Raw genomic sequence first — 56,344 nt, 5'->3', positions numbered from 1 at the left:
GACGACACCTACAGCGACCTGGTCGAGTCCGACGTGCCGCTGCGCGCGGCCAAGTCATGGGACCGCACGGGCAACGTGATCTATTGCGCGTCGCTGCACAAGGTGCTGGCGCCGGGGCTGCGGCTGGGCTGGATCACCGCAGGACGCTGGCATGCGCAGGTCGAAATGCTCAAGTACGCGCAGACGCGCAACAACGAGGCGCTGGCGCAGATTGCCGCGGGCGAGTTCATCGCCAGCGGCGGCTACGACCGCCACCTGCGCCGCCTGCGAGAACGCCTGCATGTGCAACGCGACCAGACGGCGGACGCCATCGCGAAGTACTTTCCGGCAGGCACGCGGCTGAACCTGCCGCGCGGCGGCCTGCAGTTGTGGGTGGAGTTGCCGGAGCAACGTTCGTCGGTCACCGTGTTCGATGCGGCATTGCGCGAACACATGCTGGTGGCGCCGGGCGCGCAGTTCTCGAACTCGGGGCGCTTCGACAACTACCTGCGCATCAACTGCGGCTGGCCGTACTCGAAGGCCGTCGATGCGGGGCTGCAGCGGCTGGGGGAGATCGTGTCGAAGGTGCGGCCTTCGCCGCCACTGGCCCGATAGCGCAAGCGCCCGTCTGTCCGCTCGCCTGCTTACGCGATGAAGAAGACCACGGCGTCGCGGCGTGCGGCAGCATCGGCAAAGAAGCGTTGCACACCTTGCAGGAAGGCCAGCAGCCCTTGCGCGTTCTCTTGCCAGAACGTCGCCCAGTAGAGCTGGGCAAAGCCGTCCGGATCGCTGGCGAAGTCTTGCGCCAGTGCCTGCACATCGAGCCGGGCGAGGCGCTCGGCGCTGCGCTCCACATGGCTGGCCGTGAGGTAGACGCAGCCCATGCCGTCGGTGCCTTCGAGAAACTCACCGTCCACGGCGGCGGGCAGCAGGGTGCGCACCACGTCCCAGGCTTGCTCCACGGTCTGGCGGGCATGCGGGCCCTCCTGTTCGGCGGGGGTGCGAAGGAAGCCCGAGACAGTGGCCGGATCGATGACCAGCCCGCGCAGCCTGTAGCGGTCGATGGCGAAGAAGGTAGCGGCAATGCTCATGCGTTGCGCTCCACGCGCGCGGCGTAGGTCATGGCGTCCAGCGTGGCGCTCACCCCGTCGACATTGCGTTGCGCGTTGGCGATGTTCTTCAGATGGTCCGGCGCACAGATCTGGTTGAGCAGCAGCGTGCGCCTGAAATGCACCAGCGCCTGGCGCAGGTCGCCCAGCTCCTGCGCGATCAGGCCGAGGTCGTTGTGCGCGTTGGCGGCCACGGTCGAGATGCCCCTGCAACTGCGTTCCTGGATGGCGAGGGAACGCTCGTACAGCGGCCTGGCCTTGGCGAAGTCCCGCCGCGCCGCCAGCAGGTCCGCGAAGTTGTTCAGCATGTTGGAGTACAGCTCGGCATCGCCTTCTCCGTGGGCCGTGGCGAGCTTGTCCAGGTGCGTCATCGCCCGGGCGTAGCAAAGCTCGGCCTTCAGCGGCTGCCCTGTCGTGGCGTGAAGAAACGCGAGGTTGTTGAGCGCGCGCACCACCGCATCGGTCGAGCCGCCTTTTGCCTCGGTGATCGCGAGGGCGATGGTTCTCTTGTACAGGGCCTCGGCCTCGTCAGGCCGGCCGGTCGCGGCGTAGACCAGCGCCAGCGTGTTGGTCGGCCGCAGCCGCCAGCTGTCGGGCAGGCGCAGTTGGCCGATCATGTTCATGCACTCGTCCAGCGCCGCGATGGCCTTGTCGTTGCGCTGCAGTTGCCGGCGAACTTCGGCCAGGTTCACGAGGTGGGACACCACCGCTTCGCCGGGGCCGCCGCACAGCCGGCGGGCCAGCTCGACCGCTTCGGTGCACAGCGCTTCGGCACGCGGCAGGTCGCCCTGGCGGAAGGCTTCCATGTAGCGATGTTCCTGGTTCTTCAGCCGGGTCGCGGGCGTATCGCTGGCGGCCGGTCGGGAGGCTTCGGTCGGCGGGATGGCCGTGGCGCGCTCCGAGTCGTCCTCCCCCTCCGATGCATCGAACTGCTGCTGTACCCAGTAGATATCAACCAGCAGCCACAGCAGCAGGATGCCCCGACAGAGCTTCGCCCCCGACAGGCTGCTCGTGCCCACGAGCAACAGCAGCAACTGTGCGGCCCCGCTGCGGTAACGCCCCAGGTAGAAGCGATGCGCCCCCAGAAAGCCGCCCACCAGCAACAGCAGGTAGGCCAACGATTTGCGACGGGGCGACGCGCTCATGGTTGGCCTGCGCGTGTTCTTGAAGCCTGCCGCTCACAAGGTGTGAAGAAACCGTAGCGAGCGCCTCGAGCTTGCATCGAGGACCGCAGCCGTACTTTGTACGGTGAGGACCGCAGGTGCGAGATCGGGGCGCGCAGCAGGTTTATTCATACCTTGTCAGTCGAGCAGCGCCAGGGCCGCGTAGTCGCCCACCTTCTCGCCGAGCCCCGCGGGCACCAGTTGCACGCCGCGCGTGAGCGGTGGCAGCTTGCCGTCGATCTGCGCCTGCAGGCGCGGCAGGAGGAAGTCGCGGTGGTGCCAGAACACGCTGCCGCCCAGGCTGATGCGCTGCAGGTCGAGCGTGATGACGAGGTTGTAGAGCATGCGGCCCGTCACGCGGCACAACGCATCCACGATTTCCAACGCATGCGGCTCGCCGGCCGAAGCGGCCGAGAACAAGTCTGGCGGGGGTTGCCCGAAGCGGCGAGCGATCGAGTTGCCGGCCACCAGCGCCTCGACATCGCCGAGGTTGCCGCAGCCGCACAGCGCGCCGCTGGCATCGTCGACCACGAAGCTGTGACCCGCATGGCCGGCGTTGCCGTTCTTGCCGCGCAATGCACGGCCATCGACACACAGGCCGACACCGACGCCGGTGCTCCAGGTGACGTACGCGCAATGGTCCAGCCCCTGGAGCGCGCCCCAGTGGCGCTCGGCCTCCAGGCCCGCCACGGCGTCGTTCTCCACGCGCACGCGGCCGAAGCGCCGGGCCAATGGCGCCTCAATGATGGCCGTCATCCAGGTGTTGGGCAGGCCGCGCGCCGGGCCGGCAATGCCGCCGCAGATGTTGGGCGTGGCCAGCTCGACCATGCCGTCGCGCAGCTCGAAAGGTCCGGCCGACGACACGCCCACGCGGTCGATGCTGGCGGCATCGATGCCCTGCTCTGCGCAGACCTCTTCGATCATCCGCATGATCTGCACGGCCACCGCGTCGTTGTCGCCGGTCTTGGCGGTCGGCTCGCTGCGGCGGCCGATCAGCGGCGCCTCGCTCGCAGCGGAAAGGCTCACGGCCACCTTGGTGCCACCGATGTCTACGCAGGCTCTCATTGCGGGGTTCTTCTTTCAGGTCAGGGCTCTGTCGCTACAGCAGGCGAGCAACCAGCGCCGCGATCATGCTGAGCAGCACGGTGCTCGCAATCGGCAACTGCCAGTCGCGGCCGAAGGCGCGAAACTCGAAATCGCCGGGCAGGCGTCCGAAGCCGAAGCGGCGCAGCCAGGCGGTCAGGCCGCTCATGAGCACCAAAGCAAGGACAACGACGATCAGCCAGCGGAACATGGCAACAGTCTAGGCGGCAAGGATCGCCATGGCTTGTCGGTGAAGTTCGGGCGTTGCGGCCGCAATCACCCGTCCGTCGGACTTCAGGCCCAGCGGCTGGCCCTGCCAGTCGGTGATGACGCCGCCCGCGGCTTCGATCAGGCCGGCCGGGCCGAGGTAGTCGTAGGGCTGCAGGCCAGTCTCGACCACCAGGTCGATGGTGCCGCCCGCAAGCTGGGCATAGCCGTAGCAGTCGCCGCCGAAACGGCGCATCGCACACTGGCGGCTGAGTCGGTCGAAGGCGGCCCAGTCGGCCGGCGCGAAGATGTCGGGCGAGGTGGTGACGATCCGGGCCTTGGCCACCTCGGTGCAGCCGCTCACGCGCACGGGCTGGCCGTCGCGCGTGGCGCCCTGGCCGGCCTGCCCGATCCAGCGTTCCTTGAGCACCGGCATGTCGACCATGCCGAGCACCACGCGGCCGCCCTGCAGCACGCCGATCAGCGTGCCCCACAGCGGCGAGCCGGTGATGAAGCTGCGCGTGCCGTCGATCGGGTCGAGCACCCAGACCCGTTCGGCATCGAGCCGCTCGGGGCCATGCTCTTCGCCGTAGATGCCGTCGGCCGGCACGCGGGCGCCGAGGATCTCGCGCATCGCCGTCTCGGCCGCGCGGTCGGCCAGCGTGACTGGGCTTTCGTCGGCCTTGGTGATGATGTCGAGCGGCGTGCGGAAGTAATGCATCGACTGCGCGGCGGCGGCATCGGCCAGCGCTTGGGCAATCGGCGAGAGGTCGGGAGTGGTGGAGCTCATGAGCGGGAAAACACGTGCCAAAACCTGCGATTAGACCCGAGCCAGCGCGGGTTCGACGCGAAAGGGCTACAGCCCCGGCACCGACGCAGGTTGAGGCGGAATGCGAAGAAAGCCGGCGGTCAGGCGACCGCCGCTCCTTTTGCTAGCGCTGCTGGCCCCAGCGCCGCACGGTGAGCCGTTCCAGCGTCTTGAAGCCCAGGCTTTCCACCAGCAGGCCGATCAGCACCACCATGACGAGCCCCGCGAACACGCGGTCGGTATAAAGCTCATTGCGGTTCTGGAAGATGTACCAGCCCAAACCACCCTTGCCCGACGAGGCGCCGAACACCAGTTCGGCCGCGATCAGCGTGCGCCAGGCAAAGGCCCAGCCGATCTTCAGCCCCGAAAGAATCGACGGCAGCGCCGCCGGCACCAGGATCTGCAGCACGTAGCGCAGGCCCTTGAGGCCGTAGTTGCGCCCCGCCATGCGCAGCGTCTCGGGCACGCCCTGAAAGCCCGCATAGGTGTTGAGCGCCAGCGGCCACAGCACCGAATGGATCAGCACGAACACCAGGCTGCCGCGCCCCAGGCCGAACCACAGCAACGCGAGCGGCAACAGCGCGATGGCGGGCAGCGGGTTGAACATCGATGTCAGCGTGTCCAGCAGGTCGCGGCCGATCTGCGTCGACACCGCGAGCGTGGTCAGGGCAAAGGCCAGCAACACGCCGGCGATGTAGCCCTGCAAGAGCACGGCCAGCGAGATGCGCACCTTCTCGACCAGCTCACCGCTGGCCAGCCCTTCGACCAGCGCGCGCGCCGTGGCGGTGAAGGTGGGCAACAGCAGGTCGTTGTCCTGCCAGCGGGCGGCCAGCTCCCAGAGCACGGCGATGACGATCAGGATCAGGCCCTTGCGAACGCCGGCATGCGCCCAGATGCGGGCGGGTAGCGGCAGCGTGCGTTCGAGCGGGACTTCGGTGAAGGGCTGGAGCGTCAGCTCGTACTCGGGGCGGATGGGTGGCGTCAGAGTGCTCATCGGTTTTGACTCCTTCCCCCTTTGGGGGAAGGTTGGGATGGGGGCAAGCGGCGGTGGATGAGCTGACGGCAACGGATACGCCGCGAGCCCCCACCCCAACCCTCCCCCCGGAAGGGGAGGGAGAAAAGCCGGGTTCATGGTGCAGTGACCGCTTCGGGCTCTTCCTCGAACAGCATGTCGTGGATGCGCTGCGCCGTGCTTTGGAATTCGGCACCGCCCAGGCTCGCCAGCGAGAACCCATGGCTGTTGATCTCGGCCCGCATGCGCCCCGGATGCGGCGACAGCAGCGCGATGCGGTTGCCCACCACCAGCGCCTCTTCGATCGAGTGCGTGACGAACAGCAGCGTGAAGCGCACCTCGTCCCACAGCGCAAGCAGCTCCTGCTGCATCTTGCGGCGCGTGAGCGCATCGAGCGCGGCGAAGGGCTCATCCATCAGCAGCACACGCGGCTGCATCGCCAGCGCGCGCGCAATTGCCACGCGCTGCTTCATGCCGCCCGAAAGCTGGTGCGGATGCACGTCGGCGAATTTGGAAAGGCCCACCTTGTCGAGGTAGTGCAGCGCGCGTTCGGCCGCTTCCTTGCGCCCGAGCGTGCGCGAAGCCAGCAGCGGGAACATGACGTTCTGCTTGACCGTCTTCCACGGCGGCAACTGGTCGAACTCCTGGAACACGACGATGCGGTCGGGGCCGGGCCGCAGCACGCGCTGGCCATCAAGGCGAATCTCGCCTTCGACCGGTGGGATGAAGCCACCGACCGCTTTCAGCAGCGTGGACTTGCCGCAACCCGAGGGGCCGAGCAGCACGAAGCGGTCGGCCGCATGCACGTCGAAGCTCACGCGGTGTGTGGCGCGGACGACGCGTTCGGGGGTGCGGTATTCGAGGCTGACGTTGTCGACTTGCAGCAGCGGGGCGGGGTCTTGGTTCTGGTCTTCCTCCCTCCCCTTCCGGGGGAGGGCCGGGGTGGGGGCAGGCGGCGCTTGCTTCGCCACCGCTCTGCCCGCCCCCATCCCCACCTTCCCCCAGAGGGGGAAGGAGTCAACCCCCGAAGAGACCTTCGCCGAGCTCACTGATCAATTCCCCGAACTGTTCTGCGCATCGTCAAAGAAATAATCCTTCACCGAAGCCGGCTTGTTCTTGATCGCGCCCACCCGGTGCATGAACTCCGCCAGCGGATAGGTGTTCTGCGGCGTGGTCTTGAACTGCACTTCGGGGTTCTTGATGATCTTCAGCAGCAGCTCGCGGTCGAGCTTCGCGTTGCTCACTTTCAGATAAATGTCGGCCGCCTTCTCCGGGTTGGCCGTGACGAACTTCGCGGCCTCATCGAGCGCATCGACAAACGCCTTGTAGGTCTTCGGGTTCTCGTTGCGGAATTTCTCGGTGGCGTAGAGCACCGTGGCCGACGATGGGCCGCCCAGCACCTGGTAGGAATTGAGCACGATGTGCGCGTTCGGGTTGCCCGCCAGTTCCTGTTCCTGGAACGGCGGGTTGCCGAAGTGCCCCGTGATCTCGGTGCCGCCCTTGATGATGGCCGCGGCCGCGTCGGGGTGCGGCAGCGCCACGCTGATCTTGTCCAGGCGGTTGAACTCCTTGTCGCCCCACAGCTTGGCCGAGGCGAACTGCAGTACGCGCGACTGCACCGACACGCCCACGGCGGGCAGCGCGATGCGGTCCTTGTCGGTGAAGTCCGCAATGGTCTTCACGTTCGGGTTGTTGCTCACCAGGTAGTACGGGAAGTTGCCCAGCGATGCCACGCCCTTCACGTTCTGCTTGCCCTTGGTGCGGTCCCACAGCGTGAGCAGCGGGCCCACGCCGGCGCCTGCAATTTCGATGTTGCCGGAGAGCAGCGCGTCGTTGACGGCCGAGCCGCCCGACAGCTTGATCCACTCGACCTTGGCATCGACACCCGCCGCCTTCGCGTGCTTTTCGATCAACTTCTGGTCTTGCGCCACGTTGAGCAGCAGATAGACGATGCCGAACTGCTCGGCAATGCGGATCTGGCCTTCGGCATGCGCGGCAAGGCTGCCGGCGAGAAGGCCGAGGCCGGTGACGAGCGCGGCGGCCCTGCGGGTGAAGCGGTTCATTGAAATCAATCCGGAGAGAAGAATCAGAAAGGCGTGTCGCCGACGATGGTGGTGCGGTTCAGGCGTCGGCGCAGATGGTCCGGCGTGCCGGCCGCCAGATGCATCAGCGAGCGGTTGTCCCAGAACACCAGGTCGTGCGGTGCCCACGTGTGGCGATACACGAATTCGGGCTTGACGCTGTGTGCGAACAGCTCGGTCAGCAGCGCGTCGCTTTCGCCCTGCGGCAGGCCGACGATGCGCGTCGTGAAATGCTCGCTGACGAACAGCGCCTTGCGGCCCGTTTCAGGATGCGTGCGAACCACCGGCTGCACGGCAGGCGCGACCTGATCGATCTGCGCCTGCGAGAGCTTGGGCCGCCACGGGTTCTTCGCGCGCAACTCTTCGTACTTGGCAAGGTAGCTGTGCTCGGCCTTGAGCGGCAGAACACGTTGCTGCAGCGCGGGGCTCAGTGCTTCCCATGCGAGGTGCTGGTCGGCAAAGAGCGTGTCGCCGCCTTCGCTGGGCAGCTCCTGCGCATGCAGCAGGGAGCCGAGGCTGGGGTTGGGCTTGTACGAAATGTCCGAATGCCAGTACACGCCCGCATCGCCCAGGCCGATGGGTTCGCCGTTCTCCTTGATGTTGGAGACGATCAGTATTTCCGGATGATTCCTGAGCTGGAACTGGTGCAGCACATGGATTTCGAGCGGGCCGAAGCGGCGGCTGAACTCGATGTGCTCGGCGGGGGTGATCTGCTGGTCGCGGAACACGACCACATGGTGGTCGAGGTGCGCGCGGTGGATGCGCGCAAAGTCCACGTCGTTGATCGGCTTCGAGATGTCGAGACCGACGATTTCAGCGCCGACCGGCGCGGCGAAGGGACGCACTTCGAAGTGCTGTGCTGCGGCCTGTGGGGCGTGGGCGTTGGGAGAAACGGCAGTCATGCCGCGAATGTAGGGCGCGGCCCGCCGTTTCTCAACGAACTCTTCGTTGCTAGCTTATGCCCCTTTGCAGGGCCACGATTACAGCTTGTGGCTGCGGTCGCCCTCTGCGAACCCCATGGCGTCCCAGGGCTCGCCCACCGCGAAGCCCACCACCTTGAACAGCTCGCCCATCTCGTGTTCATGGATCAGGCGGGCCGCCATGGCGCGCTCTGCGACCGAGCCCTGCTCCATCTTCGCCAGCAGCCCGCAGTTCAGCAGAAACCGCGCCTGGCTCGTGTAGCCCAGCACTTCGAGCCCCGCGTTCTGCCCCGCCAGCGCGATGCCGGTGAAGTCCACATGCGCGGTGATGTCCTTGTAGCCCACGTCGGCCAGCGGGTCGCCGTCGGCCTGGTGCGCGCGGTGGCACATCACCGTGCCCATGTGGCGCTGCGGGTGGTAGTACTCGCTCTCGGGAAAACCGTAGTCGATGAGAAAGGCCGCGCCCTTGTCGAGGCGGTCCGCCAGTGTCGCGATGAAGGCCAGGGCCTGGGGATGGATTTCGGTCAGGTAGTCGTGTTCGCCGATCACCTCGACCGGCGGGCGCAGGTCGGTCACGCGATCGGCCCAGGTCCAGCCCTCGCCCTGCGCGTTGCGCACCACGCCGCGCTCGAACCACTGGCCCGCGACGCGCGCCAGCAGTTGCACGGGCATCGCGTCGAGCACTTCGTTGCCGACCACCACGCCCTGCATCGACGCCGGCAATTCATTCAACCATTCGACGCGGTCCGCATAGCGCACCAGCGCCTGCTGCTGGCGCTCGCGCAGCGTGCCCGACAGGTCGACGATGCGGTAGCGCACGTCGCTTCGGCCCATCTCGTCGAGCGCATGCAGCAATTGAACCGCAAGCGCGCCGGAGCCTGCGCCGAATTCCCAGACTGTGTCGGTGCCGGTTTTCTCCAGCGCCTGCGCCACCTGGGCCGCCAGCGTCTGGCCGAACATCGGCGTCAGCTCCGGCGCGGTCACGAAGTCGCTGCCCGAAGACGGCATGTGGCCGAACTTGGCGGACGTGTTGGCGTAATAGCCCAGGCCGGGCGCATACAGGGCGAGCGCCATGAAGCGATCGAACCCGATCCAGCCGCCGGCGCGTTCGACGGCGCGGGCGATGAGGTGATCGAGGGCGGTGGGTAAACTGTTCGGCGTCTTTGTCGTCACCCCGCCATTCTCCCTCCGTCCCTTCCCCCTCCCCGCATGAGCGCCGCTTTTTCCGCCCCGACCCGCCGCACCGTTCTTGTCACGGGCGCCGGCCGCCGCTTGGGCCGCGAGATCGCGTTGGCACTCGCCGCAGGTGGCTGGCAGGTGGCCGTGCATTACCGCAGCTCGCTGGCGGATGCCGAGAAAACGGTGGCCGACTGCGCCGCGCTGTCGGGCGATTCGGCCCTCTTCGTGGCCGACCTCGAAGACGAACAGGCCACGCGCGCGCTGCTGCCCCGCGTGGTCGCTCGATTCCGCACCGTCGATGCCGTGGTGCACAGCGCCGCGCTGTTCGAGCACGACGAGGCCGCGAGCTTCAGCTACGCGCTCATGGAGCGCCATGCGCGCAGCAACACCGGCGCGGCCATCCTGCTGGCGCAGGCGTTGCACGATCACCTGGCGGCGCGCAACGCGCAGGGCGCCGTGGTCCATCTGCTCGACCAGAAGCTGTGGAACCCCAACCCCGACTTCCTGAGCTACACGCTGTCCAAGGCCGCGCTGGAAGCCGCCACGCCGATGCTGGCGCTGGCACTGGCGCCGCACGTGCGGGTGGTGGGCGTGGCGCCCGGCCTCACGCTGGCGAGCCACATGCTGGACGACGACAAGTTCGCGCAGCTGCACAAGCTGTCGCCGCTGGGCCGCTCGTCCACGCCGGCCGATGTGGTTGCCACAGTGAAGTTCGCGCTGGAGAACAGCTCGATCACCGGCACCACGCTGCTGGTGGACGGCGGCCAGCACCTGATGAAATTCGAGCGCGATTTCTCGCTCATGTGAGCACCACCACCATGTCTTCTTCTCATACCCACGGCCGCCAGACCCTTACCCTGCTGGGCCTGCGCTTCAATGCCAACCTCGGCATCCTCGACCACGAGAAGGTCGCGCCGCAGCCGATCCAGGTCGATGCCGAACTCAGCCTGGGCCAGCAGCCGCTGCTGCCGCAGGACGACGACATCTTCCACGTGCTCGACTACGGCAAGGTGCGCCTGATCATCATCGACGAGTGCACCGCCGAGCATGTGAATCTGCTCGAAAGCCTGATCGGCAAGGTGGTGCACCGCCTGCTGCAACTGCCCGGCGTGCTGGGCGTACGAGTGAAGATCGCCAAGCTCGAAATCTTCGACGACTGCGAAGTGGCGATCCGCATGGAAGCCGGCGAGTGGTGAATGGCTGAAGGCTTGAGCACCTGAGCAGCTCAGGCCGCTGAACAGCAGGCCGCCGCGGGCTTGGCCGCCGCCGGCCACATGCGCACGGCCAGCGCGCCGAGCGCCGACAGCGTGGCCAGCAAGGCCACCCCCGACCATCCCCACTGCGCCAGCACCAGGGCGCCCAGCGCCGAGCCCGCGGCCATGCCGATGAAGACGCCGGTGAAGAACACCGCGTTGAGCCGGCTGCGCGCACCCGGGTCGATGCCGTAGACAACGGTCTGGTGCGCGATCAGCGCAGCCTGCAGGCCGAAGTCGAAACCGATCGCGCTGGCCACGATGAGCCCGAGCCGGGTGGCCGGCGCCATCAGCGGCGCAAGCAGCATCGCGGCGAACGACACCACCACCAGCACGGCGCCCAGGCGGATCACCAGCTCCGGCCCGCGGCGGTCCGCGATGCGTCCGGCGATGGGCGCGGCCAGCGCACCCGCGGCGCCGGCCAGCCCGAAGGCACCGGCCGCCGCGCTGCCCAGGTGGAACGGCGCGCCGTGCAGCATCACGGCCAGCGTCGACCAGAACGCGCTGAAGCCGACCGACAACAGGCCTTGTGCAAAGGTGGCGCGGCGCAGCGCGCCGTGCTTGCGCCACAGCTGGGCCAGCGAGCCCAGCAGCGCGCCATAGCCCAGCTGCGTGGTCGGACGCAGGTGCGGCAGGCCGCGCGCCGCGGCCACGCCGATGAACGCGATGCTGGCCGCCGCCACCACGAACATCGCGCGCCAGCCGAAATGCTCGGCCACGAATCCGCTGAGCACCCGCGACAGCAGGATGCCCAGCAGCAGCCCCGTCATGACCGTGCCGACGATCTTGCCGCGGTGCGCCTCAGGGGCCAGCGTGGCAGCCGCCGGCACCACATCCTGCGCCAGCGTGGCGGTCAGGCCGATGACGAGGCTGGCCACCAGCAGCGGGCCGACCGAAGGCGAGAACGCTGCGGCCAGCAGCGCCAGCACCAGCACCGAGGCCTTGGCCAGGATGATGCGGCGCCTGTCGAAGCGGTCGCCCAGCGGCGCCAGCAGCAATATGCCCAGCGCATAGCCCAACTGCGTGAGCGTAGGCACGAAGCCCACGCTGCGCGCCGAAGCACCGATGTCCGGGCCCAGCTCGCCGAGCATGGGCTGGCTGTAATAAAGCGCCGCCACGGCGAACCCGGCGCTGGCAGCGAGCAGGAGGATCAGCGAGTTCGGCAGCCCATCATGCGTTTTTTGAATGGAAGACATGGTGTTAACCCTTGTGCCATAAAAGCAAGGGCTGGAGTGTGCAGGGCGAAGGCGCGCCAAGGTAGTCCCGAGGCTTGAACAATTGATATACGCTTGACGCATGACAACGCCACTTTCGGCTCCGCCCTCGGTCGACCGCATCGAGCTGATGCAGACCTTCGTGCACATCGTCGAGGCCGGCAGCCTCTCGGCCGCGGCCGCGCAGATGGGCACCACCCAGCCCACCGTGAGCCGGCGCCTGCAGGCGCTCGAGCGCTCCCTGGGCGTGCGCCTGCTGCAGCGCTCCACCCACGCCATGAAGCTCACCGAGGACGGCGAGCGCTGCTTTGATCGCGCCAAGGAACTGATCCTGAGCTGGAGCGCCTTCGAGGCCGAGCTGCGCGGTGACGGCGACCACCCCGAGGGCCGGCTGCGCGTGGTGGCGCCGCACGTCTTCGGGCAGCAGTTGCTGGTGGGGCCGCTGGCCGCGTACCTGCACCGCTTTCCGCAAATGACCGTCGAATGGCTGCTGCACGACGGCCCGCAGGACCGCACGCCCGACTTCATCGCCGAGGGCGTCGATTGCGCGATCCGGGTCGGCGAGGTGACCGACCCGGGCGTGGTCGCGATCCGGCTGTCCGAGGTGCCGCGCATCGCGGTCGGCGCGCCGTCTCTTTTCAAGGAGGCGGCGCAACCCATGCACGCCCGCGACCTCGAAGCCCTGCCCTGGATGGCAGCGCGCAACTTCTACCGCACCGAGATCGCGCTGACCCACGAGACCACCGGCGAGGTGTACCGCGTGCAGATCCGCCCGCGCATGATCACCGACAGCCTCAATGCGCTGCGCAGCGCGGCCGTGCTGGGCGTGGGTGTCGGCGTGCTGTCGACCTGGATGCTGGCCGAGGAGCTCGCGGCCGGCCGGCTGCTGCACCTGGCGCCGCAATGGCATGCGGCCGCCGCGCCGGTGTACATGCTGTACCCGTACGCGCGCTTCTACCCGGCCAAGTTGCGGCTCTTCGTGGACGCCATGCGCACCGCCTTTCCCGCCGCGTAGCGCGTGCCATGGGGATCGGGGACAATCGACGCCTTCCCCCGACTCCCCGAAGTAGCCTGACCATGAACGCCGTCTGGATCGACGAGGCGCCCGCCGCCGCCGACGCCACTGCCAATTCCCTGAAGATCGAACGCGAGACGCACAAGCTCGAAAAGCGCCTGTGCCGCGAGGTCGGCCGTGCCATCGTCGACTACAACATGATCGAAGAGGGCGACAAGGTCATGGTCTGCGTCTCGGGCGGAAAAGACAGCTACGCGCTGCTCGACATCCTGCTCAAGCTCAAGGCCCGCGCGCCGATTCACTTCGACATCGTCGCCGTCAACCTCGACCAGAAGCAGCCTGGCTTTCCCGAAGAAGTGCTGCCCAAGTACCTGAGCGACCTGGGCGTGGACTTCCACATCGAGAACCAGGACACCTACAGCATCGTCAAGCGCGTGATTCCCGAGGGCAAGACCACCTGCGGGCTGTGCAGCCGGCTGCGCCGCGGCATCCTGTACCGCGTGGCGGACGAGCTGGGCGCCACCAAGGTCGCGCTGGGCCACCACCGCGACGACATGCTGCAGACCTTCTTCCTCAACATGTTCTTCGCCGGCAAGTTGAAGAGCATGCCGCCCAAGCTGGTGAGCGACGACGGCAAGCATGTCGTGATCCGTCCGCTGGCCTACGTGGCCGAAAAAGACACGGTGCGCTGGGCGCAGCACCGCCAATTCCCGATCATTCCCTGCACGCTGTGCGGCAGCCAGGAAAACCTGCAACGCAAGCAGGTCGGCGAGATGCTGCGCGAGTGGGACAAGAAGCACCCCGGCCGCGTGGAGAACATGTTCACCGCGCTGCAGAACGTCGTGCCTTCTCACCTGCTCGACGGAACGCGGCACGACTTCAAGGGTCTGAAGGCGACGGGCGTGGCAGACGACGAGGGTGACAAGGCCTTCGACACGCCCTCTTTCGACCTGCTCTCCCAGGCACCCTCGGCCCTGCGCATCGTCCAGGGCTGATTCGGGCAACCCAGGGGAATTTAGGGCACTTGGCCCGGAGACCCTTATGAAACTTGCGCTTTCCGCTCTTCTTTTAGTAGCAACCCTGTCGGGCTGCGCCACCTCCTGGGTGGTCGACAGCAACGTGAAAAGCTTCTCTTCGCTCGGCACCGTGGCCCCCGGCGCCACCTACCGCTTCGAGCGGCTACCCTCGCAGCAGGCGGACACCGCCCGACAGGAATCACTCGAAGCCATGGCCGCCGCCGCGCTCGACAAGGTCGGCCTGCGCCGCGACGACACCAAGCCGCAATACAGCGCACAGATCGGTGCCCGCGTGACGGCCGGCCTCTCGCCCTGGGCCGACCCGTGGCTGTACGACGGCCCCTGGGGTTATGGCGGTTACGGCTACGGCCGGCGCTTCTACGGCGGCGGCTGGTACGGCGGCCCGGTGTTCATGCCGCCCGCGGCCAACCCCTGGTATGAGCGCGAGGTGAGCATCGTGCTGCGCGAGGTCGGCAGCAACCGCGTGGTCTACGAAACGCGGGCCCGCAACGACGGCCCCTACAACGCGAGCGCGGCCATCCTGCCGGTGATGTTCCAGGCGGCCTTGCAGGGCTTTCCCAATCCGCCGCAGGGCGAGCGCCAGGTGAACATCGACCTGAACCCGCCGACCGCGAAGAAATAGAAGGAAGCAGCGCGCTTCTAGAATTCCGCGGATGGAAGAAATCACCCGTTTGATCGCCGTGCGCCACGGCGAAACCGCCTGGAATGTCGGCACCCGCATCCAGGGGCACATCGACATCGGCCTCAATGCCACCGGCCTCTGGCAGGCAGAGCGCACCGGCCAGGCGCTGGCGGACGAACCCATCGGCGTCATCTACGCCAGCGATCTTTCGCGCGCCTGGCAGACCGCCGAGGCCATCGCCAAGCCCCACGGCCTGCCGGTGCAGCCCGAGCCCCGCCTGCGCGAGCGCGCTTTCGGTGACCTGGAGGGCATGAGCTTCGCGGAGATCGAGGCGATGAAGCCCGAAGAAGCCAAGCGCTGGCGCGAGCGCGACCCCGAGTTCGAACCTGTAGGCGGCGAGAGCCTGCTGACGTTCCGCGACCGCATCACGGGCGTGGCTTCGGAGCTGGCGGCGCGCCATCCGGGCGAACTGGTCACGCTGGTGGCGCATGGCGGCGTGATGGACGTGCTGTACCGGGCGGCCACCCGCCAGGCCTTGCAGGCTCCGCGCACCTGGCAACTCGGCAATGCGGCCATCAACCGCATGCTGTGGACGCCCGAAGGCTTCAGCCTCGTGGGCTGGAGCGACACCGCGCACCTGGCCCATCCGGATGCGGGCAACGCGCTCGACGAGACGACGACCTGACAGGTCTGCGAACGGCGACCTTGCCATGCACAAGGTCGTTGTTCACCCGGTGAAGCTGACGCCACACTACCGTCCTGCAGTTCAACGGCCGCGGCCTTCTGAATGAAAAGAATAAATTCCGAATCCTCGGCCTATGCCAGTTGGGACGCCTCCCTGGCCCTCTCGACCCCATGGATCGAAGCCACTCATCTGGGCAACGTCGTCAGCTTGGCAGCCGGGGACGTGCTGGCCCGGGAAGGGGAGCGGCACAGTTATTTCTATCTTCTTCGATCCGGATTTGTTCACTCGACACTCCAGCGAAGCAATGGCGCGGAATTTCTGCTCGAGATATTCGGGCCGGGTGCAATTTTTGGTGAAGGCCCTGCATTCGCCAACAGGCCTCGCCCGACCACGACGCGAGTGGTTGCGCCCGCGATCCTCAGCCGCTATCTCCCGGCGGATATCACCCAGAAATTCTCCACCATGCCCGAGCTCGCGGCTTCGCTCATTCAACTCCTCGGCTTCAAGAATCAAATGGTTGTTGAAAAGCTTGCAGGCGTTGCATCAGCGGCGCCCAAAGAGCGGGTTGTCGATCTGCTTTTGCGTATTGCGCGATTGCAATCGAACAGCGAATTTCCATTGACACAGGAATCAAAGAACTTTCAAGTCGATCTCACGCACGAGAAAATTGCCGCAATGACTGCATTGAGCCGAGTCACCGTGACAAGAACGCTGAACCTGCTGTCGAGAGAGGGCGTCATTGAGACACGGGCCAAGCAGGTGATCATCCATGATGCTTCTGCGCTACGTCGTTTGCATTACAAAAATAGTTGACTTCCTGTATCTCTGGATACCACGAAAACCCTAACTTAGCGCCATTATCGTCCTCTCAATCCTAGAGGAAATGATGGCAGAGTCAAACAAATGGGTGGTTGAGGATATCAACCGCACGACGCCGAACCTCGCGGCGATAAAGAAATTTTCAACCGGAGACCACGCAGGCCTGCGGTTCGAGAATTTCTTACAAGAATATCAAATTGACCTGATATTGCATGCCATTTCAGAAATCGGCATCGAATATTACGAGGGCGACGACAAGGCCGGCGGCGTTGTTCGCAAAGGAAAGCTCGGCCCTAATTTCTTTCGATTCAAATCGGATCACAGTGAATATTTCCGCCGGACACGTATTTTTGAAGAAATATTCGACCAGCGCATTCTCTCTCTTGTCAATTTCTTCCCTCGTGTTCAGGAGGTGGCATCGAAGATGTTTTCCCTGAGCCATGATGTCGCCGAGCACCAGGGCAGGCGCATGATGAATTTCACGGTGCGCGTTTTGCCGGAAGCACCGATTCATCGGGACTGGATGCCGGGTGAAAACACCGGACTTTCATTTGCCCCGCAAATCAAAGATCAGTTTGCATGGAACATCTATCTCAAGATTCCCAAGTCCGGGGGGCAGACACGCATCTATAAAGAACAAGACCTCGCGCTTGCCGGCAAAGAAAGTGAGCATTTCGAAGTTGCCCCCCGTGTCGGAGATTTGATCATCTTCCGCACCACGCAGGCGCATGAGGTATTGCCAAGCGATGGAGAGCGATTGACCTTGTCCGGGTTTTTCGGAACCACCTCTGAGAAACTCCTGTTCTGGGTGTAAGGGTTTTGATGGAAAAATCCCTGTCCACACCCATGGGAATTTCGCATGGCTGGATTGCGGCGCTGCCCTTCATTCCCAAGGTGCTGGTATTTGGTCTTATTGTCGGCGTTGCCAGCAAAAATGCCGATTGGTCTCTGGGTGAATTGGTTTTTGCCGCCTTGAGCATCAATGCAGCCACCGCCCAATTGGCTGCATTGGAATTCAACAATTCCGCTCATATTGGCGCTCTGATTGCATTGACGATCGGACTCAATGCAAAGCACCTTATTTTTACAGCGTCGCTTTGGCCTTATCTGAAGAATTCCAGCAAATGGCGCGTGTGGCTGGCTGCGGCCATGGTGACCGACAGCAGTTGGACGGCGTGTCACATTGCAGCCCAGCGTGGCCCGATCAACGCCAACTTTGTTCTGGGAAATTCCTCCGCGCTGACCTTGGCGTGGACGGCCGGCTGCATCGCCGGATTCCAGTTCGGCGCCATTTTTACGCAGCAGATGCTGTACCGCTTTGGAATGGATGCACTGGTCCCGCTCTCGATGGCGCTGCTGCTGCCCATCGGCCTTCGAAAGAGCCCTCACCGTCTGGCGCCTGTTGGAATCGGCGCCGTGGTCGGTTTGATTTGCTGGTGGCGAACTGATCAGCAAGCCGCGGCGGTGCTGGTGGCGGGCCTGGCCGGCATGGCGTCCACGCTTTGGATCAACAGGAGACGCCGGACATGAATGCCATCGTCGTCATGGCTTTGGTCACGATCGCCATTCGCCTGTCGGGCCTGGGCGCCGCCCAATGGCTTTCGCGTTGGCCGGCGGCCGAGATTGCCTTGTCGAACGCCGGCCCCAGCCTGATGGCTGCCTATCTGTTGATTCAGATCTGCATCGCGCCAACCTTGCTCTTGCCCGTGGTCGTCACCATGGCGGTGGTGTGGCGCTTCGGAGGACTGCAGATTGCCTTTGTCGCCGGTTGGCTGGCGCTCATGGCCGCACGCCATCTTTAAAGTCAAAGGGGCGCCGCCCGCACCGCGGCCGTCTTCGCCTCGCCCGGCAAATCGACCATCGGCCCCGTGCCGCTGTAGCGGTCTAGCGCCAGATAGATCGCGGGCGTGATGTACAGCGTGATCACCTGCGAGAAGATCAGCCCGCCCACCACCGCCACGCCCAGCGGCTGACGCAACTCGGCGCCGGCGCCAAGGCCCAACGCGAGCGGCAGCGCGCCCATCAACGCGGCCAGCGTGGTCATCAGGATCGGCCGGAAACGCAACCGGCAGGCCTCGCGGATCGCATCAACCGGCTTCATGCCCTCGGTGCGTTGTGCATCGAGCGCGAAGTCGATCAGCATGATCGCGTTCTTCTTCACGATGCCGATCAGCAGCAGGATGCCGATGGTCGCGATCAGCGTCAGGTCGAAGCCGAAGAGCTTCAGCGAGAGCAGCGCCCCCACCGCCGCCGACGGCAGGCCCGCAAGAATGGTCAGCGGGTGGATGTAGCTTTCATACAGCACTCCCAGCAGCACGTAAATGACCAGCACCGCCAGCACCAGCAGCACGGCCTGGCTCGACTGCGAACTCTGGAACACCGCCGCATCGCCACCGTAGGTGGTGATGATCGAGGGCGGCATCTTCAGTTCGTCCTTGTAGCTGTCGATCTTCGCGGTCGCGTTGCCCAGCGGTACATCAGGGGCGAGGTTGAACGACACCGTCACCGCCTGCAACTGGCCCTGGTGGTTGACCGAGGTCGGCCCCACGGTGCGCTTGATGGTCGAGAAGGCCGACAGCGGCACCAGCCGGCCGGTGGTGCTTCGCACCGACAGGCGCGAGACATCGTCCTCGAACTGGCGGTCGCTGTCGGCGGCCGAGAGGATCACCTGGTAGGTGTTGCTCGCGGCGTAGATGCTGCCGATCTGCCGGTCGCCATAGGCGTTGTAGAGCGCGGTGCGCAGGTCGCCCACCGCCACGCCGAGCACGCCGGCCTTGTCGCGGTCGATGTCGAGCGTGGCCTGCAGGCCGCGGTTCTGCGAGTCGCTGGTCACGTCGCGGAACGCCGGGTCGGCGCGCATGCGCTCCATGAGCTTCGTGGACCACGGCACCATCTCGCCGGCGTTCACGCTCTGCAGCGTGTACTGGAAGCGCGCCTTGCTCTGGCGCCCGCCCAGCCGCAGGTTCTGCACCGGCTGCATGTAGACGGCAATGCCCGGGATCTCGCGGAAACGCTGGCGCAGCGATTCGAGCACCTTCGCCATCTGCGGACGCTCGCTGCGCGGCTTGAGCACGGCGAACAAACGGCCGGAATTTTGCGTAGCGGTCGGGCCGCCCACGCCGACGAAGGAGCTGACGTAGTCCACGCTCGGGTCGGCCTGCAGCGCATCGGACACGCGCGCCTGCAGCACCTTCATCGCGGCGAACGAAATGTCTTCGGCGGCTTCGGTCGTGATCTGGATCTGGCCGATGTCTTCCTCGGGGAAGAAGCCCTTGGGAATGGTGACGAACAGCCAGCCGGTGACAACGAAGGTCAGGCCCGCCATCGCCAGCATCAGCTTGCGGTGCTCCAGCGTCCAGTCGAGCGAACGCATGTAACCGCCGTGCACCGCGCGGTAGCCGCGCTCGAAGGCGCGGCCGATGGCGGTGCCGGGTTCGGGGTGCTCTTCCTCGTGGTCCATCGCGCCCTCTTTGCGGGGCACATGCTTGAGCAACCGGCTCGCGAGCATCGGCACCAGCGTGAGCGACACCACGGCCGACACCAGCACCGCCAGCGCCACCACCACCGCGAACTCGTGGAACAGCAGGCCGATCACGCCCGGCATGAAGAAGATCGGGATGAACACGGCCACCAGCGAGATGGAAATCGACACGATGGTGAAGCCCACCTCTCGCGCACCGCGCAGCGCCGCCGCGAAGGGCTCCATGCCCTTCTCGACGTAACGCATGATGTTTTCGAGCACCACGATCGCGTCGTCCACCACCAGCCCCACGGCCAGCGTGATGCCCAGCAGCGAGACGTTGTCCAGGCTGTAGCCGAAGGCGTAGAGCAATGCCACCGCGCCGATCAGCGAAATGGGAATGGTCGCGGCCGGAATCAGCGTGGCCACCAACCGGTGCAGGAACAAAAAGATCACCAGCACCACCAGCGCGATGGTGCCCAGCAGCGTGAGCTGCACGTCGTGCACCGCCTCGCGGATCGAGAGCGAGCGGTCGTTCACCATCTGGATCTCGACCGACTGCGGCAGCTCGGCCTTGAAGCGCGGGATGAGCGCGCGCACCGCGTCCACCACCTGCACGGTGTTGGCATTGGGCTGGCGCTGCACGGCCAGCGAGATCGAGTCCTGGCCATTGAAGCTGCTCGACGTCTTGACCGACTCGAAGCTGTCCTCGATGGTGGCGACTTCGTCGAGCCGCACCGGGGCGCCGTTGCGCTGGCCGACGATCAGCTTGGCGAAGTCGGCCGCCTTCACGAGCTGGCGGTTGGCCTGGATGGTGAGTGTCTGGCGCGGACCGTCGAGCGTGCCGACCGGCGTGTTGGCATTGGCCGAGTTCACCGCCTTGGCCAGTTCGTCGAGCGTGATGTTGCGCGCGTTGAGCAGGTCGGCGTTGGCCTTGATGCGCACGGCAAAGGCCTTGCGGCCGTACACACCCACCTGCGCCACGCCGTCGATGGTCGAGAGCGTGGGCGAGATCAGGTTCTCGGCATAGTCGTTGAGTTCGGCCGGGTTCATCGACGGCGAGATCAGCGCGATGAAGAGCACCGGCGCATCGGCCGGGTTCACCTTGCGGTACGAGGGCAGTTGGGTCAGTTCCTGCGGCAACTGGCGCTGGGCGCGCAGCAGCGCGGCCTGCACGTCGACCGCGGCGGCATCGATGTCGCGGCTGCTCACGAATTCGAGCGTGAGCGAGGTCACGCCCTGCGTGTTGACCGAGCTGATGGTCTGCAGGCCCGGGATGGTCGAGAACTGCTTTTCGAGCGGCAGCGCGACCGAACTCGCCATGGTGTCCGGGCTGGCGCCGGGCAGTTGCGCGTTGACGTTGATGACCGGCGTGTTGTAGCTGGGCAGCGCCGCCACCGGGATGCTGAAGTACGCAAAGATGCCGATGACCACCACCGCGGCGGACAGCAGCACCGTCATCGCGGGACGACGGATGCAGAGCTCCGAGATGTTCATGCGCGTTCCCGCACGGGCTTGGCGTCCGACGAAGCGGCGCTGCCGGGCGTCACGCCCGTGGTGCCGTTGGGCACAGCCGGCGCCTTGGCATCGACGCGGACCTTGCCGCCGGGCCGCACGTTCTGGCTGCCCTCGATCACCACCTGCTCACCCGGCTCGACGCCGCTCACCGCGACCTTGGTGCCGAAGGTGTGCAGCGTCTTGACCTTGCGGCGCGTGGCGGTCCTGGACTCGTCGACCACGTAGAGCGACGTGCCGTCGGCCAGCATCATCAGCGCCGCGGCCGGCACCACCGTGGCGCCGTCGAGCGTGCGCACCGTGATGCGCGTGCCGACGAACTGGCCGGGCCAGAGGCTCTGGTCGGCGTTGCTGAACACAGCCTTGGCGCGCACGGTGCCGATCTGCGGATCGACCGTGTTGTCGACGAAGTCGAGCGTGCCGTTCAGCGGCTCCTTGCGTCCGGTGACCACGGCCTCGACCTTCGAGCGGGTGCGCGCGGCGGCCAGCAGGTCTTGCAGGTTGCCCTCGGGCACCGGGAAGCTCACGGCGATCGGGTCGAGCTGCGTGACCGTGACCAGCGACAGCGTCGGCTGCACCAGCGTGCCGGGGTAGATGTTGACGGCGCCGATGCGCCCGGCAATCGGCGCGCGCAGCGTGGCGTAGCCCAGCGCCACCTGTGCCGACTGCACGGCGGCGCGGTCGGCCGCGACGGCGGCGCGTTGCGCTTCGAGCTGCGACAGCGTGGCGTCGGCCGCGCTCTTGGCAATGAAGTTCTGCGCCACCAGGTCCTGGCTGCGCTTGTACTGGCGCTCCAGGTCGGCCATGGTGGCCTCGTCCTTTTGCTGCTGGGCCCGGGCGCGCGCCAGGTTGGCCTGGTCGTTGCGGTCGTCCAGCGTGAACAGCAACTGGCCCGCCTTGACGAACTGCCCTTCCTTCACATGCACCGCGCTCACCGTGTTCGTGACCTGCGGGCGCAGGTCGACGCTGTTGAGGGACACCACGCTGCCATTGACCTGCACCGTCACCGGCACGTCCTGCTTTTCGGCCGTAGCCAGCGTCACGAGCGCAGGCGCGCCGCCACCGGCGGTGGTCGGGGCCTTGTCGTTTTTCGCGGCAAGCTTGTTGCCGGATAGGCTCCACCACCCGCCCGCGACGGCTACGATCAACACACCCGCAAGGGCAACGGCAACATTTGTTTTCATGGGGTTCTTGTGCACTTTGGGCTGACAGCAGCTATTGGAGCAGTGGCCGCCCCGCCGTGTCGATGGGCACCGTAAATAAATGTAAAGCAGTGAACGAACTGCGTTGCCTGCAACCCACTGTGTCCGGCGCGACCGACAGCCACCCCGTCGTTAAAATCGCCCGCTCCACAGCCTCTGGATATACCCCATGAACCGCTGCAAGAAACCCACGAACACTCTCACTTTCATAGCGCTTTGCGCAGCAGTCGCAGGCGCTGCGGGCTTTTTCTCGCTCCAGGCCAACGCTCAGGACGAGGTGCCCCGCCCCCAGACCCAGAACGAATCGCTGGTCGGCGGCCGCAATTTCCCCATCGGCACGCTGCGCGGCAAGTTCATCGTGACCAATGCGCCCGACGTCGAACTCGACGGCCGGGCCGACCGCCTGGGGGCCGGCGCGCGCATCCGCAGCGCACAGAACATGCTGGTCATGCCCGGCGCGATCATCGGCCAGCGCTTCCTGGTGAACTACACGCGCGATGCCGCCGGGCTGCTGCGCGAGGTCTGGATCCTCACGCCCGACGAAGCCTCGGCCAGCCGCGAGTCGCTGAACAAGCCGTTCCTGAATGTCTGGCCATTCACCTCGAACGACACCGTCAACACGCAATAAAGAAAAGGCGGCGCGGACCTTCTGCGCCCGCCTGTCGCGCCCTTCTTCTGCAGGAGGGCCATGAAAGAGATTCCCATGAAAAAAGTATTCATCAAGACCTTCGGCTGCCAGATGAACGAGTACGACTCGGACAAGATGGCCGACGTACTGCACGCCGCACAGGGCTACGAGCCCACGCAGAACGTGGACGAGGCCGACCTCATCCTGTTCAACACCTGTTCGGTGCGCGAGAAGGCGCAGGAAAAAGTGTTCTCCGACCTCGGCCGCGTGAAGCACCTGAAGGCCAAGGGCGTGAAGATCGGCGTGGGCGGTTGCGTCGCGAGCCAGGAAGGCGCGGCCATCATTGCGCGCGCACCTTACGTCGACATCGTGTTCGGCCCGCAGACCCTGCACCGCCTGCCCGAAATGCTGAATGACCGCGAGCGCCTGAACCGCCCGCAGGTCGACATCAGCTTCCCCGAAATCGAGAAGTTCGATCACCTGCCGCCCGCGCGCGTCGACGGCGCGACCGCCTTCGTGTCGATCATGGAAGGCTGCTCCAAGTACTGCAGCTATTGCGTGGTGCCCTACACGCGCGGCGAGGAAGTGAACCGCCCGCTCGACGACGTGCTGGTCGAAATTGCCGGCCTGGCCGACCAGGGCGTGCGCGAGATCACGCTGCTGGGCCAGAACGTGAATGCCTACCGCGGCAAGATGGGCGACACCGCCGAGATCGCCGACTTCGCGCTGCTGATCGAGTACGTGGCCGAGATCCCCGGCATCGAGCGCATCCGCTACACCACCAGCCATCCGAACGAGTTCACGCCCCGACTGATCGAGGCCTACGCCAAGGTGCCGCAGCTCGTGAGCCATCTGCACCTGCCCGTGCAGCACGGCAGCGACCGCATCCTGATGGCCATGAAGCGCGGCTACACCGCCATGGAATACAAGAGCACGGTGCGCAAGCTGCGCGCCATCCGCCCTGAACTCGCTCTCTCCAGCGACTTCATCGTCGGCTTCCCCGGCGAGACCGACGAAGACTTCGCCAAGATGATGAAGCTCATCGACGACTGCCAGTTCGACAACAGCTTCAGCTTCATCTTCAGCCCGCGCCCCGGCACGCCGGCCGCGCAACTGCAGGACGACACGCCGCACGAAGTGAAGCTCGCGCGGCTGCACACGCTGCAGGCGGTGATCGACGGCAACGTCAAGCGCTTCGGCCAGGCGCTGGTGGGCAGCACCCAGCGCGTGCTGGTCGAGGGCGCCTCGCGCAAGGATGCGAACGAGCTGATGGGCCGCACCGCCTGCAACCGCGTCGTCAACTTCGAGGGCGACGCGCGCCTCGTCGGCCAGATGACCGACCTGCGCATCACGCGCTCGCTGGCGTACACGCTGCGCGGCGAAGTGCCGACCAGCGAATCGTCGATGGCAGCAGCCCCGGCCGCGCTCGCCCACTGATGGCGAAGCGGCCATCCATACGGGGCTCGTTCCAGCAGCTCCTGCTGTTCGCGTTCCTGCTGATTACCGCGCTGCTGGTGGGCGTGGCCCTGCGCTCCGTGCTCCAGTACGACGTGCTGATGACGCAAAGCCGCGACGCGGCCGCGCGCGCGCTGCGGCTGTCGGGCGCGTCCCAGTCGCTGGCCGAGCGCAGCGCGGCGATGGAACGTGCCGGGCGCCAGTCTTTGGTGCTGAACGACGCCGTGCTGCGCCGCCGCTTCGACGACGCAGCGCGCGAGGCGCACCAGGTGCTCGAGCGCCTTGAAAAGAACGGCCTGGCACCCGCCGGCATCGAGATGTGGCGCACGCAGCTCGGCGTGATCGAGGGCCTGATGAGCGGCAACGCCGACAGCGCCCTGGCCCGCGAAAGCACGATGGCGATGCAGTTCCGCGAACTCGACGCGCTCAACACCAACCTCGCGCAGCAGGCGCAGTTCCTGATCGAAACGCAGAACGATGCGCTGGCCAAGCGCATCGAGAACGCACGCCGCCGGCTGATGCGCGAAGTGGTCGCTGCCAGCGTGCTGGCGGTGGTGCTGGCGCTGGCTTTCGGCATCTGGCTCGCCCGGCCTTTCAAACGGCTCGAAAACGCCATCGTCGGCCTGGGCCAGAACCGGCTCGACGAACCCATCGACATTCGTGGCCCGGCCGACGTTCGGCGCGTGTCGCAGCAGCTCGAATGGCTGCGGCTGCGCCTGACCGAGCTGGACGCCGACAAGGCGCGCTTTCTGCGCCACGTGTCGCACGAACTCAAGACCCCGCTGGCCGCGCTGCGCGAAGGCGTCTCGCTGCTCGAAGACGGCGTGACCGGCCCGCTGAACCCGGCGCAGCTCGAAGTCGCGCAGATCCTGCAGCAGAACACGGTGTCGCTGCAGGGGCAGATCGAGGCGCTGCTGCGCTTCAACGCCGCCGCCTTCGAGGCGCGCGAGCTGCGCCGCGAACGCACCGAGCTGCTGCCGCTGATCGAGGAACAGATCGAGGCACAGCGCCTGCAGTGGCAGTCGCACGGGCTGCGCGTGCGCGCCGAGGGCGAGCCGATCACGACCACGGTCGACCGCGCCAAGCTCGGCACGGCCATTGCCAACCTGCTGTCCAACGCGATCCGCTTTTCAGCCAGCGGCGGCGTCATCACGCTGGCGGTGTCGGGCACGCCGGACGCGGTCTACATCGACGTCAACGACGCCGGCCCGGGCATCGCAGAGGGCGACCGCGACCGGATCTTCGAGCCCTTCTTTCGCGGCGAGCGCCAGCCCGAGCACACGGTGAAAGGCACCGGCATCGGACTTTCCATCGTGCAGGAGTACATTGCAGCCCACGGGGGCCGTATCACCTTGCTGCCTGACGGGCCCGGTGCACGCTTTCGCATCGAATTGCCGCGCACAGCCTGAGCACTCACCGCGCCCCATCCGAAACACCGCCTCGCGTCCCCTTCTTCAACCCATGTCTTTTTCGTTCGTCCGCAGTTCCACTTTCGCCGGGGCGATGACCGTGCCTTTCGTCCTGCTGCTGGCCGCCTGTGCCATCCAGCCGAAGCCGCCCGCCGAAGCCGATGCCCTGCCGCCGCCCACCGTCCTGCCGCGCGTGATGCCCGTCGAGGCCGAGCCCAGGGCGCCCGCCACGCAGCCGGCATCGATCTTCACGCTGATGACCCAGGGGCCGCTGGCGGCCATGCTGTCGTACGCCGACAAGGTGCGCCCGCTGAACGGCGCCGACCTGAGCGCCGAGATCGCACGCGTCGGCGACCCCGGCGATTCGCCCACCGCCCAGATGCAGTTGGCGCTGTTGCTCTCGCAGACGCGCGTGCCGGCCGACCTCGCGCGTGCGTTGGGCCTGCTGCAGCGCGTGATCGCCAACCCCGCGCCCGAAGCACAGGCATTGCAGCCGCTCGCCCGTGCGCTGGCCGCGCGCTACATCGAGCAGCGCCGCGTCGAGGACGACCGCGACAAGCAGGTGCAGCAGCAACGCGACAGCCAGCGCCGCATCGACCAGCTCAACGACCGCATCGAAGCCCTGCGCGCCATCGAGCGCAGCTTCGCGCGGCCCGCCAGCACGCCGGCGCCCGCAGCAACACCCGCACCGACAACCAACGGAGCAAAACCAAGCCCATGAGCACTTCCGGCGCCCGCCTCCTCGTGGTCGACGACGACCCGGACATGCTTCGGCTGCTCTCGATGCGGCTGGTGTCGGCGGGCTACCAGGTCACGGCCGTGACCTCGGCCGAAACCGCGCTGACCCAGCTCGAAATCGAGCATCCGCAACTGGTGCTGAGCGACGTGCGCCTGCCCGGGCGCGACGGCCTGCAGCTCTTCGACGAGATCCGCAAGCGCCACCCCTCGCTGCCGGTGATCCTGCTCACGGCGCACGGCACCATTCCCGATGCGGTCGAAGCCACGGCGCGCGGCGTCTTTACCTACCTCACCAAGCCCTACGACGCGCGCGAACTGCTCGAAAAGATCGCCCAGGCGCTGGCGCTCGGTGCGCCGACCACCACGCCGAGCAAGACCGGCGACGACAGCTGGCGCTCGGAAATCGTGAGCCGCAGCAACCGCATGGCCGAACTGCTGGCCGAGGCGCGCATGGTCGCCAAGTCGGACGCCTCGGTGCTGCTGCGCGGCGACTCGGGCGCCGGCAAGGAACTGCTGGCCCGCGCCATCCACAAGGCCAGCGCGCGCGCCGACAAGCCCTTCGTGGCCGTCAACTGCGGCGCCATTCCCGAGGCGTTGCTCGAGTCGGAACTGTTCGGCCACATGAAGGGCGCCTTCACCGACGCCCACGCCAATCACAAGGGCCTGTTCCAGCAGGCCGACGGCGGCACGCTGCTGCTGGACGAAATCGGGGACATGCCGCCCGCGCTGCAGGTCAAGCTGCTGCGCGTGCTGCAGGAGCGCGCGGTGCGCCCGCTGGGCGCGAGCCAGTCGATCGAGGTCGACGTGCGCATCGTCTCGGCCACCCACCGCGACCTCGACGCCGCGATGGAAGCGGGCCAGTTCCGCGAAGACCTGTATTACCGCCTGAACGTGGTGACGCTCACGCTGCCGCCGCTGTCGGCGCGGCGAGAAGACATCCCGCTGCTGGCCAACCACTTCCTGCAGCGCCTGTCGACCAAGTACGGCAAGCGGCTCTCGGGTTTCGCGCCCGAGGCGCTGAAGGCGCTGACCACCGCCGCCTGGCCCGGCAACGTGCGCCAGTTGTTCAACGTGGTCGAGCAAGTCTGCGCGCTGTCGAGTTCGCCGCTGATCCCGCTGGCGCTGGTGCAACGCGCACTGCGCGTGCCGACGGTCGAGGTGCAGACCTATGCCGAGGCCAAGCAGCGTTTCGAGCGCGATTACCTGGTCGGCCTGCTCAAGCTGACCGACGGCAACGTGGCCGACGCGGCCCGCCTGGCCGACCGCAACCGCACCGAGTTCTACCGCCTGCTGCAAAAGCACGAGCTCACGCCGGGGCACTTCAAGGCCGACGTTGTCGCCAACGGCAGCGACCCTGTCGCTGAGTAGCGACGCACCTAAGCTGTTGATTTAAAAGGCCATTCCCGACCAGCCCCCAAGGCTTGTCGGGATTCGGCGACAAAAACAGGGGTTTTGAGGCCTTCCGGCCGGCCCGATCCCCCGAAACGACTTCCAGATCATCCCAAGTCGTTGATCTGAAAGCGTTTTTCCAGCCTGGCACAGGGTTTGCCCCTGTACTGGCATGACAGCACTCACCAGCCCATCTTTCGCACTGCGCCAGCAGCGCGACGGCCTGCGTCAAAAGCAGTTTTCCCCCTCGCGGCCCCGTGCCGCGGGCCATTCGCTGGCCGCGCTCGCAAGCGCTGGCGGCTCCGCAACGGATTGCGTCTTCAAGCGCCTTCCTGCCATTGGCGACACCCCTTCCCTCGACAAGCAACGTTGGTAAATCGCATGAAGCCAAACGACTTTTCGCAACTGAATGTTCTGGCCGAGGCCGACTTTTCGCACCGCAGCCCGGTGCGTGAAGAACGCCATCCCAACGCGGTCACGGCTCCCCCGGTCAATCGCGGTTCGATGACGCCCCGCCCCTGGCGCGGTTTCTGGAACAGCCTGGGCACCGCCGCACTGGTCAAGCTCGGCGCGGGCCCCGCGGCCGAAGACGCCAGCGTCCAAGCCGCCCAGCAGGTCAAGCAGCCTTGGCAGCGCGCCGCGGCACAACGCCGCCTCGCGTTCATGCTGCTCACCGTGCTGAGCACCGTGATCGCTTCGGTGCTGTTCGCCAGCGTGCAACCCGACTACGACAACATCTGGCTCGAATACGGCCAGATCGGCCTGTACGGCCTGCTGTCGGGCTGGGTCGTGACCGGTTTCGTGACCGCGCTCATGGGCTTCTACGTCTCGGTGCGCGGTGACAAGCACGCGCTGTCGGCCAAGCAGGTCGTCAACCACCCGATGAACCCCGAAGCACGCACCGCGATCATCATGCCGATCTGCAACGAAGACGTTGCCACGGTGTTCGCCGGCCTGCGCGCCACCTGCGAATCGGTCGCCTCCACCGGCCATGCGAAGCAGTTCGACGTGTTCGTGCTGTCCGACAGCTACGCACCCGCCACCGCCGCCGCCGAGCGCGCCGCCTGGGAAGACCTTCGCGCCGCCCTGGCCGAAAGCCCGAACCAGCCGCAGGTCGAGGTGTACTACCGCCTGCGCACCCGCCGCACGCACCGCAAGGCCGGCAACGTGGCCGACTTCTGCCGCCGCTGGGGCAAGGACTACCGCTACATGGTCGTGCTCGACGCCGACTCGGTGATGAGCGGCGACTGCCTGACCTCGATGGTCAAGCTGATGGAAGCCAACCCCACCGCCGGCATCATCCAGACCGCGACGCAGGCCATCGGCCACGTCACGCTGCATGCCCGCGCACAGCAATTCGCTTCCCGCGTGACGGGCCGCCTGTTCACACTGGGCATGCAGTTCTGGCAACTGGGCGAATCACACTACTGGGGCCACAACGCGATCATCCGCGTCGAGCCCTTCATGAAGCATTGCGCGCTGGCCCCGATCAAGGGCACCGGCGGCATGTCGGGCGGCATCATGTCGCACGACTTCGTCGAAGCCGCGCTGATGCGCCGTGCCGGCTACAACGTGTGGCTGGTGTCCGACCTGGTCGGCAGCTACGAGCAACAACCGCCGGACCTGCTGGCCGAACTGCAACGCGACCGCCGCTGGTGCCAGGGCAACCTGCAAAACGCCCGCCTGATGGCCGAGCCCGGCATTCACCCGGTGCACCGCGCGATGTTCGTGACCGGCACCATGGCTTACGCCTCGGCGCCGCTGTGGCTCGCGTTCCTGACGCTGGGCACGGCCCTGTGGCTCAGCGGTTCCAGCCTCGTGTCGAGCTGGAGCGTGCTGCCCGCCGAACTGGCTGGTCTGTGGGTCTGGACCCTGTGCCTGTTGTTCCTGCCGCGCGTGCTGGGCATCGCTGCCGTGCTGATGCGCGGCGAGCAACGCCAGTACGGCGGTGTGTGGGGCCTGGTGAAGAGCTCGGTGCTCGAAAGCGGCCTTGCCATCGTGCAGGCTCCGGTGCGCATGCTGGCCCACTCGCTGTTCGTGGTCGTGGCCCTCACCGGCATCAAGCTCGACTGGAAGTCGCCCCCGCGTGAAGCCGCTGCTGTGCCGTGGAAGATCGCTGCCGCGCAACTGGCACCGATGTCGCTGGTGATTGCCGCGCTGGCCGTGGGTGTCGCAATGATCGACCCGAGCGCACTGATCTGGCTCATGCCTGTCGGCCTGCCGCTGCTGCTGGCGATTCCGCTGACCGTGCTGACCAGCCAGATCGCGCTGGGCACCACGCTGCGCGACCGCGGCTTCCTGCTGATTCCCGAGGAATCGCGTTCGCCGGCCGTGCTGCGCCGCGCCTGGATGCATGCCCTGCGCCTGGCGCGCCCGGCACTGGCAACCGCCTGATGCGCTGAACCACAGCCCCCAAAAAGAAAGCCGGCCACTGCGCCGGCTTTTTTCATGGTGCTTCGCGGGGGCCTACTTGCCCTGCAGCGCGGCAACGAACTCCTGGGAGTCGAAGCCTTCCCTCATGTGATGGCCCTTGACGATCAGATAGGGAATGCCGTCGCCGCCCAGGCTGTCGAGCTTCGACTTGCAGCCATGGTCCTTGTCGATGTCGCACTGCTCGTACTGGAAGCCGTACTCGGCCATCCAGCCCTTCGCGGCGCGGCAATTGGGACACCAGTCGGCGGTGTACATGAAGACGTCTCCCGGCTTCGAGCTGGCGGCCAGCGCGGCGAGTTGCTCGGTACTGCTGTTTCCGCTCAGTTTCGATGCAAGGCTGGACACGCTCACGCCGGCCGGGCCCCGCTTCTGGATCACTTGATAGCCCAGGTAGGCTCCGCCGATCAGCAGGAGCAGCATCAGCCATTTGCCCCACGGCAGGCCGTCACCGTCCGATACCGCGTGGGTGCGTTGCGGTCGATGCCCCACCGGCGATGCAGGGCTGCGGGCGTCGGCGGCCTTGTTGTAGGCCACACCGCAACCCGGGCACTGCCAGATCGGCGCATCCGTGTTTTCGGGGCGGACAAGCTGGCACTTGGCGCAGATGGTTGGCATGTGGGGAACTCCTCCGCCGCAAAGCTTAGCAAAGTCAAATTGCCAGGATGCCTCAGGCCCTGGCTCGTCGAGCGGGCGGTTCACCGGGTGCGCGCACGTACGCACAGACCAGTGAAACCAGCTCCCTCTTCAGTTCCGGAGAATCAAGCAACCCGTTCAAGGCCGCGTGATGCACGACGCCTTCCATGGCCGCGGAAATCACCTGCGCGGCGATGTCATCGCGTTTGGAGCCGCGGCGCTTTCGATGGGTCGAGACGATCGTCTTGTAGTGCTGCAAATACCGCGCATCGAACGCGTCGTGGGCAGATCGTGTTTCTTCGCTGCGCGGCGCTTCTTCGAGAAGCGCGCGATGAAGCGCCGGGCGCGAGCCATGAACGGCCAGCATGCCTTGAACGAGCGAATCGACGCATTCTTCAAGCGGCCTTGCGTCTTCACTCGCAGCCTGAAGCACACCGAGAACATCGTCGAAGTGACGGCGCCTGAGCGCTTCGATCAACGACAGCTTGTTGGGAAAGTACTGGTAGAGCGAGCCGATGCTCACGCCAGCCATTTCGGCGACCTCGTTGGTCGTGAATCTGGCCCAGCCCCGCTGGCCCAGAACCTGAGTCCCGGCCTCGACGATGGCATCGACCGTTGCGCGGGAACGTCGAAGGCATCCCGTTCCCGGCGTTGAACCCGGGCGACACGCTGGGCGGGGAAGCCACCGGAGAAGTGGTCTCGCCCCCGAGGGCAGTGGACTCGCGTCGGGTGATCTGGTGATGCACGTCCAGGGCTGGCGCGAGTACGCCGTTGCGCCAGCCACCGATTGCACGCGTCTGGACAACAGCGAACTGCCGCTGCCGGCAGCCCATCTCGCACATGGCTGGACGGCCTACGCGGCACTGACGCGCGGCGTGCAGATCCGCCCCGGAGACACGGTGTTCGTGACCAGCGCCGCCGGCGCCATCGGATCGATGGCAGGCCAGATCGCCCGCTTGCTGGGCGCAGGCCGGGTCATCGGCAGCACGGGTTCGCGGGACAAGGCAGATCGGCTGATCAGCGAACTGGGCCATGACGCGGCCGTGGTCCGTGGCGCGGGGCCAATCGTGGATCAACTGAGAGCAGCAGCGCCCGACGGCATCGACGTTCTGCTCGACAACGTCGGCGGCGAGCAGTTGCAGGCGGCCGTCACCACTGCGCGCGAGAACGCGCGTTTCGTGATCGTCGGCACGCTGTCCGGGCAGCTTGCAAGCCACGGCGCGGGCAGGACCCCACCGGTCGAGCTGGATTCGGTCCAGCTCCTGCTGAAAAAGATCGTGATGCGCGGATACAGCGCCGATGACGACCCGGACGCACGCGCCGAATGGAATCGCCAGTTCGGCATCTGGCTGCGCTCGCGCAGCATCGTGTTTCCGCACGTCGTGCTCAAGGGCATCGAACAGGCGCCCGAAGCTCTGCAGAGAGTCGCGCAAGGGCGGTACTTCGGAACCGTCTTGGTCGCGCTGTGAATCGCCGCGAAGGATGGACCCGAGTGTGGCTAGAATCGCGCACTCATTTTTCAAACCACGGATCCTTCGATCCCCTGGAGCGCCAATTGCCCCGATTCGCCGTCATCACTCTCTGACGCCGACAACACCACTTCGCTGGTCATGTCGGGCGCCAAGCTGCGTTCCCCACTGACCAGACACGGCCTTCACGGCCGACGAAGTCGATCTCTTTTCCCAGCTTCGCTCCCGCACGTTGTCGGTTCTTCCTGATTTGCATCTGGAGAACAACGTGTTCCCTCTCTCTTCTTTTTCTCTTTCGTCGATTCCGCTGCTCAAGTACCCACGTACTGCGCACCTGGAAGGCTCGCGCCTGCAAGCCGGCGACACCGACGACGGCCAGGCGCCGTTGTCCGCGCTGCAGGGCCTGCATGTGGTCATCGAGGAAAAACTCGATGGCGCCAACGCGGCCGTGTCGTTCACCTCAGCCGGCGAACTGCTGCTGCAATCGCGCGGCCACTACCTGGCCGGTGGCGCGGGCGAGCGGCAATTCAACCTGTTCAAGCACTGGGCCGCTGCGCATGAAGCGGCGCTGCTCGAACGGCTCGAAGATCGCTACGTGATGTACGGCGAGTGGTGCTTCGCCAAGCACAGCTGCTGGTACGACCGGCTGCCGGCCTTCTTCCTGGAGTTCGATATCTACGACCGTCAGGCGAAGCGCTTTTTGTCGACGCCCGCGCGGCAAGCGCTGCTTGCCGGCAGCCCGGTGCTGTCGGTGCCCGTGCTCTACGAGGGCGAAATGCCCAAACACGCGAAGTCACTGCGCACGCTGGTGCGACCTTCGCTTGCGCGCAGCGCTGGCTGGCAAACGGCCTTCGAGCAGGCGGTGGCGCACGAGGGCCAACCGCTTGATCTCGTGCGGCAGCAAACCGACCTGTCCGACATGGCGGAGGGCCTGTACCTCAAGACCGAATCGGACGGCCAGGTGACCGGTCGCTACAAGTGGGTGCGACCTGATTTTGTGCAGACGATTCTCGACTCGGGTTCGCACCACACCCGCCGGCCGGTGCTGCCCAACCAGCTCGCGCCGGGCGTCGATCTCTATGCGCCGACGCCGGCAGTGACATGGCAAGACCTGGGCTTGCACACCCTGCGCGATCCCGCCGCGCTGACAACAACCACAAGGAGGTCGCGATGACTTATGACGATCTGCGCGCCCTGGTGCCCGCGTCCGGCAAAGGCACCGACTGGGCGCAGTGCTGCGAACTGCTGCCGGCCTTGTTGCGTCTCGAAGAAACGCCGCAAGACCCGTACTACCACGCCGAAGGCAATGTCGGCATCCACACGCGCATGGTGCTCGACGCGCTCGTCGCCGACGCGCACTACCAGCTCGCCGATGCCGACGGCCGCTTCGTGCTGTTCATGGCCTGCCTGCTGCACGACATCGCCAAGCCCGACACCACGGTGATCGACGAGGCCAGTGGACGCATCGGCCAGCCGGGCCACTCGCGACGCGGTTCGGTCGATGTGCGCGTGCTGATGTGGAAGGCCCGCGTGCCCTTCGCATTGCGCGAGGCCGTCTGCCGGATCATCGCCGTACACCAGTTGCCGCTCCACGCCTTCACCTCACGCAAAGGCGTGCGGCCCGAGTGGCTGGTCCACAAACTCTCGTGGGAGCTGAGCCTGCCCGACCTGTGCTGCGTGGCGCGCTGCGACATGCTCGGGCGGCACTACGAAAAGCGTGCGGACAGCATGGCCGACATCGCGCTCTTCCAGCAGTTGGCACAAGAAGAAGGCTGCTGGGAAGGCCCACGACAGATGGTTGATGCCCACACCCGCCTGGCCTACTTTCGCGGCGCCGACACCAGCCCCGACTACCCGCTGTTCCAGACGGCGGGCTCGCAGGTGACGGTGATGTGCGGCCTGCCCGCGAGCGGCAAGAACCACTGGGTGGCGCAACATCGCAAGGGCTGGCCGGTCGTGTCCTTCGACGATGCGCGCGCCGAGCTGGGGCTGAAACACGGTGAGAACGACGGCATGGCCGCGCACCACGCGGTCGACCAAGCCAAGGCGCTGCTGCGCAAGCAGGAACGCTTCGTCTGGAACGCCACGCACCTGAGCCAGCAGATGCGCACCAAGACGCTCGACCTGCTCTGGGCGTACCACGCGCAGATCGAGCTGGTGTACCTGGAAGTGCCGCACGCCGAGCTGATGCGCCGCAACCGCGAGCGCGACACCACGCTGTCGAACGCGGACATCGAGCGGATGCTGCATCGCTGGGAGCTGCCGGCGCCTGTGGAGGCGCACGAGACGGTCTACGAAGTGCAGACCTGAAAACGACGAAGCCCGCCGGGGAATGCCCCGGCGGGCTTCTGTCTATATATGTACGAGGCTCAGAACGGCAGCTTCGGACCACCAGGGCCACCCATACCGCCCATGCCCTTCATGCCGCCCATCTTCTTCATCATCTTCATCAGGCCGCCGCCCTTCATCTTCTTCATCATCCCTTGCATCTGCTCGAACTCGTTGAGCAGGCGGTTCACTTCCTGAACCTGCACGCCGGCACCGGCCGCAATGCGGCGCTTGCGCGTGGCCTTCAGCAGCTCTGGCTTGCGGCGTTCCAGCGGGGTCATGCTCTGGATGATTCCTTCCTTGCGGCGGATGTCGCGCTCGGCACGCGTCATGTCGGCCTCGCTCGCCTTGGCGGCCATCTGCGCGGGCAGCTTGTCCATCAGGCTGGAGAGGCCACCCATCTGCTTCATCTGCTGAAGCTGGCCCAGGAAATCGTTCAGGTCGAAGCCCGCGCCGCTCTTGACCTTGGCCGCGAGCTTCTGCGCCGCCGCCACGTCGACGCCGGCCGTGACCTGCTCGACCAGCGCGACGATGTCGCCCATGCCCAGGATGCGGCCCGCATGGCGTTCGGCGTCGAACACTTCGAGGCCATCGATCTTCTCGCTGGTGCCTGCGAACTTGATCGGCACGCCCGTGACCTGGCGCACCGACAGCGCCGCACCACCGCGCGAGTCGCCATCGGTCTTGGTCAGGATGATGCCGGTCAGGGGCAGCGCTTCCTTGAAGGCCTTGGCGGTGTTGATCGCATCCTGGCCCTGCATGGCATCGACCACGAACAGGGTTTCGACCGGATCGAGCGCCGCGTGCAGCTGCTTGATTTCGGTCATCAGCACTTCGTCGATGGCCAGGCGGCCGGCGGTGTCGACCAGCAGCACGTCGAAATAGTGGCGCTTGGCGTGATCGAGCGCGGCGCGCGCGATATCGAGCGGCTTCTGGTCCGGCGTGCTCGGGAACCATTCGGCGCCGGCCTGCTTGGTCACGGTCTTGAGCTGCTCGATGGCGGCGGGGCGGTAAACGTCGCCCGACACCGTCAGCACCTTCTTCTTGCGCTTTTCGATCAGGTGCTTGGCGAGCTTGGCGGTGGTGGTGGTCTTGCCGGCGCCCTGCAGGCCGGCCATCAGGATCACGGCCGGCGGCTGGGCCGCGAGGTTGATGTCCGAGACGCCTTCGCCCATGGTCGCGGCAAGTTCGCGGTTCACGATGCCGACCAGCGCCTGGCCCGGCTTGAGCGAGCCCAGCACTTCCTGGCCCAGCGATTTTTCCTTCACGCGGGCGACGAAGTCGCGCACCACGGGCAGCGCCACGTCGGCTTCCAGCAGCGCCATGCGCACTTCGCGCAGCATGTCCTGCACGTTGCTTTCGGTGATGCGCGCCTGGCCGCTCATCGTCTTGACGAGGCGGGAGAACTTTTCTGTGAGGGCGGTGGCCATGAACGGGATGCCTTGCTGCCCGCTGCGGCGGGTCGGATGGAAAGTCTGGAAGACGAGGGGAGAACTTGAAGTCGGGCGCTGGGAACGCAAGGGCGAGACGCTAAACTCCGACCGATGATTTTAGCGATCCCCTCTCCACTCGGCGTGGCGCTGGGCATCGCCACCGCGGTGGCCTATGGATTTGCCGCTGCCGCGGGTGCCAGGCTGAGCCGCCAGGCGACCCAATGGGCCCTTGGCATTGCATGGTTACTGCACGCTGCGGTCCTGGGCCACGGCCTCGTGGGCAACGAACCGCGCTTCGGCTTTGCGCCCGCGCTTTCCGTCACCGCCTGGCTGGTGCTCACCGTCTATGCGGTCGAAAGCCGCATGTATCCCCAATTGAAGGTGCGCCGCGCGCTGGCCTGGCTGGGTGCGGCCGCCGTGTTGCTGGCCATCCTGTTTCCTGGCACGCCGTTGCATGTCAGCGCCTCGCCCTGGTTGCCGCTGCATCTGGCGCTCGGCATTGCCTCTTACGGCCTGTTTGGCGCGGCCGTGGTGCACGCCTGGTTGATCACGCGGGCCGAAAAGCAGATTCGCCTGACGAGCGGCACGCCGGGCGATGGTGGCGTGCCGTTGCTCACGCTCGAACGGCTCACCTTCCGCTTCGTGACCGCCGGCTTCGTGCTGCTCTCGGCCACGCTGCTGGCCGGCCTTCTGTTCAGCGAGCAGCTGTACGGCGCCGCGGGTCGCATCTGGAAGTGGGACCACAAGACCACCTTCTCGGTGCTCGCGTGGCTCACCTTCGCGATCCTGCTGATCGGCCGGGCGCGCTTCGGCTGGCGCGGTCGCACCGCACGCCGCGTGCTGTACGCCGGCTCGGCCCTCCTGTTGCTCGCCTATGTAGGCTCCCGCTTCGTGCTCGAAGTGGTGCTGACGCGTCCTCCCGTATGAAGTATTTGCTTGTCCTCGCCGTGCTCTGGATCGCGATCTGGCTCTGGCGCAAGAACCGGCGCGAAGAAATGCGCGATGCGCAGCGCGAGCGCGCGGCCAAAGCGCAGCGGGCGCCCGCCGCACCCGCGGTCGGCCCGCCGCAGGCCATGGTGCGCTGCGCCCATTGCGGCCTGCACCTGCCGGCCACCGACGCCATCGCCGGCCCCGGTGGCGTGGTCTACTGCAGCACCGCGCACCGCCAGGCCGGCGCGGCGCCCGGCTGAGCACGCAGCGCCCCTCATGAGTTCCCCCCTCTGGTCGCGCGGCGAACCGGTCACCGACTGGGACGTGCTCGAACAGGGCCGCGGCCAAAGCACGGCCCTGCAGCGGCTCTGGCGCGGCTTCATGGTCGCGCGCTGTTTCGTCGCGCTGGTGCTGGTGCTGTTGCAGTGCGTGGCCTTCGCGCTCGGGCAGACGATGCAGCCGGTGGCCATCGCGATCTCGGCCGGCTACCTGATCGCCAGTTGGCTGGGCATGCGCTACACGCGCTTCGTGCCGCCGATTCGCGGCTTCACCCCCCTGTGGCTGCTGACCATCGGCGTCGACCTCGCCGCCTTCACCTCGCTGCAGGTGATCCAGGGCGGCAACGTCAACTACACGCCGCTGTTTGCGCTGCCGGTGCTCATGAGCGCGGTGCTCGGCACGATGACCGTGAGCCTGGGCACCACGGCCACCGTCACGCTGCTGCTGCTGGCCGACGCGGGCTGGCACTGGCTGCAGCAGCCGATCGACTCTTCCGGCCGCTTCGTGCAGGCGGCGCTCACCGGCACCGGCCTCTTCGTGGTGGCCCTGCTCGCCCACGAACTGGCCCGCCGCCTGACACGCGAGGAGGCGGTGGCGCAGCGCAACCGCAGCAGCGCGCAGATGCAGGCGCAGGTCAACGACCTGGTGATCGAGACGCTGAGCGAAGGCGTGCTGGTGATCGACGCCGAAGGGCTGGTGCACGCGGCCAACCCGGCGGCCGATGCGATCCTCGGGCAGGGCCTGGCAAAAATGACGCCGCCGTTCGCGCTGCATGCGCAGCCGGCCTGGCATGCGCTGGCCGCGCTCGCGCGCCAGACCTTCGCGCGCCGGGCGCCGCAATCCGAAGAAATTCCCGTCGCGCAGGCGCGCGGCGCAGCGCGCGAGGTGCGCGTGCGCACGCGGCTCACGCCCACCAGCGACCGGCATGTCGACAGCCTCTGCGTGATGTTCCTGCAGGACCTGCGCGAACTCGAAGCCCGCATCCGCACCGAGAAACTGGCCGCGATGGGCCGCATGTCGGCCGCCGTCGCGCATGAAATCCGCAATCCGCTGGCAGCCATCACCCAAGCCAGCGCGCTGCTCGCCGAAGACCTGACCGACCCCGCGCACCGCAAGCTCACGAGCATGGTCCAGCACAACGCGCAGCGGCTGGCCCGCATCGTGGACGACGTGCTCGACGTCTCGCGGGCGCGCCAGCAGCGCGTGCTCTCGCTCGGCGAGCAGGTCGTGCTCGACCCCGCGGTGCAGGTGCTGGCCGATGAGTGGGTGCGCCAGACGCAGCGCAAGGGCGTGCTCATCACGCTGGACGCCGCTCAGAGCGACGTGCGCTTCGACGCCGAACACCTGCGCCGCCTGATGGTCAACCTGCTCGACAACGCCGCGCGCTACGCCGGCAATCGCGAAGGCTCGATCCAGGTGCTGACGACGCTCCAGCGCGGGGGCACCCATCGCCCCAGCCTGGCGGTGTGGAGCGACGGCGCGCCGCTGGAGCCGGCAGTGAAGCGGCATCTGTTCGAGCCTTTCTTCTCGTCCGAGAGCCGCTCGAGCGGGCTCGGCCTGTTCCTTTGCCGCGAGCTGTGCCGGCGCCACGGCGCCACCATCGGCTACGAACGACGCTCGCTTGTGCCGGGCGGCCCCGAGGGCAACGAATTCTTCGTCAGCTTCGCCGCCAGCGAAAACCGGCTGACACAATAGGGCCGTGAGCATTCCGCACCCTCCCACCCAGCGCCCCGCGCAGATCCTGGTCATCGACGACGAACCCGACCTGCGCACGCTCTATGAGCTGACGCTGCTGCGCGAGGGTTATCGCGTCGAAGCCGCGGGCAGCGTGTCCGAAGCCTGGCAGCACCTCGAAGCCGGCCGCTTCGACGCGGTGATCACCGACATGCGGCTGCCCGACGGGCAGGGCATGGAAATCATCCATCGCATCCAGAGAGACCAGCGCAGCGAGCGCTGCGTCGTCATGACCGCCTACGGCTCGGCCGAAAACGCGGTCGAGGCGCTGAAGGCGGGCGCCTTCGACTACCTCACGAAGCCTGTCGACCTGAAGCAGTTCCGCGCCGTTGTCGCCTCTGCCGTGCAGGCGCGGCAGGCGTCGCCGCTGCCGCCGGCCCGCGCCGTGCGGACAACCCCGGCAAGCAGCGAGACACCGCTGGTGACCACGGGCAGCGGCGCTGCTGCGCTCGACCGGCTGGTGGGCGATTCGGAACCCATGCGCCTGGTCAAGTCGCGCATCGCGAAAGTGGCGCGCGGCATGGCGCCGGTGCTGGTGCGCGGCGAATCGGGCACGGGCAAGGAACTGGTGGCGCGTGCGGTGCACGCCTGCAGCCAACGCAGCGACGGGCCTTTTGTCGCGGTCAACTGCGGCGCGATTCCCGAGAACCTGCTCGAAGCCGAATTCTTTGGCGCCAAGAAGGGCTCGTACACCGGCTCGGCGCAAGACCGCGACGGCTATTTCCAGGCCGCACGCGGCGGCACCTTGTTCCTCGACGAAATCGGCGACCTGCCGCTGGCCATGCAGTCGAAGCTGCTGCGCGCCATCCAGGAGCGCAGCGTGCGCTCGATCGGCTCGACGCAGGAAGACGCGGTCGATGTACGCATCGTGAGCGCCACGCACAAGGACCTGCACGCCGAGGTGCAGGCCGCGCGCTTCCGGCAAGACCTTTTCTACCGCCTCAACGTGATCGAGATCGCGGTGCCCGCGCTGCGCGAGCGCCGCGAAGACCTGCCCGCGCTGTGCACTGCCCTGCTCGCGCGCATCGCGCAAGACGGCGGCTTGCCCGTGCCGCACCTGTCGACCGAATTGCTGCGCCGGCTGGCGCTGCACCCGCTCGACGGCAATGTGCGCGAGCTTGAAAACCTGCTGCACCGCGCGGTCGCGCTCAACGACGGCGACGAACTGCAGCTCGACCTGATGAGCGCTGCCGCCACGGCAGCGGCTGCCGCAGAAGCCGCCGCCACAGGACCTTCCCCGCTGTCGCCCGCCGGCGATCTGCCCGTTGCCACCGCTCCCGTTGCGCCTGTCGCAGAACCCAAGCTTGCCGCGCCCCCATTGCCCTCCGATCTGCAGGCTTACCTCGACCAGCAGGAGCGCGAAATCCTCGTGCGCGCGCTGCACGAAAGCGGCTTCAACCGCACGGCAGCCGCCGCGCGGCTCGGCATGAGCCTGCGCCAGATCCGCTACCGCATCGCCCGGCTGGGCATCACCACGCCCAACGGCGACGATGGCGCCAGCAGCCATGCCGACGACTGAAGCCTCCGCCGACGACGGCCTCTGGCAGGCCGGCTGGTATCGCTTCGCCAAGGCACTGCGCTCGCCGAATTTCGGCCCTCGCCCCGAAGGCGCGCAGACCGACCTGGTCGTGTTGCACTCGATCAGCCTGCCGCCCGGCGAGTACGGCGGTGACGCAGTGCAACAGCTCTTCACCAACCAGCTCGACTGGGACGCGCACCCCTACTTCCAGAGCATCCGCGGCCTGGCGGTGTCCTCGCATTTCTATGTGCGCCGCAACGGCGAACTCTGGCAGTTCGTGAGCTGCGACGACCGCGCCTGGCATGCCGGCGTGTCGTCGTGGCGCGGCCGTGGCAACTGCAACGACGACTCGATCGGCATCGAACTCGAAGGCCTCGAAGGCCGGCATTTCGAGGAGGCGCAATACGAGACGCTCGCAAGCCTCTGCGCCGCCGTCGCGCAGCACTACGCCATCGCGTACATCGCCGGTCACGAGCACATCGCGCCGGGCCGCAAGCAAGACCCCGGCGAAGGTTTCGACTGGCGTTTGCTGCGCGAACAGCTCGGGTGGGATCAACAAATGTTTCCTGCTCAGGTGGTGCAGCGCTAATTTTTTCAATCGCGTTGCGTCCCGTGATGCGCCGTTCTTGCGGCGCAGCAATGCGACAATTGCAAACGCTCGATCCAGCAACCATGCGCCCTGCAGGCCCAAATCGGCCTGCAAGCCAAGCCCCATGCGGCTTGCGCCACCATAGGCCAGTATTGATGCGGCACCGCTGGCCGTGTCCTATGCCGAAAGAAATATCGGTAGTGGTTGTATCCAGAGGAAAACGCTACATCTAGTGGGTTGTACCCCTCCCACACCCTAGATATAGTGTCTTCCGTCCGACGCTCAATGTCGGCGCGACACCCGCCAAGGCGTCGCCATCCAACAAGAATTGCCAACCGAGAGGAAGCGAATGCAAACAGCCCTGAACCCCCAATCGACCCCGCGTGCCGTTCCCTCGACGCCACCGCAGCAGCAGCGAGACACTGCTGGCTCGTCCACCGGCCAGAACCTCGCGCACTACCAGATCATTCGCCGCAACGGCGCCGTCGTGCCCTTCGAGCCGAACAAGATCGCCATCGCGATGATGAAGGCCTTCCTGGCGGTGCACGGCACCCAGGGCGCAGCTTCGGCCAGCGTGCGCGAAACGGTCGACACGCTCACCCAAGCCGTGATCCGCGCCATGGTGCGCTCGCGTCCGGGCGGCGGCACCTTCCACATCGAAGACGTGCAAGACCAGGTCGAGCTCGGCCTGATGCGCGGCGGCCACCACGAAATCGCGCGTGCCTACGTGCTGTACCGCGAACGCCGCACGCAAGAGCGCTCCAAGCAGGTCGAGCACGACACGCCGGCCGCACCCGCGTTGCACGTGCTGGACAACGGCGAGCTCGTCGCACTTGACCTGAACGAACTCAAGGGCCTGATCGAGTCCGCCTGCGAAAACCTGGGCGACAGCATCACCGCCGCGCCGATCCAGGCCGAGACGATGCGCAACCTGTACGACGGCGTGCCACTGGACGAGGTCTACAAGGCCTCGATCCTGGCGGCCCGCACGCTGATCGAAAAAGACCCCGACTACACCTTCGCCACCGCGCGCCTGCTGCTGCACACGATCTTCAAGGAGATCATCGGCCGCGAAGTGATGCCGGCCGACCGTGCCACGGCCTACGCCGACTACTTCCCGCAATTCATCAAGAAGGGCGTGGACAACGAACTGCTCGACGAAAAGCTGCTGCAGTACGACCTGCCCCGCCTGGGCGCCGCCCTGAAGGCCGAGCGCGACAACCAGTTCGACTACCTCGGCCTGCAGACGCTGTATGACCGCTACTTCCTGCACGTGCGCAAGACCCGCATCGAGCTGCCGCAGGCTTTCTTCATGCGCGTGGCGATGGGCCTGTCGCTGAACGAAATCGACCGCGAAGCGCGCGCCATCGAGTTCTACGAAGTGCTGTCGTCCTTCGACTTCATGTCGAGCACGCCCACGCTGTTCAACGCCGGCACGCTGCGCTCGCAACTGTCCAGCTGCTACCTGACCACCGTGCCCGACGACCTGGACGGCATCTACGAGTCGATCAAGGAAAACGCGCTGCTCTCGAAGTTTGCGGGCGGCCTGGGCAACGACTGGACCCGCGTGCGCGCGCTGGGCAGCCACATCAAGGGCACCAACGGCGAATCGCAAGGCGTGGTGCCGTTCCTCAAGGTGGTCAACGACACGGCCGTGGCGGTGAACCAGGGCGGCAAGCGCAAGGGCGCCGTCTGCACGTACCTGGAAACCTGGCACCTCGACATCGAGGAGTTCCTGGAGCTGCGCAAGAACACCGGCGACGACCGCCGCCGCACGCACGACATGAACACGGCCAACTGGATTCCCGACCTCTTCATGCGTCGCGTGATGGAAAAGGGCACCTGGACGCTGTTCTCGCCCTCCAACGTGCCTGACCTGCACGACCTGTTCGGCGCCGACTTCGAGAAGGCCTACGTCGCCTACGAAGAGAAGGCCGCCCGCGGCGAGATCAAGCCGGCGCGCACGCTGCAGGCCTCGGACCTGTGGCGCAAGATGCTCACGATGCTGTTCGAGACCGGCCATCCGTGGATCACGTTCAAGGACGCCTGCAACGTGCGCTCGCCGCAACAGCACGCTGGCGTGGTGCACTCGTCGAACCTGTGCACCGAGATCACGCTGAACACCAGCGACACCGAAACCGCCGTGTGCAACCTGGGTTCGGTGAACCTGCTGCAGCATCTGAAGGACGGCAAGGTCGACCAGGAAAAGCTGAAGAAGACGATCTCGACCGCGATGCGCATGCTCGACAACGTGATCGACATCAACTACTACGCCGTGAAGAAGGCGCGCGACTCGAACCTGCGCCACCGTCCGGTCGGCCTGGGCCTGATGGGCTTCCAGGACTCGCTGTACGAACTGCGCATTCCCTACGCCTCGCAGGAAGCCGTGCAGTTCGCCGACGAATCGATGGAAGCCATCTGCTACCACGCCTACTCGGCATCGGCCGACCTGGCGCGTGAGCGCGGCAAGTACTCGAGCTACAAGGGCTCGCTGTGGGACAAGGGCATCCTTCCGATCGACACACTCGACCTGCTCGAGAAGGCACGCGGCGGTTATGTCGAAGTCGACCGTTCGTCCACGCTCGACTGGGACGCGCTGCGCCAGAAGATCAAGACGCAAGGCATGCGCAATTCGAACTGCGTGGCCATTGCACCGACGGCGACCATCTCGAACATCATCGGCGTCGACGCTTCGATCGAACCCTGCTTCGGCAACCTGTCGGTCAAGTCGAACCTGTCGGGCGAATTCACCGTGATCAACCACTACCTGGTGCGCGACCTCAAGCGCCTGGGCCTGTGGGACGACGTGATGGTCATGGACCTGAAGCACTTCGACGGTTCGCTGCGTCCGATCGACCGCGTGCCGCAAGACGTGAAGGCGCTCTATGCCACCGCGTTCGAAGTGGAAACCACGTGGCTCGTCGAAGCCGCCTCGCGTCGCCAGAAGTGGATCGACCAGGCGCAGTCGCTCAACATCTACATGGCCGGCGCATCGGGCAAGAAGCTCGACGACACCTACAAGCTCGCATGGCTGCGCGGCCTGAAGACCACCTACTACCTGCGCACGCAGAGCGCGACGCACGCCGAAAAATCGACGGTGCAATCGGGCCGTCTCAACGCGGTGTCGTCGGGCAACGACGCACCTTCGGGCATGAGCGCACTCGAAGCCGCCGCTGCTGCAGCGAAGGCACAGATGAGCGCGATGCCTGCCACCGACATCGCGTTCTGCGGTGTGGACGATCCGACCTGCGAAGCGTGCCAGTGAACGTGTCGATGCTCGCGACACAGAGTCCGTGAGCCAGTGAGGCGCATGCAAAAAATCGCGCGACGTTCAGACAATGAAGGCATTGACTGACATCGCGCGATGCATGCGAGCAACATAACAACCACATAAATGGAGCGCGATGTGAACGAGCACTTTGCAACTTACATCGTTACTCCGATAATTTGAGCATTGGATTTTTCTATGTTGACCTGGGACGAAGAAGTCAAGCCCTCCTTACCAAAGGATATGCAACAAGGATTGCAGCACCACAACGCATCGACCAGCGGCTCGCCCGCAGGTCGTTCGGTGGATGCTCCGACTTCGTCGATTGCACAACCCGCAGCACTGCGCACGCTCGATGACGGCGCCGCTGCGCCACTGCGTCAGGTCGCACCGACCGCCACTGCGGTCCCCGCTGTCGCCCAGCGCGTCAAGGCTTCCGACAAGCGCATCATCAACGGCCAGACCGATGTCAACCAGTTGGTGCCGTTCAAGTACAAGTGGGCCTGGGAAAAGTACCTCGCCACCTGCGCCAACCATTGGATGCCGCAAGAAGTAAACATGACGCGCGACATCGCGTTGTGGAAAGACCCGAACGGCCTGACCGAAGACGAGCGCCGCATCGTCAAGCGCAACCTCGGCTTCTTCGTGACCGCCGACTCACTGGCCGCCAACAACATCGTGCTGGGCACCTACCGCCACATCACGGCTCCCGAATGCCGCCAGTTCCTGCTGCGCCAGGCCTTCGAGGAAGCGATCCACACGCACGCGTACCAGTACATCGTCGAGTCGCTCGGCCTGGACGAGAGCGAGATCTTCAACGCCTACAACGAAGTGCAGTCGATCCGCGAGAAGGACCAGTTCCTGCTCCCGTTCATCGACGCCATCAGCGATCCGCACTTCAAGACCGGCACGCACGAAACCGACCAGACGCTGCTCAAGTCGCTCATCGTGTTCGCCTGCCTGATGGAAGGCCTGTTCTTCTACGTCGGCTTCACGCAGATCCTTGCGCTGGGCCGCCAGAACAAGATGACCGGCGCCGCCGAGCAGTACCAGTACATCCTGCGCGACGAGTCGATGCACTGCAATTTCGGCATCGACCTGATCAACCAGCTCAAGCTCGAAAATCCCGGCCTCTGGACCTCCGAGTTCAAGGCCGAGATCAAGGACCTCTTCATGAAGGCCGTCGAGCTCGAGTACAAATACGCCGAAGACACGATGCCGCGTGGCGTGCTCGGCATGAATGCCTCCATGTTCAAGGGCTACCTGCGCTACATTGCCAACCGGCGTGCACAGCAGATCGGCCTCGAAACGCTTTTCCCGAACGAAGAAAACCCGTTCCCCTGGATGAGCGAAATGATTGACCTGAAGAAAGAGCGCAACTTTTTCGAAACCCGCGTGATCGAGTACCAGTCGGGTGGTGCGCTCTCCTGGGATTGAATCTTTCCGATAAGAATTAATGAATTCAAGAATTGCCCTTGCCACCGATCGCGCCACAGAGCGCGGCATGGATGAGGGCTCAGGTGTTCATGGTGCTGGGGCTCAGATTCCAACGCCATGAATCGCTTCACGCTACCAACGTGCGTGGAGTGCTTCAATAGGTTGATTTTTTCAACTTGATCAAGGAGAAATAGAAATGGCAACTGCAAAGAAAGCGCCGGCTAAGAAAGCCGCTGCAAAGAAGGCTCCGGCAAAGAAGGTCGTGGCTGCTAAGAAGGCTCCGGCAAAGAAGGTAGCTGCGAAGAAGGCTCCGGCCAAGAAGGTCGCGGCGAAGAAGGTAGCCGCCAAGAAGGCGCCTGCGAAGAAGGTAGCCGCCAAGAAGGCAGCTCCGGCAAAGAAGGCCGCCGCCAAGAAGGCTCCGGCAAAGAAGGCCGTAGCGAAGAAGGCTCCGGCGAAGAAGGCCGCTGCCAAGAAGGCTCCGGCAAAGAAGGCCGCCGCCAAGAAGGCGCCTGCGAAGAAGGCTGCTGCCAAGAAGGCCCCGGCGAAAAAGGCTGCGGCCAAGAAAGCCGCGAAAAAGCCCGCTGCCAAGCCTGCCGCTGCCGCCAAGCCTGCTGCTGCGGCAAAGAAGCCCGCAGCAAAGAAGGCAGCCAAAGCTGCAGCGCCCGCCAAGGCTGCCGTAGCGCCCGCTCCTGCGGCGCAGACGACGCTGAATCCCCAGGCAGCCTGGCCGTTTCCGACGGCCAGCAAGCCCTGAGTTTCTCAGCGGCCTTGAAGGCGCAAAGCCCGGCACCTCACGGTGTCGGGCTTTTTTCATGGCGCCGGAACAAGCCGGCGAGCCGGCTGAGAATTACAGGCCCAGAGCCTTGCGATCGACCTGGTAGTTCTGCGGACCGCGCTGCGCGATCTTGAGCGCCCCGATGCGATTGCCCAATGCCGCGCATTGCGCGAGCGGCCATTCCTTCTCCAGACCGAACAGCAGCGCGCCACGCCATGCGTCGCCGCAGCCGGTGGGCTCGACCACCTCGGTGGCCACGACGCCCGCCACGTGCTCACGCTCACCGTCGATCCAGACTTCGCAGCCCTCGGCCGCCAGCGTGACCACCAGGCCGCGCACGCGCTTCGAGATCTCGGCCAAGCTCCAGCCCGTACGCTGCGACAGCATCTTGCCTTCGTAGTCGTTGACCACGACCCAGCTTGCCAGCTCGACGAAATGCTTGAGCGCTTCACCGTCGAACATCGGCAGACCCTGGCCCGGATCGAACACGAAGGGAATACCAGCGGCGGCGAACTGCTCGGCGTGCTGCAGCATCGCCTCGCGGCCATCGGGCGCGATGATGCCCAGCTTGATGTCCTCGCGCGCGGCCACTTGCGTCACGTGCGCCTGCTGCATCGCACCGGGGTGGAAGGCCGTGATCTGGTTGTTGTCGATGTCGCTCATGATCATCGCTTGCGCGGTGAACGTGCCTTCGAGCTGGCGCACGAACTCCGTGCTGATGCCCAGCGAGCGCATGCGCTCGATGTAGTCGGCGCCATCCGTGCCAAGCGTCGCCATCGGCAAGGCATTGCCGCCCAGCGCATTGAGGCTGTAGGCGATGTTGCCGGCACAGCCGCCGAAGTCACGCCGAAGGGTCGGCACGAGGAACGACACATTGAGGATGTGCAGCTGGTCCGGAAGAATCTGGTCGGCGAACCGGCCCTCGAAAGTCATGATGGTGTCGAACGCGAGGGAACCGCAAATCACTGCTGCCATGGGTGGACCGTTTGTTGAGTGGAAGATGGATGAATGAAGAAAGGACGACGCGCGCGGCGTCCGGCTAGGGATAGAAGGCTTCGACACGGTAGCCCGCAATGGGCGGCAGCGCGGCGGCTTCGGTAGCGGACAAGGTCAGGGGCAACGAGGCCGCACGGTCGGCGCGCGCGGCCAGCACGGCGGATGCGCCATAGTCCGCGGGCATCAGCACGCGGCGCACCACGGCACGCTCTTGCATGTCGAGCAGCGACAGCTCGATAGCCGGCATCGCGAGCGGCACGGTAGCGCTGTTGCGCAGAGTGAAGCTGAGGCGGTAGTCGTTGCCACCACTCTTCTCGCGCGCGAAGGCCGCGCCTTCGATCACGATGTCGCCGATCTGGCGCAGGGCTGCAAGTTCGCAGCCCGTGTATTGGCACAGCGTGGCGAGTGCAGGGCGCAGGCTCGGCTGCCGCGCAGCAATGCCGTCACGCTCATGGCGGATGACCTGCACGACGAGCAACAGAATGGCGAGCACCGCCAGCAGGATGAGCACGCCGCGCACGCCCTTGCGCTGCCAGAAGCCACGCGGCCTTTCGACGGCGTCATCCTCTTCGGCAAAGGGATGGCCTTCCGGCGCCTCGAAGGGTGACGAAAGCGAAAAGTCCGGCTCGCTCTCGACTGCCACCACGGAGGCAGGAGCCTGTGCGGCCGCGCGCTCGTCGCGGGCCTTGGCCCTTGCAATCTTGGCCGACTTGATGCGAGCCCGACGCAGCGCTTTCTGCATCTGCACCTGGTCGTGGTCCTTCTCTTCCTGCTCCCCTTCCCCGTCGTCGCTGGCCCGCTCGACCAGCGCACGCGCCTTGATGCGCGGAGCCACGGGCAGCGGTGGTGCGGGGGGCGGGAGCGAGGGCGGCGGGGCCGCGAGATTCAGGTCGATGTTCGGGAACGGCGGCAGGGACGTCGCGGGAGGCCGCCATGCGGGCTCACTGGCATCGAGATCGGACCAGGGCTCGTCCGCGGCGATGCCATGTTCGGGCAAGGACAACGAAAACTCGGGGGGAAACGAAAACGACGAAAGCGGCAGTTCGGGAGACGGCGAGGCTGCAGGCCCGACGTCTGGCGCAGGCACGGAGGCAGGCAGCGAAGTCTCCGCCTGCACGCGTTGCTGCTGTTCGGGTTCGTCGTCGAAGAAATCCGCGTCTTCCACCGCCTGCGGAGCCTCCGGTTGAGGCTGCGCCAGTTCAGGCAATGGCAACGGTGGCGGTGCAGGTGCAACGAAGGGCTCTGCCCTGGCCTCGCGCGCAGGCTCGACCAGTCCGGGCATGTAGCCACCCTGCATCGGCGGCGATGCGCTCGCCGGCGCACCATCGGGCGCTTCGTGCAGATCGAGCGTGGCGTCGAACACATGGCTGCATCGACCGCAGCGCACCCAGCCGTCCGAGATGCGAAGCTGGTCGCGCACCACCTTGAAGGTGGTGGTGCAGGCGGGGCAGCGGGTGACGAGACTCATGACGGGGCGATTGTAGGGTTGAGCCCTCGCCGCGTGAGTGGATGCGAAGCGACGCGAAAAACGAGGCGCGCGCCTCTCAGCAGCGCGCCGTCATGAGGATCCAGCCGTCCTCGCTGTCACTGACTTCGAGCGCCGCATAAGGTGCATACGCCTCCTTGAGCTCGTCGGCCTGGCGCTCGAGGATGCCGGCCAGCACCAGCGATCCGCCAGCCGCCACATGGCTGCGCAGCAGCGGCGCGAGCACCTTGAGCGGCGTGGCCAGGATGTTGGCGAGCACGGTGTTGTAGTGGCCTTTGGCCGCGTCGGGCAAACCGGCGTTCAGGCGCACGCTGTTGGCCTCGGCATTGAGCCGGGTCGACGAGACCGCGGCTTCGTCGATGTCGACGGCGTCGATGTCGGTTGCACCGAATTTCGCGGCGCCGATCGCCAGGATGCCGGAGCCGCAGCCGTAGTCGAGCACGCGCTGGTTGCCCAGCGTGCCCTGCGTCGCAATCCACCGCAGGCACATGCGCGTGGTGGGATGCGTGCCGGTGCCGAAGGCCAGGCCCGGGTCGAGCCGGATCACCTGCTTCGCTTGCGCGGGTGGCTCATGCCACGTCGGCACGATCCAGAACTCGGGCGTGATCTCGACCGGCGCGAACTGCGATTGCGTCAGGCGCACCCAGTCCTGCTCGGGTACGTTCGCCACGCCGAGCACCGAACAACCTTCGAAGAAATCCTGCAGCGCGAGCACCGATGCGGCATCTTTCGCCAGCGCCTCATCGGGGAACAGCGCGATCACGCGTGAACGCTGCCAGCCCTCCTTGGGCGGCGGCATGCCGGGCTCGCCGAACAGCGCCTGCTCGGCGTCGGTCTGCGCGTCGGCGTCCTCGACCGACACGCTCAACGCATCGAGTGCGTCGAGTGCATCGCTGAGTGCTTCGACCCGGTCTTCGGGCGCCATCAGGCGGAGTTCAAACATGGCGTTGCGTACCTGCTGCTCAGCGCTTGTGCGCCGCCAGCCACTCTTCAAGATAGTGGATGTTGGTGCCGCCGCTCATGAAGTTGGCGTCGACCATCAACTCGCGATGCAGCGGGATGTTGGTCTGAATGCCTTCGATCACGGTTTCGTTGAGCGCCGTGCGCATGCGCGCCATGGCCTGCTCGCGCGTGTCGCCGTACACGATGATCTTGCCGATCATCGAGTCGTAGTTCGGGGGCACGAAGTAGTTGGTGTACGCATGCGAATCGACGCGCACGCCAGGGCCACCCGGCGGATGCCACATGGTAATGCGACCCGGCGACGGCGTGAATTTCCAGGCGTCTTCCGCGTTGATGCGGACCTCGATGGCATGGCCGCGCATCTCGATCTGGCGCTGGGTGAACGGCAGCTTTTCGCCGGCCGCCACCATGATCTGCGTCTTGACGATGTCGATGCCGGTGGTGAACTCCGTGACCGGATGCTCGACCTGCACGCGCGTGTTCATCTCGATGAAATAGAACTCGCCGTTTTCATAGAGGAACTCGAAGGTGCCGGCACCGCGGTAGCCGATCTTCTTGCAGGCCGCAGCGCAGCGCTCGCCGATCTTCTCGATCAGCTTGCGCGGAATGCCGGGGGCCGGCGATTCCTCGATCACCTTCTGGTGGCGGCGCTGCATGGAGCAGTCGCGCTCGCCCAGGTAGACCGCGTTCTTGTGCTTGTCCGCGAGGATCTGGATCTCGATGTGGCGCGGGTTCTGGAGAAACTTCTCCATGTACACGGCCGGATTGCTGAAAGCCGCACCGGCCTCCGCCTTGGTCATCTGGATCGCATTGACCAGCGCCGCCTCGGTGTGCACCACGCGCATGCCGCGGCCACCGCCGCCGCCCGCCGCCTTGATGATGACCGGGTAGCCGATTGCACGGGCAATGCGCTTGTTGGTGGCAGCATCGTCCGAGAGTTCACCCTCGGAGCCGGGCACGCAAGGCACGCCAGCCTTGATCATGGCCTGCTTGGCCGAGACCTTGTCGCCCATCGTGCGGATGTTGTCCGGCGTCGGGCCGATGAACTGGAAACCGCTCTGCTCCACGCGTTCGGCAAAGTTGGCGTTTTCGCTCAGGAAGCCGTAGCCGGGGTGGATGGCCTCGGCGTCGGTCACTTCGGCGGCCGAAATGATCGCCGGCATGTTGAGATAGCTCAGCGCCGATGGCGCCGGGCCGATGCACACGGCCTCCTGCGCCAGCTTGACGTACTTGGCGTCGCGATCGGCTTCGGAATAGACCATGACGGCCTTGATGCCCATCTCGCTGCAGGCGCGCTGAATCCGAAGGGCAATCTCCCCCCGGTTTGCAACCAGGATCTTCTTGAACATGGTCACTCGATGATGAACAGCGGCTGGCCGTATTCGACCGCCTGCCCGTTTTCGCCGAGGATCTGGGTGATCGTGCCGGACTTGTCGGCCTCGATTTCGTTGAGGATCTTCATCGCTTCGATGATGCAGATCGTGTCACCCTCGTTCACCTTGCTGCCGACTTCCACGAAAGCCGCGGCGCCCGGGCTGGACGAACGATAGAAGGTGCCGACCATCGGCGACTTGACGGCATGACCCGTCGGCGCGGCTTCGGCCGCCGGCGCGCTGGCCACGGCGGGGGCGCCAGCGACAGCGGGCGCGGCAACAGCAGGAGGTGCCGCCAAGGTTTGCACATACTGCACGGGTGCGGCACCGCCGCCTTTGACAATGCGAACCTTGCCTTCGGTTTCGGTGATTTCCAGTTCGGAAATATTCGATTCGGACACCAGGTCGATCAGTGTCTTGAGTTTGCGCAGATCCATGAGACTCCAGGGCCGGCTTTACCGGTCATTAGGATATAACTTGGCCGAAAATCGGCGATTTTCGGCGTTCGGCGTTCAACGCCGGCATAAGAAACTGATTCTAACCATGAAGCAGTTCGCGTCGCCAAGTGTCCAGATCGGTGGTTTCGAGCTTGCCCATTTTACGAGCCGTCACCGATCCGCTCCCGTTCAGCACCAGCGTGAAGGGCAAGCCGCCACCGGTATTGCCAAGATTCTTGACCAGTTCCGTGCCTTGCAAACCAGCCAGCCCGATGGGATAGGTGACTGGTGTACGTTGCAGGAACTTGCGCACGGCGCTCGGCTGATCAATGGCCAATCCCACCACTTGCCAGCCGTTGGCTCCATGTTCGCGGAAAAAGGCGTCGATCATGGGCATTTCTTCGATGCAGGGCGGGCACCATGTGGCCCAGAAGTTGAGCAGCACGGGTTTTCCACGCAGGCTCGACAGGAGCAGGTCACCGCCCTCAGGCCGCTCGAAGCTCTGGGCCCAGAAAGCCGCATCGAGCGTCTCGCCGCTCGCCGCACTGCTGCCACGCTCCTTCCACCAGGCTCCGCCGAGCCCGGCGGCAGCAGCCGCAGCCGCCACGCCGGCATAGAGCATGCCGCGTCGTGTGGGCGAAGAAGTCATTCACTTGTCCTTTTCTCGTTCAATCAGTCGGCGCAATGCGGGCAGATCGCCACGCGGCGTGCGCCCCTGGGCATCGGGCTTCAGGGCCCCGCGCAGGTCGTCGAGGTCGTAGACCAGCAGATGCACGCCGATTTCCTCTCCAAGCGCGCGGCTCGGGGCATGCACGCTCAGGGCCTCGACCTGCTCGCCGTGGAAGCCCGTCACCATGCGCGGCTCGTAGTCCACATGGTGATCGATCAGGGCGATTTCGGCCGACTTGGAATCATCGCAGAACAATTGAATATAAATGTCTGACAGCCTGGTGGCCGTTCCGTGCCATACGGCGCCGCCCACATGGGGACGGAAGACGGTCATCCGCTCCATCCATTCGAGCGCCAGCAGGCGCAGCACATGCAGTTCCTGGGGCTGGGTGTCGGCACAGAAGAGCTCGATGTAGTCGCGCACCTCGGCCTCGACCTCATCGTTGTTCGGCAGTGCGGTGCGGGTCGAGAGACCCAGATCCCGCAGCGCCCGGCGTTTGGCCGGGCCATATTCCAGTCCTTCCTCGACAACGAGGCGGGCTGCAGTGGCGGCAATTTCACGCTTGGACGTGTCCATCGGGGCATTTTGCCCGCAGTAGACGGCCCTCACATGAACATCAGTACGAAGCACAGGACAAAGGGCGAGCCGAGGCACAGGCCGTGCATGTCGCCTCCCTAGAATCGACCGATGCACATTCATATTCTGGGTATCTGCGGCACGTTCATGGGCGGACTGGCCGCCCTGGCGCGCGAGGCAGGCCACCGGGTCACGGGCTGCGATGCCGGCGTGTACCCGCCGATGAGCGACCAGTTGCGCGCCCTCGGCATCGACCTGGTCGAGGGTTTCGGCGCCGATCAGCTTGCACTTTCGCCCGACGTGTTCGTGGTCGGCAACGTGGTGTCTCGGGCGCGCTTGCCCGATGGGCGCCCCAAGTTCCCACTGATGGAAGCCATCCTGGATGCCGGCAAGCCCTACACCAGCGGCCCACAGTGGCTGGCCGAGCACGTGCTGCTGGGCCGCCACGTGCTCGCCGTGGCCGGCACGCACGGCAAGACGACCACCACATCGATGCTGGCCTGGGTGCTTGAGCAAGGAGGCAAGGCGCCGGGCTTCCTGGTCGGCGGCGTGCCGCTCGACTTTGGCGTCTCGGCCCGGCTGGGCGGTGGCGCGGCCTTCGTGATCGAAGCCGATGAATACGACACCGCCTTCTTCGACAAGCGCAGCAAGTTCGTGCACTACCGTCCGCGCACGGCCGTGCTGAACAACCTGGAGTTCGACCACGCGGACATCTTCGACGATCTCGCTGCCATCGAACGCCAGTTCCACCACCTCGTACGCACCGTGCCGAGCACCGGACGCTTGGTGGTGAACGCCACCGAAGAAAGCCTGCAGCGCGTGCTGGCCCAGGGCTGCTGGAGCGAGCTCGCGCGTTTCGGCGCGGGCGGTGAGTGGCAGGCACGCGGATCGCACGACGCTTTCGATGTGCTGCACCGGGGCGAGCCGGTCGGCCGCGTCGAATGGGCGCTTTCGGGCCTGCACAACCAGATGAATGCGTTGGCAGCCATCGCGGCGGCCGAGCATGTGGGCGTTGCGCCGGCCGATGCGGCCCGCGCACTCGGCAGCTTCCGCAATGTGCGGCGGCGCATGGAACTGCGCGGCGCGGTCGAGCGCAGCGGCGGCGCGATCACGGTCTATGACGACTTCGCCCACCACCCGACCGCCATTCGCACCACGCTCGATGGCCTGCGCAAGAAACTCGACGATGCCGGCAAGCAAAGTGAGCGCATCCTCGCGGCCTTCGAGCCGCGCAGCAACACGATGAAACTGGGCGTGATGGCGGCGCAGTTGCCGTGGAGCCTGGAATCCGCCGACCTGTCGTTCTGCCACACGGCCGGCCTCGACTGGGATGCCGCCGCGGCGCTGGCCCCGATGGGCGACCGCGCGCAGGTGGCAGGCGCCATCGAGCCGCTGCTGGCGCAGATCGTGGCGGCCGCCCGGCCGGGCGATCACATCGTATGCATGAGCAATGGCGGCTTTGGCGGCGTGCACGACAAACTGCTTGCCGCCCTCCGAGCGAGGGCGGCATCATGACCGCCATGCGCGCCCGCGAGCTGATCGACACCCTGAAACTGCAGCCCCATCCCGAGGGCGGCTGGTACAGCGAGGTATTCCGTTCGGCCGCGAGCGTGACGCCCGCCGACGGCCGCCCGCCCCGCAATGCCCTGACCAGCATCTACTTCCTGCTTGAAGCGGGCCAGCATTCGCGCTGGCACCGGGTGCTGTCCGATGAAGTCTGGGTGCACCTGGAAGGCGTGCCGCTGGCGCTCTGGACCTGCGATGCCGCGATGCGCACAGCGCCAGCCCACACGCGGCTGGGCCCGGTCGATGCCCACGGCACCCGTCCCCAGCACGTGGTGCCGGCCGGGCAGTGGCAGGCGGCCCGGCCGATCCAGGGCCACACAGCAGGCGACTACACGCTGGTCGCCTGCATGGTCGGCCCGGGCTTCGACTTCGCCGACTTCTCGCTGGTGCCACCCGACAGCGACGAGGCTGCGTCGATGCGGCACCACTGGCCCGAGCTGGCCGGGATGCTTTAACCGCGGCGTTGCTTGACGGCCTGCGACAGCGTCTCCAGCACCTGCACCGAATCGTCCCAGCCGATGCAGGCATCGGTGATGCTCTTGCCGTATTCGAGGTCCGAAAGCTGGTCCTTGCCCGGCGTGAACTTCTGGGCGCCGGCCTGCAGGTGGCTCTCGACCATCACGCCGAACACGCGGTTCGAGCCGCTGGCAATCTGGCCCGCGATGTCCTTGGCCACGTCGATCTGCTTCTGGTGTTGCTTGGAGCTGTTGGCGTGGCTGCAGTCGACCATCAGCGTGGGCGGCAGCTTGGCAGCTTCGAGGTCCTTGCAGGCGGCTTCGACGCTGGCAGCGTCGTAGTTCGGCGCCTTGCCGCCGCGCAGGATCACGTGGCAGTCGCGGTTGCCATTGGTCTGCACGATGGCGACCTGGCCGTTCTTGTGCACCGACAGGAAATGGTGACCACGGGCCGCTGCCTGGATGGCGTCGGTCGCAATGCGAATGTTGCCATCGGTGCCGTTCTTGAAGCCGATGGGTGCCGACAGGCCCGAGGCCAGCTCGCGGTGCACCTGGCTTTCGGTGGTGCGCGCGCCGATGGCGCCCCAGGCGATCAGGTCGCCGATGTACTGGGGCGAGATCACGTCGAGGAACTCGCTGCCCGCCGGCAGGCCGATGCGGTTGATGTCGATCAGCAACTGACGCGCGATGCGCAGACCTTCGTCGATGCGGAAGCTCTCGTCGAGGTACGGGTCGTTGATCAGGCCCTTCCAGCCGACGGTGGTGCGCGGCTTCTCGAAGTACACCCGCATCACGATCTCCAGCGTGCCGGCGTACTTTTCGCGCTCGACCTTCAGGCGCTTGGCGTATTCGACGGCAGCCGCCGGGTCGTGGATCGAGCAGGGCCCCATGATCACCAGCAGCCGGTCATCCTTGCCGGCCATGATGTTGTGGATGTTGCGGCGGGTGCCTTCGATCAGCGTTTCGATGGCTGTGCCGCGGATCGGGAAAAAGCGGATCAGATGTTCGGGAGG

At 66.0% G+C, this 56,344-nt stretch carries 54 protein-coding genes (2 of these 54 only partly in view); 30 read left to right on the top strand and 24 right to left on the bottom strand.

The features are described from left to right. Window positions 1-594 carry the end of a PLP-dependent aminotransferase family protein gene (locus H7F35_RS17220; RefSeq protein WP_187114014.1) on the top strand. It extends 864 nt beyond the left edge of the window, so 594 of the gene's 1,458 nt are visible here — the last part of the coding sequence; the start codon falls outside the window, past its left edge; the stop codon is at window positions 592-594. Window positions 595-623: 29 nt separating this feature from the next. On the opposite strand, the gene H7F35_RS17215 is transcribed toward H7F35_RS17220, so the two are convergent. The 10 genes from H7F35_RS17215 to H7F35_RS17170 all read right to left on the bottom strand — a co-directional run bounded on the left by H7F35_RS17215 (window position 624) and on the right by H7F35_RS17170 (window position 9,535). Then, a complete protein-coding gene (locus H7F35_RS17215) occupies window positions 624-1,070 on the bottom strand; it encodes a DUF1877 family protein (protein ID WP_187114013.1) in 447 nt (148 codons plus the stop codon). Next, window positions 1,067-2,233 carry a tetratricopeptide repeat protein gene (locus H7F35_RS17210; protein ID WP_187114012.1) on the bottom strand — a complete coding sequence of 389 codons (1,167 nt, stop codon included), beginning with the start codon at window positions 2,231-2,233 and terminating at the stop codon, window positions 1,067-1,069. Before H7F35_RS17210 ends, H7F35_RS17215 begins: the two co-directional genes overlap by 4 nt. Window positions 2,234-2,389: 156 nt before the next feature. After that, window positions 2,390-3,316, bottom strand: coding sequence for an ROK family protein (locus tag H7F35_RS17205; protein ID WP_187114011.1), 927 nt, complete (start codon window positions 3,314-3,316; stop codon window positions 2,390-2,392). 34 nt (window positions 3,317-3,350) lie between these two features. Beyond that, window positions 3,351-3,545 carry a DUF2905 domain-containing protein gene (locus H7F35_RS17200; protein ID WP_093245072.1) on the bottom strand — a complete coding sequence of 65 codons (195 nt, stop codon included), beginning with the start codon at window positions 3,543-3,545 and terminating at the stop codon, window positions 3,351-3,353. Window positions 3,546-3,554: 9 nt separating this feature from the next. Further along, on the bottom strand, window positions 3,555-4,331 hold the full coding sequence (gene hisN / locus H7F35_RS17195; protein WP_187114010.1) for a histidinol-phosphatase: 777 nt from the start codon (window positions 4,329-4,331) through the stop codon (window positions 3,555-3,557). Between the two features lie 142 nt (window positions 4,332-4,473). Further along, window positions 4,474-5,343, bottom strand: a complete 870-nt coding sequence (locus H7F35_RS17190; protein WP_187114009.1) for an ABC transporter permease — start codon at window positions 5,341-5,343, stop codon at window positions 4,474-4,476. A 134-nt stretch (window positions 5,344-5,477) separates the two neighbouring features. Continuing rightward, a complete protein-coding gene (locus tag H7F35_RS17185; protein WP_222622030.1) occupies window positions 5,478-6,350 on the bottom strand; it encodes an ABC transporter ATP-binding protein in 873 nt (290 codons plus the stop codon). Between the two features lie 63 nt (window positions 6,351-6,413). Continuing rightward, entirely contained in the window at window positions 6,414-7,424 is a 1,011-nt protein-coding gene (locus H7F35_RS17180) for an ABC transporter substrate-binding protein (protein WP_187114008.1), read from the bottom strand. Window positions 7,425-7,447: 23 nt separating this feature from the next. Continuing rightward, window positions 7,448-8,344 carry a TauD/TfdA dioxygenase family protein gene (locus H7F35_RS17175; protein ID WP_187114007.1) on the bottom strand — a complete coding sequence of 299 codons (897 nt, stop codon included), beginning with the start codon at window positions 8,342-8,344 and terminating at the stop codon, window positions 7,448-7,450. A gap of 78 nt (window positions 8,345-8,422) precedes the next feature. Next, window positions 8,423-9,535, bottom strand: a complete 1,113-nt coding sequence (locus tag H7F35_RS17170; RefSeq protein WP_187114006.1) for a class I SAM-dependent methyltransferase — start codon at window positions 9,533-9,535, stop codon at window positions 8,423-8,425. Window positions 9,536-9,571: 36 nt separating this feature from the next. Between H7F35_RS17170 and H7F35_RS17165 the strand changes: the two genes are divergently transcribed. Continuing rightward, window positions 9,572-10,348, top strand: coding sequence for an SDR family oxidoreductase (locus H7F35_RS17165; RefSeq protein ID WP_187114005.1), 777 nt, complete (start codon window positions 9,572-9,574; stop codon window positions 10,346-10,348). Between the two features lie 11 nt (window positions 10,349-10,359). Continuing rightward, entirely contained in the window at window positions 10,360-10,737 is a 378-nt protein-coding gene (locus H7F35_RS17160; RefSeq protein WP_187114004.1) for a dihydroneopterin aldolase, read from the top strand. A 29-nt stretch (window positions 10,738-10,766) separates the two neighbouring features. Here H7F35_RS17160 and H7F35_RS17155 read toward each other — a convergent pair whose 3' ends face one another. Then, window positions 10,767-11,990, bottom strand: coding sequence for an MFS transporter (locus H7F35_RS17155; protein WP_187114003.1), 1,224 nt, complete (start codon window positions 11,988-11,990; stop codon window positions 10,767-10,769). 100 nt (window positions 11,991-12,090) lie between these two features. On the opposite strand from H7F35_RS17155, the gene H7F35_RS17150 reads away from it, so the two are divergent. From H7F35_RS17150 to H7F35_RS17115, 8 genes are all read left to right on the top strand, one after another. Further along, complete coding sequence (locus H7F35_RS17150; protein ID WP_187114002.1) at window positions 12,091-13,023, top strand: LysR family transcriptional regulator; 933 nt, start codon at window positions 12,091-12,093, stop codon at window positions 13,021-13,023. 62 nt (window positions 13,024-13,085) lie between these two features. Continuing rightward, on the top strand, window positions 13,086-14,018 hold the full coding sequence (ttcA, locus tag H7F35_RS17145; RefSeq protein ID WP_187114001.1) for a tRNA 2-thiocytidine(32) synthetase TtcA: 933 nt from the start codon (window positions 13,086-13,088) through the stop codon (window positions 14,016-14,018). A gap of 46 nt (window positions 14,019-14,064) precedes the next feature. Continuing rightward, the gene (locus tag H7F35_RS17140; protein ID WP_187114000.1) at window positions 14,065-14,682 is read left to right on the top strand and encodes a DUF4136 domain-containing protein; all 618 of its coding nucleotides are present in this window, start codon (window positions 14,065-14,067) and stop codon (window positions 14,680-14,682) included. Window positions 14,683-14,713: 31 nt separating this feature from the next. Next, complete coding sequence (locus tag H7F35_RS17135) at window positions 14,714-15,367, top strand: histidine phosphatase family protein (RefSeq protein ID WP_187113999.1); 654 nt, start codon at window positions 14,714-14,716, stop codon at window positions 15,365-15,367. A 102-nt stretch (window positions 15,368-15,469) separates the two neighbouring features. Continuing rightward, on the top strand, window positions 15,470-16,180 hold the full coding sequence (locus H7F35_RS17130) for a Crp/Fnr family transcriptional regulator (protein WP_187113998.1): 711 nt from the start codon (window positions 15,470-15,472) through the stop codon (window positions 16,178-16,180). Window positions 16,181-16,253: 73 nt separating this feature from the next. Continuing rightward, window positions 16,254-17,000, top strand: a complete 747-nt coding sequence (locus tag H7F35_RS17125) for a 2OG-Fe(II) oxygenase (RefSeq protein ID WP_187113997.1) — start codon at window positions 16,254-16,256, stop codon at window positions 16,998-17,000. An 8-nt stretch (window positions 17,001-17,008) separates the two neighbouring features. Next, the gene (locus H7F35_RS17120) at window positions 17,009-17,716 is read left to right on the top strand and encodes an AzlC family ABC transporter permease (RefSeq protein WP_187113996.1); all 708 of its coding nucleotides are present in this window, start codon (window positions 17,009-17,011) and stop codon (window positions 17,714-17,716) included. Next, window positions 17,713-17,988 (top strand): hypothetical protein, encoded by a 276-nt coding sequence (locus H7F35_RS17115; RefSeq protein ID WP_187113995.1) that lies wholly within the window; start codon window positions 17,713-17,715, stop codon window positions 17,986-17,988. The genes H7F35_RS17120 and H7F35_RS17115 overlap by 4 nt, the downstream gene beginning before the upstream one ends. A gap of 2 nt (window positions 17,989-17,990) precedes the next feature. Here the strand turns inward: H7F35_RS17115 and H7F35_RS17110 are convergent, their stop codons facing one another. Then, window positions 17,991-21,143: an efflux RND transporter permease subunit gene (locus H7F35_RS17110; protein WP_187113994.1), complete on the bottom strand. Its 3,153-nt coding sequence runs from the start codon at window positions 21,141-21,143 to the stop codon at window positions 17,991-17,993. After that, window positions 21,140-22,345 carry an efflux RND transporter periplasmic adaptor subunit gene (locus H7F35_RS17105; RefSeq protein WP_261803661.1) on the bottom strand — a complete coding sequence of 402 codons (1,206 nt, stop codon included), beginning with the start codon at window positions 22,343-22,345 and terminating at the stop codon, window positions 21,140-21,142. The genes H7F35_RS17110 and H7F35_RS17105 overlap by 4 nt, the downstream gene beginning before the upstream one ends. A 295-nt stretch (window positions 22,346-22,640) precedes the next feature. On the opposite strand from H7F35_RS17105, the gene H7F35_RS17100 reads away from it, so the two are divergent. The 6 genes from H7F35_RS17100 to mdoH all read left to right on the top strand — a co-directional run bounded on the left by H7F35_RS17100 (window position 22,641) and on the right by mdoH (window position 30,376). Next, entirely contained in the window at window positions 22,641-22,991 is a 351-nt protein-coding gene (locus H7F35_RS17100) for a hypothetical protein (protein ID WP_261803660.1), read from the top strand. A 75-nt stretch (window positions 22,992-23,066) separates the two neighbouring features. Continuing rightward, window positions 23,067-24,428 (top strand): tRNA (N6-isopentenyl adenosine(37)-C2)-methylthiotransferase MiaB, encoded by a 1,362-nt coding sequence (miaB, locus tag H7F35_RS17095; protein WP_187113992.1) that lies wholly within the window; start codon window positions 23,067-23,069, stop codon window positions 24,426-24,428. Beyond that, window positions 24,428-25,855, top strand: a complete 1,428-nt coding sequence (locus tag H7F35_RS17090; RefSeq protein WP_187113991.1) for a sensor histidine kinase — start codon at window positions 24,428-24,430, stop codon at window positions 25,853-25,855. The genes miaB and H7F35_RS17090 overlap by 1 nt, the downstream gene beginning before the upstream one ends. Before the next feature lie 94 nt (window positions 25,856-25,949). Further along, a complete protein-coding gene (locus H7F35_RS17085) occupies window positions 25,950-26,576 on the top strand; it encodes a hypothetical protein (RefSeq protein ID WP_261803659.1) in 627 nt (208 codons plus the stop codon). After that, on the top strand, window positions 26,573-27,961 hold the full coding sequence (locus H7F35_RS17080; protein WP_187113989.1) for a sigma 54-interacting transcriptional regulator: 1,389 nt from the start codon (window positions 26,573-26,575) through the stop codon (window positions 27,959-27,961). The genes H7F35_RS17085 and H7F35_RS17080 overlap by 4 nt, the downstream gene beginning before the upstream one ends. A gap of 402 nt (window positions 27,962-28,363) precedes the next feature. Further along, entirely contained in the window at window positions 28,364-30,376 is a 2,013-nt protein-coding gene (mdoH, locus tag H7F35_RS17075) for a glucans biosynthesis glucosyltransferase MdoH (RefSeq protein ID WP_187113988.1), read from the top strand. Between the two features lie 72 nt (window positions 30,377-30,448). On the opposite strand, the gene H7F35_RS17070 is transcribed toward mdoH, so the two are convergent. Both H7F35_RS17070 and H7F35_RS17065 read right to left on the bottom strand, forming a co-directional pair. Next, a complete protein-coding gene (locus H7F35_RS17070; protein ID WP_187113987.1) occupies window positions 30,449-31,030 on the bottom strand; it encodes a glutaredoxin family protein in 582 nt (193 codons plus the stop codon). Between the two features lie 52 nt (window positions 31,031-31,082). Then, a complete protein-coding gene (locus H7F35_RS17065) occupies window positions 31,083-31,652 on the bottom strand; it encodes a TetR/AcrR family transcriptional regulator (protein WP_187114308.1) in 570 nt (189 codons plus the stop codon). Between the two features lie 136 nt (window positions 31,653-31,788). On the opposite strand from H7F35_RS17065, the gene H7F35_RS17060 reads away from it, so the two are divergent. The 3 genes from H7F35_RS17060 to H7F35_RS17050 all read left to right on the top strand — a co-directional run bounded on the left by H7F35_RS17060 (window position 31,789) and on the right by H7F35_RS17050 (window position 34,827). Continuing rightward, on the top strand, window positions 31,789-32,517 hold the full coding sequence (locus H7F35_RS17060) for an MDR family NADP-dependent oxidoreductase (RefSeq protein WP_261803691.1): 729 nt from the start codon (window positions 31,789-31,791) through the stop codon (window positions 32,515-32,517). Window positions 32,518-32,785: 268 nt separating this feature from the next. Continuing rightward, window positions 32,786-33,691 carry an RNA ligase family protein gene (locus H7F35_RS17055; RefSeq protein ID WP_187113986.1) on the top strand — a complete coding sequence of 302 codons (906 nt, stop codon included), beginning with the start codon at window positions 32,786-32,788 and terminating at the stop codon, window positions 33,689-33,691. Continuing rightward, window positions 33,688-34,827 carry an AAA family ATPase gene (locus tag H7F35_RS17050; RefSeq protein ID WP_187113985.1) on the top strand — a complete coding sequence of 380 codons (1,140 nt, stop codon included), beginning with the start codon at window positions 33,688-33,690 and terminating at the stop codon, window positions 34,825-34,827. Before H7F35_RS17055 ends, H7F35_RS17050 begins: the two co-directional genes overlap by 4 nt. Before the next feature lie 59 nt (window positions 34,828-34,886). On the opposite strand, the gene ffh is transcribed toward H7F35_RS17050, so the two are convergent. Beyond that, a complete protein-coding gene (ffh, locus tag H7F35_RS17045; protein ID WP_187113984.1) occupies window positions 34,887-36,275 on the bottom strand; it encodes a signal recognition particle protein in 1,389 nt (462 codons plus the stop codon). Window positions 36,276-36,389: 114 nt separating this feature from the next. On the opposite strand from ffh, the gene H7F35_RS17040 reads away from it, so the two are divergent. The 8 genes from H7F35_RS17040 (at window position 36,390) to H7F35_RS17005 (ending at window position 46,788) form a co-directional block, all read left to right on the top strand. Then, window positions 36,390-37,205, top strand: coding sequence for an inner membrane protein YpjD (locus H7F35_RS17040; protein WP_187113983.1), 816 nt, complete (start codon window positions 36,390-36,392; stop codon window positions 37,203-37,205). Next, window positions 37,202-37,468: a PP0621 family protein gene (locus H7F35_RS17035; protein WP_187113982.1), complete on the top strand. Its 267-nt coding sequence runs from the start codon at window positions 37,202-37,204 to the stop codon at window positions 37,466-37,468. Before H7F35_RS17040 ends, H7F35_RS17035 begins: the two co-directional genes overlap by 4 nt. Window positions 37,469-37,484: 16 nt before the next feature. Next, window positions 37,485-39,182 carry a two-component system sensor histidine kinase NtrB gene (locus H7F35_RS17030; protein ID WP_187113981.1) on the top strand — a complete coding sequence of 566 codons (1,698 nt, stop codon included), beginning with the start codon at window positions 37,485-37,487 and terminating at the stop codon, window positions 39,180-39,182. Window positions 39,183-39,186: 4 nt separating this feature from the next. Beyond that, the gene (locus H7F35_RS17025) at window positions 39,187-40,740 is read left to right on the top strand and encodes a sigma-54-dependent transcriptional regulator (protein ID WP_261803658.1); all 1,554 of its coding nucleotides are present in this window, start codon (window positions 39,187-39,189) and stop codon (window positions 40,738-40,740) included. After that, the gene (ampD, locus tag H7F35_RS17020; protein WP_187113980.1) at window positions 40,727-41,329 is read left to right on the top strand and encodes a 1,6-anhydro-N-acetylmuramyl-L-alanine amidase AmpD; all 603 of its coding nucleotides are present in this window, start codon (window positions 40,727-40,729) and stop codon (window positions 41,327-41,329) included. Before H7F35_RS17025 ends, ampD begins: the two co-directional genes overlap by 14 nt. A 349-nt stretch (window positions 41,330-41,678) precedes the next feature. Beyond that, the gene (locus H7F35_RS17015) at window positions 41,679-44,594 is read left to right on the top strand and encodes a ribonucleoside-diphosphate reductase subunit alpha (RefSeq protein ID WP_187113979.1); all 2,916 of its coding nucleotides are present in this window, start codon (window positions 41,679-41,681) and stop codon (window positions 44,592-44,594) included. Window positions 44,595-44,795: 201 nt separating this feature from the next. Next, window positions 44,796-46,034, top strand: coding sequence for a ribonucleotide-diphosphate reductase subunit beta (locus H7F35_RS17010; RefSeq protein WP_187113978.1), 1,239 nt, complete (start codon window positions 44,796-44,798; stop codon window positions 46,032-46,034). A gap of 196 nt (window positions 46,035-46,230) precedes the next feature. Then, window positions 46,231-46,788 carry a histone H1-like DNA-binding protein gene (locus H7F35_RS17005; protein ID WP_093244981.1) on the top strand — a complete coding sequence of 186 codons (558 nt, stop codon included), beginning with the start codon at window positions 46,231-46,233 and terminating at the stop codon, window positions 46,786-46,788. Between the two features lie 93 nt (window positions 46,789-46,881). On the opposite strand, the gene H7F35_RS17000 is transcribed toward H7F35_RS17005, so the two are convergent. From H7F35_RS17000 to H7F35_RS16970, 7 genes are all read right to left on the bottom strand, one after another. Further along, window positions 46,882-47,784: a carbohydrate kinase family protein gene (locus H7F35_RS17000; RefSeq protein WP_187113977.1), complete on the bottom strand. Its 903-nt coding sequence runs from the start codon at window positions 47,782-47,784 to the stop codon at window positions 46,882-46,884. 64 nt (window positions 47,785-47,848) lie between these two features. Beyond that, window positions 47,849-49,273 carry a zinc-ribbon and DUF3426 domain-containing protein gene (locus H7F35_RS16995; RefSeq protein ID WP_187113976.1) on the bottom strand — a complete coding sequence of 475 codons (1,425 nt, stop codon included), beginning with the start codon at window positions 49,271-49,273 and terminating at the stop codon, window positions 47,849-47,851. Between the two features lie 76 nt (window positions 49,274-49,349). Beyond that, a complete protein-coding gene (prmA, locus tag H7F35_RS16990) occupies window positions 49,350-50,234 on the bottom strand; it encodes a 50S ribosomal protein L11 methyltransferase (RefSeq protein ID WP_187113975.1) in 885 nt (294 codons plus the stop codon). Window positions 50,235-50,253: 19 nt separating this feature from the next. Further along, complete coding sequence (accC, locus tag H7F35_RS16985) at window positions 50,254-51,603, bottom strand: acetyl-CoA carboxylase biotin carboxylase subunit (protein WP_187113974.1); 1,350 nt, start codon at window positions 51,601-51,603, stop codon at window positions 50,254-50,256. A 2-nt stretch (window positions 51,604-51,605) separates the two neighbouring features. Further along, window positions 51,606-52,064, bottom strand: coding sequence for an acetyl-CoA carboxylase biotin carboxyl carrier protein (gene accB, locus H7F35_RS16980; protein ID WP_187113973.1), 459 nt, complete (start codon window positions 52,062-52,064; stop codon window positions 51,606-51,608). Between the two features lie 100 nt (window positions 52,065-52,164). Next, window positions 52,165-52,713 (bottom strand): TlpA family protein disulfide reductase, encoded by a 549-nt coding sequence (locus tag H7F35_RS16975; RefSeq protein ID WP_187113972.1) that lies wholly within the window; start codon window positions 52,711-52,713, stop codon window positions 52,165-52,167. Further along, window positions 52,714-53,310: a hypothetical protein gene (locus H7F35_RS16970; RefSeq protein WP_187113971.1), complete on the bottom strand. Its 597-nt coding sequence runs from the start codon at window positions 53,308-53,310 to the stop codon at window positions 52,714-52,716. 111 nt (window positions 53,311-53,421) lie between these two features. On the opposite strand from H7F35_RS16970, the gene mpl reads away from it, so the two are divergent. Next, on the top strand, window positions 53,422-54,825 hold the full coding sequence (gene mpl / locus H7F35_RS16965; RefSeq protein ID WP_187113970.1) for a UDP-N-acetylmuramate:L-alanyl-gamma-D-glutamyl-meso-diaminopimelate ligase: 1,404 nt from the start codon (window positions 53,422-53,424) through the stop codon (window positions 54,823-54,825). After that, window positions 54,822-55,331 (top strand): cupin domain-containing protein, encoded by a 510-nt coding sequence (locus H7F35_RS16960; protein ID WP_187113969.1) that lies wholly within the window; start codon window positions 54,822-54,824, stop codon window positions 55,329-55,331. The genes mpl and H7F35_RS16960 overlap by 4 nt, the downstream gene beginning before the upstream one ends. Here H7F35_RS16960 and H7F35_RS16955 read toward each other — a convergent pair. Further along, window positions 55,328-56,344, bottom strand: partial view of a 3-deoxy-7-phosphoheptulonate synthase gene (locus H7F35_RS16955; protein WP_187113968.1) — the 3' portion only. Its footprint extends 102 nt past the window's final position; the window shows 1,017 of its 1,119 coding nt (coding positions 103-1,119); its start codon lies off the right edge, out of view; its stop codon occupies window positions 55,328-55,330. The two genes, H7F35_RS16960 and H7F35_RS16955, sit on opposite strands and share 4 nt — an antisense overlap.

The sequence above is a fragment of the Variovorax sp. PAMC26660 genome, from assembly GCF_014302995.1.
Classification (GTDB): Bacteria; Pseudomonadota; Gammaproteobacteria; order Burkholderiales; family Burkholderiaceae_C; genus Variovorax.
This window is presented reverse-complemented; position numbering and strand designations above follow the sequence as displayed.

Coding starts and splice junctions, on each gene's coding strand:
- H7F35_RS17135 (WP_187113999.1), top strand. CDS start 14,714: ATGGAAGAAATCACCCGTTTGATCGCCGTGCGCCACGGCGAAACCGCC.
- H7F35_RS17140 (WP_187114000.1), top strand. CDS start 14,065: ATGAAACTTGCGCTTTCCGCTCTTCTTTTAGTAGCAACCCTGTCGGGC.
- H7F35_RS17110 (WP_187113994.1), bottom strand. CDS start 21,143: ATGAACATCTCGGAGCTCTGCATCCGTCGTCCCGCGATGACGGTGCTG.
- H7F35_RS16975 (WP_187113972.1), bottom strand. CDS start 52,713: ATGACTTCTTCGCCCACACGACGCGGCATGCTCTATGCCGGCGTGGCG.
- prmA (WP_187113975.1), bottom strand. CDS start 50,234: ATGTTTGAACTCCGCCTGATGGCGCCCGAAGACCGGGTCGAAGCACTC.
- mdoH (WP_187113988.1), top strand. CDS start 28,364: ATGAAGCCAAACGACTTTTCGCAACTGAATGTTCTGGCCGAGGCCGAC.
- ampD (WP_187113980.1), top strand. CDS start 40,727: ATGCCGACGACTGAAGCCTCCGCCGACGACGGCCTCTGGCAGGCCGGC.
- H7F35_RS16970 (WP_187113971.1), bottom strand. CDS start 53,310: ATGGACACGTCCAAGCGTGAAATTGCCGCCACTGCAGCCCGCCTCGTT.
- H7F35_RS17085 (WP_261803659.1), top strand. CDS start 25,950: ATGACCGTGCCTTTCGTCCTGCTGCTGGCCGCCTGTGCCATCCAGCCG.
- ttcA (WP_187114001.1), top strand. CDS start 13,086: ATGAACGCCGTCTGGATCGACGAGGCGCCCGCCGCCGCCGACGCCACT.
- H7F35_RS17180 (WP_187114008.1), bottom strand. CDS start 7,424: ATGAACCGCTTCACCCGCAGGGCCGCCGCGCTCGTCACCGGCCTCGGC.
- H7F35_RS16960 (WP_187113969.1), top strand. CDS start 54,822: ATGACCGCCATGCGCGCCCGCGAGCTGATCGACACCCTGAAACTGCAG.
- H7F35_RS17070 (WP_187113987.1), bottom strand. CDS start 31,030: ATGCCAACCATCTGCGCCAAGTGCCAGCTTGTCCGCCCCGAAAACACG.
- H7F35_RS17000 (WP_187113977.1), bottom strand. CDS start 47,784: ATGGCAGCAGTGATTTGCGGTTCCCTCGCGTTCGACACCATCATGACT.
- H7F35_RS17050 (WP_187113985.1), top strand. CDS start 33,688: ATGACTTATGACGATCTGCGCGCCCTGGTGCCCGCGTCCGGCAAAGGC.
- H7F35_RS17125 (WP_187113997.1), top strand. CDS start 16,254: ATGGCAGAGTCAAACAAATGGGTGGTTGAGGATATCAACCGCACGACG.
- H7F35_RS17190 (WP_187114009.1), bottom strand. CDS start 5,343: ATGAGCACTCTGACGCCACCCATCCGCCCCGAGTACGAGCTGACGCTC.
- H7F35_RS17090 (WP_187113991.1), top strand. CDS start 24,428: ATGGCGAAGCGGCCATCCATACGGGGCTCGTTCCAGCAGCTCCTGCTG.
- H7F35_RS17160 (WP_187114004.1), top strand. CDS start 10,360: ATGTCTTCTTCTCATACCCACGGCCGCCAGACCCTTACCCTGCTGGGC.
- H7F35_RS17175 (WP_187114007.1), bottom strand. CDS start 8,344: ATGACTGCCGTTTCTCCCAACGCCCACGCCCCACAGGCCGCAGCACAG.
- H7F35_RS17115 (WP_187113995.1), top strand. CDS start 17,713: ATGAATGCCATCGTCGTCATGGCTTTGGTCACGATCGCCATTCGCCTG.
- H7F35_RS17040 (WP_187113983.1), top strand. CDS start 36,390: ATGATTTTAGCGATCCCCTCTCCACTCGGCGTGGCGCTGGGCATCGCC.
- hisN (WP_187114010.1), bottom strand. CDS start 4,331: ATGAGCTCCACCACTCCCGACCTCTCGCCGATTGCCCAAGCGCTGGCC.
- H7F35_RS17080 (WP_187113989.1), top strand. CDS start 26,573: ATGAGCACTTCCGGCGCCCGCCTCCTCGTGGTCGACGACGACCCGGAC.
- H7F35_RS17120 (WP_187113996.1), top strand. CDS start 17,009: ATGGAAAAATCCCTGTCCACACCCATGGGAATTTCGCATGGCTGGATT.
- miaB (WP_187113992.1), top strand. CDS start 23,067: ATGAAAAAAGTATTCATCAAGACCTTCGGCTGCCAGATGAACGAGTAC.
- H7F35_RS17205 (WP_187114011.1), bottom strand. CDS start 3,316: ATGAGAGCCTGCGTAGACATCGGTGGCACCAAGGTGGCCGTGAGCCTT.
- mpl (WP_187113970.1), top strand. CDS start 53,422: ATGCACATTCATATTCTGGGTATCTGCGGCACGTTCATGGGCGGACTG.
- H7F35_RS17215 (WP_187114013.1), bottom strand. CDS start 1,070: ATGAGCATTGCCGCTACCTTCTTCGCCATCGACCGCTACAGGCTGCGC.
- accC (WP_187113974.1), bottom strand. CDS start 51,603: ATGTTCAAGAAGATCCTGGTTGCAAACCGGGGGGAGATTGCCCTTCGG.
- H7F35_RS17130 (WP_187113998.1), top strand. CDS start 15,470: ATGAAAAGAATAAATTCCGAATCCTCGGCCTATGCCAGTTGGGACGCC.
- H7F35_RS17155 (WP_187114003.1), bottom strand. CDS start 11,990: ATGTCTTCCATTCAAAAAACGCATGATGGGCTGCCGAACTCGCTGATC.
- H7F35_RS17005 (WP_093244981.1), top strand. CDS start 46,231: ATGGCAACTGCAAAGAAAGCGCCGGCTAAGAAAGCCGCTGCAAAGAAG.
- H7F35_RS17015 (WP_187113979.1), top strand. CDS start 41,679: ATGCAAACAGCCCTGAACCCCCAATCGACCCCGCGTGCCGTTCCCTCG.
- H7F35_RS17010 (WP_187113978.1), top strand. CDS start 44,796: ATGTTGACCTGGGACGAAGAAGTCAAGCCCTCCTTACCAAAGGATATG.
- H7F35_RS17035 (WP_187113982.1), top strand. CDS start 37,202: ATGAAGTATTTGCTTGTCCTCGCCGTGCTCTGGATCGCGATCTGGCTC.
- H7F35_RS17165 (WP_187114005.1), top strand. CDS start 9,572: ATGAGCGCCGCTTTTTCCGCCCCGACCCGCCGCACCGTTCTTGTCACG.
- H7F35_RS17210 (WP_187114012.1), bottom strand. CDS start 2,233: ATGAGCGCGTCGCCCCGTCGCAAATCGTTGGCCTACCTGCTGTTGCTG.
- H7F35_RS17150 (WP_187114002.1), top strand. CDS start 12,091: ATGACAACGCCACTTTCGGCTCCGCCCTCGGTCGACCGCATCGAGCTG.
- H7F35_RS17030 (WP_187113981.1), top strand. CDS start 37,485: ATGAGTTCCCCCCTCTGGTCGCGCGGCGAACCGGTCACCGACTGGGAC.
- H7F35_RS17200 (WP_093245072.1), bottom strand. CDS start 3,545: ATGTTCCGCTGGCTGATCGTCGTTGTCCTTGCTTTGGTGCTCATGAGC.
- H7F35_RS17185 (WP_222622030.1), bottom strand. CDS start 6,350: ATGGGGGCGGGCAGAGCGGTGGCGAAGCAAGCGCCGCCTGCCCCCACC.
- H7F35_RS16995 (WP_187113976.1), bottom strand. CDS start 49,273: ATGAGTCTCGTCACCCGCTGCCCCGCCTGCACCACCACCTTCAAGGTG.
- H7F35_RS17105 (WP_261803661.1), bottom strand. CDS start 22,345: ATGAAAACAAATGTTGCCGTTGCCCTTGCGGGTGTGTTGATCGTAGCC.
- ffh (WP_187113984.1), bottom strand. CDS start 36,275: ATGGCCACCGCCCTCACAGAAAAGTTCTCCCGCCTCGTCAAGACGATG.
- H7F35_RS17060 (WP_261803691.1), top strand. CDS start 31,789: ATGCACGTCCAGGGCTGGCGCGAGTACGCCGTTGCGCCAGCCACCGAT.
- accB (WP_187113973.1), bottom strand. CDS start 52,064: ATGGATCTGCGCAAACTCAAGACACTGATCGACCTGGTGTCCGAATCG.